47 protein-coding genes and 1 tRNA gene (1 of these 48 running past the window's edge) are annotated in these 57,671 nt (G+C 36.6%); 18 read left to right on the forward strand and 30 right to left on the reverse strand.

From position 1 onward, the window contains the following. Positions 1-79 precede the first annotated feature (79 nt). Positions 80-1,195, reverse strand: coding sequence for a hypothetical protein (locus tag RU87_RS01145; RefSeq protein ID WP_068164345.1), 1,116 nt, complete (start codon positions 1,193-1,195; stop codon positions 80-82). 287 nt (positions 1,196-1,482) lie between these two features. On the opposite strand from RU87_RS01145, the gene RU87_RS01150 reads away from it, so the two are divergent. The 3 genes from RU87_RS01150 (at position 1,483) to RU87_RS01160 (ending at position 4,040) form a co-directional block, all read left to right on the forward strand. Continuing rightward, a complete protein-coding gene (locus tag RU87_RS01150; protein ID WP_068164349.1) occupies positions 1,483-2,448 on the forward strand; it encodes a ribose-phosphate diphosphokinase in 966 nt (321 codons plus the stop codon). A gap of 60 nt (positions 2,449-2,508) precedes the next feature. After that, positions 2,509-3,633, forward strand: coding sequence for a cysteine desulfurase family protein (locus RU87_RS01155; protein WP_068164353.1), 1,125 nt, complete (start codon positions 2,509-2,511; stop codon positions 3,631-3,633). A gap of 62 nt (positions 3,634-3,695) precedes the next feature. Continuing rightward, the gene (locus RU87_RS01160; RefSeq protein ID WP_068164357.1) at positions 3,696-4,040 is read left to right on the forward strand and encodes a DUF1831 domain-containing protein; all 345 of its coding nucleotides are present in this window, start codon (positions 3,696-3,698) and stop codon (positions 4,038-4,040) included. Between the two features lie 146 nt (positions 4,041-4,186). Here RU87_RS01160 and tuf read toward each other — a convergent pair whose 3' ends face one another. After that, positions 4,187-5,383, reverse strand: a complete 1,197-nt coding sequence (tuf, locus tag RU87_RS01165; RefSeq protein ID WP_068164360.1) for an elongation factor Tu — start codon at positions 5,381-5,383, stop codon at positions 4,187-4,189. Positions 5,384-5,592: 209 nt separating this feature from the next. Here tuf and RU87_RS01170 point away from each other — a divergent pair, with 209 nt between their 5' ends. From RU87_RS01170 to zwf, 4 genes are read left to right on the forward strand one after another with little or no spacing between them, the layout of a single operon-like run. Next, positions 5,593-5,790 (forward strand): SPJ_0845 family protein, encoded by a 198-nt coding sequence (locus RU87_RS01170; RefSeq protein ID WP_068164363.1) that lies wholly within the window; start codon positions 5,593-5,595, stop codon positions 5,788-5,790. Next, positions 5,780-6,679, forward strand: coding sequence for a permease (locus RU87_RS01175; protein ID WP_068164366.1), 900 nt, complete (start codon positions 5,780-5,782; stop codon positions 6,677-6,679). Before RU87_RS01170 ends, RU87_RS01175 begins: the two co-directional genes overlap by 11 nt. Next, positions 6,676-7,482, forward strand: a complete 807-nt coding sequence (locus tag RU87_RS01180) for a TIGR03943 family putative permease subunit (RefSeq protein ID WP_068164370.1) — start codon at positions 6,676-6,678, stop codon at positions 7,480-7,482. Before RU87_RS01175 ends, RU87_RS01180 begins: the two co-directional genes overlap by 4 nt. A 53-nt stretch (positions 7,483-7,535) precedes the next feature. Then, positions 7,536-9,017 (forward strand): glucose-6-phosphate dehydrogenase, encoded by a 1,482-nt coding sequence (gene zwf, locus RU87_RS01185; protein ID WP_068164372.1) that lies wholly within the window; start codon positions 7,536-7,538, stop codon positions 9,015-9,017. Positions 9,018-9,174: 157 nt separating this feature from the next. On the opposite strand, the gene RU87_RS01190 is transcribed toward zwf, so the two are convergent. The 6 genes from RU87_RS01190 to RU87_RS01215 all read right to left on the reverse strand — a co-directional run bounded on the left by RU87_RS01190 (position 9,175) and on the right by RU87_RS01215 (position 15,573). Next, positions 9,175-11,031 carry an APC family permease gene (locus RU87_RS01190; RefSeq protein WP_068164375.1) on the reverse strand — a complete coding sequence of 619 codons (1,857 nt, stop codon included), beginning with the start codon at positions 11,029-11,031 and terminating at the stop codon, positions 9,175-9,177. A gap of 157 nt (positions 11,032-11,188) precedes the next feature. After that, positions 11,189-11,551 (reverse strand): hypothetical protein, encoded by a 363-nt coding sequence (locus RU87_RS01195; RefSeq protein WP_156470822.1) that lies wholly within the window; start codon positions 11,549-11,551, stop codon positions 11,189-11,191. Continuing rightward, positions 11,520-12,155, reverse strand: a complete 636-nt coding sequence (gene upp, locus RU87_RS01200; RefSeq protein WP_068164380.1) for a uracil phosphoribosyltransferase — start codon at positions 12,153-12,155, stop codon at positions 11,520-11,522. Before upp ends, RU87_RS01195 begins: the two co-directional genes overlap by 32 nt. Before the next feature lie 113 nt (positions 12,156-12,268). Beyond that, positions 12,269-13,435 (reverse strand): MalY/PatB family protein, encoded by a 1,167-nt coding sequence (locus RU87_RS01205; protein WP_068164384.1) that lies wholly within the window; start codon positions 13,433-13,435, stop codon positions 12,269-12,271. Continuing rightward, a complete protein-coding gene (locus RU87_RS01210; protein WP_068164385.1) occupies positions 13,422-14,552 on the reverse strand; it encodes a cystathionine gamma-synthase in 1,131 nt (376 codons plus the stop codon). The genes RU87_RS01205 and RU87_RS01210 overlap by 14 nt, the downstream gene beginning before the upstream one ends. Before the next feature lie 148 nt (positions 14,553-14,700). After that, a complete protein-coding gene (locus RU87_RS01215) occupies positions 14,701-15,573 on the reverse strand; it encodes an aldose 1-epimerase family protein (protein WP_068164388.1) in 873 nt (290 codons plus the stop codon). A 173-nt stretch (positions 15,574-15,746) separates the two neighbouring features. Between RU87_RS01215 and RU87_RS01220 the strand changes: the two genes are divergently transcribed. Beyond that, positions 15,747-16,301, forward strand: coding sequence for a TetR/AcrR family transcriptional regulator (locus RU87_RS01220; RefSeq protein ID WP_068164390.1), 555 nt, complete (start codon positions 15,747-15,749; stop codon positions 16,299-16,301). Between the two features lie 85 nt (positions 16,302-16,386). On the opposite strand, the gene RU87_RS01225 is transcribed toward RU87_RS01220, so the two are convergent. The 5 genes from RU87_RS01225 to rsgA are packed head-to-tail and all read right to left on the reverse strand — an operon-like array spanning position 16,387 to position 22,204. Next, a complete protein-coding gene (locus tag RU87_RS01225) occupies positions 16,387-17,337 on the reverse strand; it encodes a 3'-5' exoribonuclease YhaM family protein (RefSeq protein ID WP_068164392.1) in 951 nt (316 codons plus the stop codon). Then, positions 17,334-19,499, reverse strand: a complete 2,166-nt coding sequence (locus RU87_RS01230) for an ATP-binding protein (protein ID WP_068164397.1) — start codon at positions 19,497-19,499, stop codon at positions 17,334-17,336. The genes RU87_RS01225 and RU87_RS01230 overlap by 4 nt, the downstream gene beginning before the upstream one ends. Further along, positions 19,489-20,625 (reverse strand): metallophosphoesterase family protein, encoded by a 1,137-nt coding sequence (locus tag RU87_RS01235; protein WP_068164400.1) that lies wholly within the window; start codon positions 20,623-20,625, stop codon positions 19,489-19,491. The genes RU87_RS01230 and RU87_RS01235 overlap by 11 nt, the downstream gene beginning before the upstream one ends. A gap of 53 nt (positions 20,626-20,678) precedes the next feature. Continuing rightward, positions 20,679-21,326: a ribulose-phosphate 3-epimerase gene (gene rpe / locus RU87_RS01240; protein ID WP_068164401.1), complete on the reverse strand. Its 648-nt coding sequence runs from the start codon at positions 21,324-21,326 to the stop codon at positions 20,679-20,681. After that, complete coding sequence (gene rsgA / locus RU87_RS01245; RefSeq protein WP_068164474.1) at positions 21,323-22,204, reverse strand: ribosome small subunit-dependent GTPase A; 882 nt, start codon at positions 22,202-22,204, stop codon at positions 21,323-21,325. Before rsgA ends, rpe begins: the two co-directional genes overlap by 4 nt. Before the next feature lie 357 nt (positions 22,205-22,561). On the opposite strand from rsgA, the gene RU87_RS01250 reads away from it, so the two are divergent. The 10 genes from RU87_RS01250 (at position 22,562) to RU87_RS01295 (ending at position 32,845) form a co-directional block, all read left to right on the forward strand. After that, a complete protein-coding gene (locus RU87_RS01250) occupies positions 22,562-22,744 on the forward strand; it encodes a 4-oxalocrotonate tautomerase (protein WP_068164406.1) in 183 nt (60 codons plus the stop codon). A gap of 168 nt (positions 22,745-22,912) precedes the next feature. Beyond that, positions 22,913-23,626 (forward strand): phosphopantothenate--cysteine ligase, encoded by a 714-nt coding sequence (locus tag RU87_RS01255; RefSeq protein WP_068164409.1) that lies wholly within the window; start codon positions 22,913-22,915, stop codon positions 23,624-23,626. Next, positions 23,595-24,143 (forward strand): phosphopantothenoylcysteine decarboxylase, encoded by a 549-nt coding sequence (coaC, locus tag RU87_RS01260; RefSeq protein WP_068164414.1) that lies wholly within the window; start codon positions 23,595-23,597, stop codon positions 24,141-24,143. Before RU87_RS01255 ends, coaC begins: the two co-directional genes overlap by 32 nt. A gap of 79 nt (positions 24,144-24,222) precedes the next feature. Then, entirely contained in the window at positions 24,223-24,807 is a 585-nt protein-coding gene (locus RU87_RS01265; RefSeq protein ID WP_068164417.1) for an ECF transporter S component, read from the forward strand. An 86-nt stretch (positions 24,808-24,893) separates the two neighbouring features. After that, complete coding sequence (locus tag RU87_RS01270) at positions 24,894-26,597, forward strand: phospho-sugar mutase (RefSeq protein WP_068164420.1); 1,704 nt, start codon at positions 24,894-24,896, stop codon at positions 26,595-26,597. A 194-nt stretch (positions 26,598-26,791) separates the two neighbouring features. Beyond that, complete coding sequence (yidC, locus tag RU87_RS01275) at positions 26,792-27,724, forward strand: membrane protein insertase YidC (protein WP_068164423.1); 933 nt, start codon at positions 26,792-26,794, stop codon at positions 27,722-27,724. A gap of 231 nt (positions 27,725-27,955) precedes the next feature. Then, complete coding sequence (locus RU87_RS01280) at positions 27,956-29,008, forward strand: BMP family lipoprotein (protein ID WP_068164427.1); 1,053 nt, start codon at positions 27,956-27,958, stop codon at positions 29,006-29,008. Between the two features lie 272 nt (positions 29,009-29,280). Continuing rightward, positions 29,281-30,795: an ABC transporter ATP-binding protein gene (locus tag RU87_RS01285; protein WP_068164429.1), complete on the forward strand. Its 1,515-nt coding sequence runs from the start codon at positions 29,281-29,283 to the stop codon at positions 30,793-30,795. Next, a complete protein-coding gene (locus RU87_RS01290; protein ID WP_068164431.1) occupies positions 30,795-31,892 on the forward strand; it encodes an ABC transporter permease in 1,098 nt (365 codons plus the stop codon). Before RU87_RS01285 ends, RU87_RS01290 begins: the two co-directional genes overlap by 1 nt. Further along, positions 31,889-32,845 carry an ABC transporter permease gene (locus tag RU87_RS01295; protein WP_068164435.1) on the forward strand — a complete coding sequence of 319 codons (957 nt, stop codon included), beginning with the start codon at positions 31,889-31,891 and terminating at the stop codon, positions 32,843-32,845. The genes RU87_RS01290 and RU87_RS01295 overlap by 4 nt, the downstream gene beginning before the upstream one ends. 68 nt (positions 32,846-32,913) lie before the next feature. On the opposite strand, the gene RU87_RS01300 is transcribed toward RU87_RS01295, so the two are convergent. The 17 genes from RU87_RS01300 to RU87_RS01380 all read right to left on the reverse strand — a co-directional run. After that, the gene (locus RU87_RS01300) at positions 32,914-35,307 is read right to left on the reverse strand and encodes a glycogen/starch/alpha-glucan phosphorylase (RefSeq protein ID WP_068164438.1); all 2,394 of its coding nucleotides are present in this window, start codon (positions 35,305-35,307) and stop codon (positions 32,914-32,916) included. 75 nt (positions 35,308-35,382) lie between these two features. Continuing rightward, positions 35,383-36,822: a glycogen synthase GlgA gene (glgA, locus tag RU87_RS01305; protein ID WP_068164443.1), complete on the reverse strand. Its 1,440-nt coding sequence runs from the start codon at positions 36,820-36,822 to the stop codon at positions 35,383-35,385. Then, positions 36,819-37,967 carry a glucose-1-phosphate adenylyltransferase subunit GlgD gene (gene glgD / locus RU87_RS01310; RefSeq protein WP_068164445.1) on the reverse strand — a complete coding sequence of 383 codons (1,149 nt, stop codon included), beginning with the start codon at positions 37,965-37,967 and terminating at the stop codon, positions 36,819-36,821. The genes glgA and glgD overlap by 4 nt, the downstream gene beginning before the upstream one ends. Beyond that, complete coding sequence (locus RU87_RS01315; RefSeq protein ID WP_068164446.1) at positions 37,954-39,099, reverse strand: glucose-1-phosphate adenylyltransferase; 1,146 nt, start codon at positions 39,097-39,099, stop codon at positions 37,954-37,956. Before RU87_RS01315 ends, glgD begins: the two co-directional genes overlap by 14 nt. Positions 39,100-39,191: 92 nt before the next feature. Continuing rightward, positions 39,192-41,375 (reverse strand): 1,4-alpha-glucan branching protein GlgB, encoded by a 2,184-nt coding sequence (gene glgB, locus RU87_RS01320; RefSeq protein ID WP_068164447.1) that lies wholly within the window; start codon positions 41,373-41,375, stop codon positions 39,192-39,194. Positions 41,376-41,675: 300 nt separating this feature from the next. Then, a complete protein-coding gene (locus RU87_RS01325; protein ID WP_231860458.1) occupies positions 41,676-43,454 on the reverse strand; it encodes a glycoside hydrolase family 13 protein in 1,779 nt (592 codons plus the stop codon). A 2-nt stretch (positions 43,455-43,456) separates the two neighbouring features. After that, positions 43,457-44,401 carry a mannose-6-phosphate isomerase, class I gene (gene manA / locus RU87_RS01330; protein ID WP_068164449.1) on the reverse strand — a complete coding sequence of 315 codons (945 nt, stop codon included), beginning with the start codon at positions 44,399-44,401 and terminating at the stop codon, positions 43,457-43,459. Positions 44,402-44,624: 223 nt separating this feature from the next. Beyond that, a complete protein-coding gene (nusB, locus tag RU87_RS01335; RefSeq protein WP_068164452.1) occupies positions 44,625-45,242 on the reverse strand; it encodes a transcription antitermination factor NusB in 618 nt (205 codons plus the stop codon). Beyond that, positions 45,232-45,642: an Asp23/Gls24 family envelope stress response protein gene (locus RU87_RS01340; protein ID WP_068164455.1), complete on the reverse strand. Its 411-nt coding sequence runs from the start codon at positions 45,640-45,642 to the stop codon at positions 45,232-45,234. Before RU87_RS01340 ends, nusB begins: the two co-directional genes overlap by 11 nt. A 43-nt stretch (positions 45,643-45,685) precedes the next feature. Next, positions 45,686-46,243: an elongation factor P gene (efp, locus tag RU87_RS01345; RefSeq protein ID WP_068164459.1), complete on the reverse strand. Its 558-nt coding sequence runs from the start codon at positions 46,241-46,243 to the stop codon at positions 45,686-45,688. 78 nt (positions 46,244-46,321) lie between these two features. Then, complete coding sequence (locus RU87_RS01350) at positions 46,322-47,383, reverse strand: M24 family metallopeptidase (protein ID WP_425268473.1); 1,062 nt, start codon at positions 47,381-47,383, stop codon at positions 46,322-46,324. Then, positions 47,380-49,887, reverse strand: coding sequence for a bifunctional lysylphosphatidylglycerol flippase/synthetase MprF (gene mprF, locus RU87_RS01355; RefSeq protein ID WP_068164465.1), 2,508 nt, complete (start codon positions 49,885-49,887; stop codon positions 47,380-47,382). The genes RU87_RS01350 and mprF overlap by 4 nt, the downstream gene beginning before the upstream one ends. Positions 49,888-49,900: 13 nt before the next feature. Further along, the gene (locus tag RU87_RS01360) at positions 49,901-50,638 is read right to left on the reverse strand and encodes an alpha/beta fold hydrolase (RefSeq protein ID WP_082782203.1); all 738 of its coding nucleotides are present in this window, start codon (positions 50,636-50,638) and stop codon (positions 49,901-49,903) included. A gap of 139 nt (positions 50,639-50,777) precedes the next feature. Next, complete coding sequence (locus tag RU87_RS01365) at positions 50,778-51,785, reverse strand: alpha/beta hydrolase (protein WP_068164471.1); 1,008 nt, start codon at positions 51,783-51,785, stop codon at positions 50,778-50,780. Between the two features lie 261 nt (positions 51,786-52,046). Next, complete coding sequence (locus tag RU87_RS01370; RefSeq protein ID WP_096835787.1) at positions 52,047-56,675, reverse strand: MSCRAMM family protein; 4,629 nt, start codon at positions 56,673-56,675, stop codon at positions 52,047-52,049. Positions 56,676-57,190: 515 nt separating this feature from the next. Continuing rightward, positions 57,191-57,261 (reverse strand) — tRNA-Cys (locus RU87_RS01375). Between the two features lie 63 nt (positions 57,262-57,324). Further along, positions 57,325-57,671, reverse strand: partial view of a PBP1A family penicillin-binding protein gene (locus tag RU87_RS01380; protein ID WP_231860464.1) — the final stretch only. The gene runs 1,618 nt beyond the window's last position; only the last 347 of its 1,965 coding nucleotides appear in the window; its start codon lies beyond the right edge, outside the window; it ends in the stop codon at positions 57,325-57,327.

Below are 57,671 nucleotides of genomic sequence, written 5' to 3' on the forward strand. Positions count from 1 at the left end.
TTCATGTCCATTTTACCAGGAGCTGTTCAGGACAGTGTTTTTTTATCTATCAATGCTTCATCAAATGTTGTCAGAGTTATCAAACAGCCTTAACTTCTGTTTTACCTGTCACGTCATACTTAGCGGTTGCAGGCAGTTTATTATAAGCATCTAGCTCTGCTTGTGTTGCAAAATATAAGTTTCCATCTATTTTGGCCGTTACTTGTTTACCTGTGGTATCTTTAGTATTTTGAGCTGCAAATCCAATAGCTGATTTTGTGACATAAACATCACCTTTAATCTCACCATTTGCGATAACAGTATGAGGTGAATTCACCACAAGTTTAGCAACTGTTAACGTATAAGTTTTCGCTACTTGACGGTGATCATTTTGAGCATATAAAACAAGTTTTCTCGCTATCAATCCATTCGAAGCGATAAATGTTCCATCAATTTTTACTGTTTTACCAGCACCATTTATATCTGCAGTTCCTGCCGCTAACCATGTTCCATTTTTACTGAGTGCATCAGATAATACCGACAACTTCTCTGTACCATGCGTAGCACCTGTTTTTACATCGCTAGATTTTACATGAGAAATTTTACCACCTTTTTCAGCTATAGTAACTGCACCTGATTTCACACCTACTACATTCGTTGCTTCAACCTTAGTCGTACCAGTCACAACACCTTTAGCTTGAGGCGTTAAAGCATCATACGCTTTTTTTAGACGATCAGAAGCAAAAATCAAATTCCCGTCAACTTTAGCACTACCTTGCATCTTAAAGCCGGTAGCATCAACATAAACATCTCCTTTAACAGTCCCTTGTGCGATGATAAATCCGGGAGATTTCACAACTAACTTGGCTACTGTTAACGTGTAAGTGCCTTCAGGCTTCTTATCTGCACCAGATTTGTATAGTGCGAGTTCACGCTTAACTTGTCCATCCCCAGCAAATAAACCAGACACAGTAAGTGTTTTACCTGAAGCGTCAATGTCTTTGGTTACAGCATTTAACCACGCACCATTTTCTGAAACACCTTTTGAAAGTGTCTCAAAATTATCTGTTCCTTTCGTTGCGCCAGTAAATACTTCTGCGCTCTGAGCATCTGCTTTACTATCTGATTTTTTATTACCAGATCCTCCGCAAGCAGCCAACATAGTCACTGACAGTGCAGATACTGCTAGCAGTGAGATAATTTGTGATTTTTTCATGGATATAGCCCCTTTTTACATACATACATTGTACACAGCTCTTGCTCTACAATCATTTCCACCAATCATCTTATCACTTCTAATTTTTAATGTCAATCATTCATCAACTCATCATATAATAACCATGACATAGCCCTATCTGACTGCGGTTACTAAGGATTTTTGAGAATAGAGACAGGCAAAAATAAGATCCTAATGGTATTGATCTAAATTAGCCTACGATTTTACCTTTAGTGTTTTTTTTGGTAAAATAGAGTCAGTAAATTTATGCTTAGAAATGGACAATAATGACTGAAAAAGACAAGACTATTAAACTCTTCTCACTAAACTCAAACCTCGAATTAGCGCAAAAAATTTCAGATGCAGCTGGTGTCCCACTTGGTAAAATATCATCTAAACAGTTTTCAGATGGTGAAATTCAAATTAATATCGAGGAAAGTGTCCGTGGCTATGATATTTATATCATCCAATCCACTTCTTATCCCGTGAATACTTATCTATGGGAACTTTTGATCATGATAGATGCTTGCAAACGTGCTAGTGCTAACTCTGTGAATGTTGTAATGCCTTACTACGGCTATGCTCGCCAAGATAGAACTGCTTCACCTCGTGAACCGATTACTGCTAAACTAGTTGCAAATATGTTGACAAAAGCTGGTGCAGATCGTATTTTAACATTAGACTTACATGCTGTACAAGTACAAGGATTCTTTGACATTCCTGCAGATAATCTCTACACTGTTCCTTTATTTGCAGAATACTACCAAGAAAAAGGCTTAGTCGGAGATGATGTCGTTGTTGTCGCACCCAAAAACTCTGGCATTAAAAGAGCACGTTCATTAGCTGAATACTTAGAAAGTCCACTTGCTATTGTTGATTATGCAGATGGTGACCAAAAACGTGAGAACGGCTATATTATCGGTGATGTGAAAAATAAAAGCGTCATTTTAATTGATGATATTTTAAATACAGGTAAAACTTTTTCTAGTGCTTCAGTTATTGCAAAAGATGCTGGTGCTAAAGACGTATATGCTGTCGCTTCTCATGGGCTATTTACACCAGGTGCTGCAAAACGTTTAAATGCAACGTCTATCACAGAAGTTTTAGTCACTGATTCAGTCAAAACTGAAACACCAAAACCAGATGCTGTCAAATATTTAAGCGCTGCGCCTTTACTTGCTCATGCAATCATCCGTATTCATGAGAATGAACCTGTCAGCCCACTTTTCCAATACAATAAATCAGTTGATTAATCTTTTTCTACTATACTAAAATTCTGATGGTCACTTGGTTAACTATGAAATAGGTACCTTATGATATATTTAGATAATGCCGCTACAACACCACTCCTGCCTGAAGTCGCCCAAGAAATGTTTGAGATATCACTCTCAGTCATGGGCAATCCATCAAGCATTCATACTGCTGGACGGGCAGCAGCAAAATTAATTCGTCAAGCTAGAGAAGATATTGCTAACTTGCTACACGTCCCCAGTGATCATTTAATTTTTACCTCTGGTGGGTCAGAAGCAAACACACAAGCCTTGCTTGGTTATGCGCTTGCGAATCGTGATAAAGGCAAGCATTTAGTAACAACAGCAATCGAACATCATTCCGTTTTAAATACTTTTGCGTATTTAAGGGACAGACATCAGTTTGATATCACCATCATCCATCCAGATTCTGATGGTAACTATACAGCAGATATGGTACTAGATGCTGTGAAGGAAGATACGATTCTTGTCTCAACCATGTATGCAAACAACGAAACAGGGCAAGTATTGCCAATATCGGAGATTGGTAATGCTTTGAAAACACACAAAGCTGTTTATCATGTAGATGCTGTGCAAGTAATGGGTAAACTACCTATCCAACCACTTGACTTAGGGATTGATCTTTTATCAGCTTCTGCGCATAAATTTCATGGGCCAAAAGGTGTTGGGTTTCTCTACTACAATAATGTAAGACTTGATCCACTCATCCATGGAGGAGAACAAGAAAATAAAAAACGTGCTGGTACAGAAAATATTCCAGGGATCGTAGGAATGGCAAAAGCTTTAAGCCTAGCCTATCATGATATGACCGATAACTACCAAAAAGTCACAGCTCTCAAGGCGCACTTACTGGCACAACTTACAGGTCTAACGTATTATCTTAATCAATTTGGCACTAAAACGATGCCACATGTTATCAATATTGGTTTTCCTGGTGTCAATCACAACTTGTTATTAATGAAGTTAGATCTACAAGGTGTTGCAATTTCAACTGGATCTGCATGTACTGCAGGTGATATTGCATCGTCACACGTCCTTGAGGCGTGCTATGGCCCTAATTCACCTAAGCTGAAAGAATCTGTTCGTATCTCATTTTCTGATTTAACAACAGCTACAGAGATAGATAATTTTATTGAGATATTGACTAACATATTGTCTCATACTTAACTCACTCAAAAGAAAGGAGCTGCTACTAATTAGGTGATCATCGCCACTGTAGCAACTTTAATATGGCATTTTTAACTGAAAAACACCTTGATGATTGTAAAGATACTTACCAATTATCTGATTCAATAAAAAAATATACGTTGATGGATACCACATTTATCAAAAATAATGTCGGTAATTATGAATTGACACGTGTTTTAGAAACAATTCCTAACTCTGGTGAAGGTCCTGTATTAAAAATCATTATCAAAGCTGATTTATCTGGTTTTAAATTATCAATTACAGACCAATCAGGTTTAAGACATGTTAATATCTTTAAATCAGATGATAACCAAATGGTACAAGAAAAATTCTATTTCCAAATGAATGCACTTGTTGATCGTGGTGTCTTCAAAAAAGTAAACTAAAAGTTCAATTGATTTGAACTTTTTTTATGTCTCATTTACGATTGGCTTTAGTCATTAAGCATAACAAAAAAACACTTAGCTAATCGCTAAGCGTTTTTTTGCATTTATTGTCCGACCAATAAATAGTTTTGGAAGTCTAAAATGAATTAAGCTTCGATTTCTGCAACGATACCTGAACCAACAGTACGTCCACCTTCACGAATAGAGAAAGTAGTACCTTGTTCAACGGCGATTGGGTGGATCAATTCAACATCGATTGATACGTTATCACCAGGCATAACCATTTCAGTACCAGCAGGAAGCTTGATTGAACCAGTTACGTCAGTTGTACGGAAGTAGAATTGTGGGCGGTAGTTATCGAAGAATGGTGTATGACGTCCACCTTCATCTTTAGACAAGATATAAACTTCACCTTTAAATTGTTTGTGAGGTGTGATTGAACCTGGTTTAGCAATAACTTGACCACGTTCGATTTCATCACGTTGAACACCACGAAGGAGTACACCAACGTTATCCCCAGCTAAACCTTCGTCAAGCTGTTTACGGAACATTTCAACACCAGTTACGATAGCGTTTGAGATATCGTCTTTGATACCAACGATAGAGATTTCGTCATTGACGTGAACAGTACCACGATCGATACGACCTGAAGCAACTGTACCACGACCAGTGATTGAGAATACATCTTCGACTGGTAAAAGTAAAGGTTTGTCAGTATCACGTTCTGGAGTTGGGATATATGAGTCAACAGTATCCATCAATTCCATGATGATATCTTCGTATTCAGTATCGCCTTCAAGCGCTTTAAGTGCTGAACCAACGATAACTGGAGTGTCATCACCTGGGAAGTCGTATTCTGATAATAGGTCACGAACTTCCATTTCAACAAGTTCGATCAATTCTTCATCATCAACAAGGTCTTTTTTGTTAAGGAAAACGATCAATTTACCAACACCAACTTGACGTGAAAGCAAGATATGTTCACGTGTTTGTGGCATAGGTCCATCAGTTGCAGCTACTACTAAGATAGCTCCGTCCATTTGAGCGGCACCAGTGATCATGTTTTTAACGTAGTCCGCGTGACCTGGGGCATCGATATGCGCATAGTGACGTGCTTCAGTTTCGTACTCAACGTGAGCAGTATTGATAGTGATACCGCGTTCGCGTTCTTCTGGAGCAGCATCGATTGATGCGTAGTCTTTAGGTGTATTTACTGCTGAAGGTAAACGACGTGATAAAACTGTCGTGATTGCAGCAGTAAGTGTTGTTTTACCATGGTCAACGTGTCCGATAGTACCGATATTAACGTGTGGTTTCGAACGATCGTATTTTTCTTTAGCCATTTTAAAAATGTCTCCTTTAGAATAAAAAATATATTTTTTTTTAGACAGACCGCGCAATACGACAATCTACCATTACTATATAATTATATAGGTTTTTTGAAAAAAAGCAAGTAGTTTGAGACATTAAAGATACTTTTTGTTTACTATAAGCTAATTTTAAACAAAATAATGTAAAATATAGATATCACTTATTATAGAAAAGAGAAGAAATGGCATTAACCTTTAAAAAACGAGATGATTTAGACAAAGTATTGGGTGACTTGGCTGTCATGCCACCAGAATTCGAATTTACTGATGCAGAGAAAATAGAAAAGACAACAGATAAGCGTGTTAAAACACCTGAAGATTTTCTAAAACAATTTAATACCGATACGCCTAAGGAAAGTGACTTAAAAGATGTTAAATAATCTACCTGATGTTTGGTCACAATTAGCAGCAATTTTCTTATCCATTATTATAGAAGCCTTACCATTTGTATTGTTTGGCTGTTTGGTTGCTGGTATCATAGAAACCTACTTATCTCCGAGTATTGTCGCTAAATTTCTACCTAAAAATAAATTTTTACGTGTTATTGTGGGGATTTTTGCTGGTTTCTTTTTTCCATCTTGCGAGTGTGGTATTGTGCCGATCATCAATCGATTTCTAGAGAAAAAAGTACCCACTTATACTGGTATTCCTTTTTTAATCGCTGCACCGATTATTAATCCTGTTGTCTTATTTGCTACATTTGTTGCTTTTGGTAATTCTTTCAAGTTTCTACTATTAAGATTACTTGGTGCTTTGGCACTTGCTTTGATTATCGGACTCATTTTAGCTTACCAATTTGACGAGCCTATTTTATTAGAAAAACCTGCTGATGATCATCATACACATACTCACGCACAACTGACTGCACGGCAAAAAGTATGGCAAGCCTTATCACATGGTGTAGATGAGTTTTTTGACACAGGTCGCTATCTTATATTTGGTAGCTTAGTGGCCTCTTGTATCCAAGTATTTGTCCCTACTAAACTATTAACATCTGTGACACATAGTCCAGTTGTTGCCATCTTATTAATGATGGGATTTGCCTTTCTACTTTCCTTATGTAGTGAAGCAGATGCGTTTATCGGTGCAAGCTTACTGAGCTTGTTTGGTACAGGACCAATCATTGCTTTTCTACTATTTGGACCAATCATTGATATGAAAAATCTACTGATGATGAAACACTACTTTAAACCTAAATTTATCATCCGCTATGTATTGGCTATTTCTGTGCTTGTCATCGCAATCAGTATGGGGGTGAGCTTATTATGATTCGATTCCTCATTTTATCAGGCTATTTTGAGCTGATGATGTATTTGCAACTTACTGGAAAACTCAATCAATATATTAATACACACTATAGTTACTTGGCTGTCTTATCAGCACTACTCTCATTACTTTTTGCTATCGTTCAATTAATTAACTGGATGCGACATGTTAACCCACATATTCATATCACATCAAAATTTGCACGAGCAATTGCACTCCTTTTACTTGCAACACCGATTTTATCAAGTATCTTTATTCCGTCTAAGTCCTTAGATACAACTATCGTTTCAGCTAAAGGGTTTAACTTTCCATTAGCTGAAGGATCTGGAGATAGTTCAGATGGGACACAAATTCAATATCTTCAACCCAATACCAGTCTTTACTTTACAAAATCAGTTTATGACAAAATGATGAAAAAAGAATTGCGTACCTATCAAGATCAATCTACGATCACAATCACGACTGATAACTATATGGAAATTATGGAACTCATTTACAATTTCCCTGGCACATTTGAAGGTAAAACGATTACTTACACTGGATTTGTTTACAATGACCCTACAACATCAGGTGCCCAATTTTTATTTAGATTTGGGATTATTCATTGTATTGCCGACTCAGGTGTTTTTGGGTTGCGCACTTTAAGTGAGGGGCAAAACTTTCCCAACAATACTTGGATCAAAGTCACAGGACAAATTCAAATGGCTTACTACCCACCTTTTAAAAGAGAAATCCCTATTGTTAAGCCACAAACACTTACACAAGTTGAAAAACCATCAAATCCGTACGTGTATCGAACTTTCTAAGCTAAATTTTGATATAATTGGTAGAGTAAAAGAATTTTTGGAGACATAATGATATGACTAAAGTAGTAATTACAATTTTTGGTGCAAGTGGTGATTTAGCAAAGCGTAAACTTTACCCTTCCCTTTTTCGTCTTTATAAGTCTGGTATTTTAGCTGAAAACTTTGCTGTTATCGGTACAGCTCGTCGTCCATGGACAAAGGATTTTTTCGAGCAAGTTGTCATTGATGCCATCAGCAATTTAGCAACCACTCCAACACAAGCCAGTGAGTTTGCCTCACATTTCTACTACCAAAGTCATGATGTTCAAGATGTTGCACATTATGCAACACTTAAAACATTACAAGATGAGTTAGCTGAAACTTATAAAACTGAACATAATAAAGTCTTTTTCTTAGCAATGGCACCTGAATTCTTTGGTACAATCACTGATCATCTAAAATCAGAACAGATCGTTGACGGACAAGGGTTTGAGAGACTGATTATCGAAAAACCTTTCGGTACAGATCTTGAAACGGCTAAACAACTCAACCAAGCCTTATCAGAAACATTTGATGAGAGTCAAATCTTTAGGATTGATCATTATCTTGGTAAAGAGATGATTCAAAATATTTTTGCAGTACGTTTTGCAAATATCTTATTTGAACATGTGTGGAACCGTGAGTTCATAGACAACATCCAGATCACTTTTGCTGAATCAATCGGCGTGGAAGATCGTGGTGGCTATTATGACCAATCGGGCGCACTTAAAGATATGGTACAAAATCATATTTTACAAGTCCTCTCAATTCTTGCCATGGATAAACCTGCCTCTTTTTCAAGCGAAGACGTGTTACCTGAAAAAATTAAAGTCCTACAGAGTTTACGTGTACCTGATGAACAAGCGATTACTGAAAACTTTGTACGTGGCCAATACCAGAGTGGCCGTATCAATAACCAAGATTTTCAAGCTTATACTGATGAGCCATCAGTCAACCCACTTTCTAAAACAGAAACTTTTGCTAGTGGCGTCTTTTTTGTTGATACTGAACGCTTCAAAGATGTGCCGTTCTTCTTTAGAACCGGTAAGCGATTGACTGAAAAAGGGACTCGAATTAACATTATTTTCAAAAATAATGCTAATATTTTCGGAGAATCTCTTAAGCCTAACATCTTAACCATTTATATCCAGCCGACAGAAGGTTTCTCACTCCAGGTTAACGGTAAAGAAGTCGGTAAAACGTTCTCTATCGAGCCAGTTAAACTAGACTTTAGACATGATGCTGATGCCTTGGGTAACTCTCCTGAGGCTTATGAAAAACTGATCTATGATGTGCTCAATGGCGATGTGACTAACTTTAGCCGTTGGCAAGAAGTTAAAGCATCTTGGGAATTAATTGATAAAATAGTCGGCAGTTGGCAATTAGATAAAACACCTCTCCAATATTATCCTGCTGGTTCTATGGGACCAACAAAAAGCTTTGCATTACTAGAAAAATACGACACTAACTGGATTTGGCAACCAGATATCTGGTACAAAGAACGTGGGTTACTATAATAGTAGTCACTCATCTAGATATGCTGATCTACTAACTTAAAAAAACTGATGACCAAACAATTGGCATCAGTTTTTTTATAGGTTATGGACATCATAAAAAGCCTACTACTCTTGCTACTTTTATCAAGTAGCTATCATAGCAAACTTTTTTAGTTAATTATTTTTTCAAATGATATGAATAACTTGACACAACTACATTGTCTCGCCAGCTTAAATAATAGCGTAAACGAACAGACATTTGATTATGCAAGATGTTTTGCCATGAGCGTTTTGGTACAAATTGTGGGACGATAACCGTTACCGTATTATTTTTCTTATTGGCTATTTTTGAGACTAAATCTACGTAGCGCACAACAGGCTTCACAATATCGCGATAACTTGATTCCACAATTGAAAAACGAATGTCAGGATATAGAGTCTTGAATTCTGTTTCTACTTCTTTATCTTTCTGATAAGTTTCCTTGGTTGATACATGGACTGCGATAACTTCTGATCCAATTGATTGCGCATAGCTCATTGCTCCTACTGCAACATTTGTTACATTCCCAACGAGAACTATGACTGTATTTCCAGTATACTCATGAGTAACAATTTCATCTTGAAGTCGTAATTGGTGTGCTACCTCAGTATAGTGACGTTTAATCGCATAGAACATGGCAAGCAGGATAGGCATCACGATAAAGAATGGCCATATATCTGCTAATCTAAAAACCAATAAGATCATCACGATAACTGCAGAAATTAGCGCACCAATGATATTTGATATCGCATGGCGCCAAAATGTTTTGCCTGCTTCTCTACGCCACTTCACTACCATCCCTGTTTGCGATAAGGCAAATGGTACAAATACACCGATTGAATAAAGTGGGATTAGGCGTGCTGTAGACCCGTTAAAGATCATCAATAAAACAATGGCACCCGCTGCAAGACTGATAATCCCATTAGAATACCCTAGTCTATCACCCTTTTCCATATACATGTGCGGCATATATTTATTTTTGGCAAGATTATAGCTAAGCATAGGAAATGCTGAGAAACCAGTATTAGCTGCGACAGCTAAGATCATAGCTGTTGCAAATTGAAAGACGTAATAAAAGATACGACCTACACCATTAAAATCAAAGATATTATGGGCAAGCTGCGATAATACTGTATCCTTTGCATTAGGAATGATACCAGTATAATAACTAAGCACTGTAATACCTGTGAAGAAGATACCTAGTATAAGTGCCATCATCGTCAACGTACTTGCAGCATTTTTAGCTTTCGGTTTTTTAAAGAAAGGAACGGCATTAGAAATTGCTTCTACACCTGTTAAGCTGGCAGAACCACTAGAAAATGCTTTTAATAATAAGATAATCGAGATCCCAGGAACAGCCATCCCGACATGGCTCGTTGCATTATAAGAGACGTCACCTGTCAATACTCTAAATATCCCAACAACGAGTAATAAGACAGTTGCACCCACGAAAGTATAAACTGGCACTAATAAAAATCCGGCTGATTCTCTAAGCCCCCGAAGATTCATTAGCATGAGTAATAAGACAATGATGATCGATATGATTAGGTTATAAGGATGAAGAAATGGAATTGCAGAGGTAATCGCATCCGCACCTGCAGAAACCGATACTGCGACAGTCAACATATAGTCAACTAATAAACTCCCTCCTGCAATCAAGCCCGCATTTGCACCTAAATTTTCAGTTGAAACAACGTACGCACCCCCACCATGTGGGTAGGCATGAATGATTTGACGATAACTAAGTGTCAAGGCCGCAAGTAAAACGAGCACGAGTGCCGCTATCGGTAAACTATACCAAATTGCTGCTGCAGATAAGGTAATTAATACTGTGACGATCTGTTCAGTACCATATGCGATAGAAGATAAGGCATCGCTGGATAACATAGCTAATGCTTGGAATCTAGTGAGCAGATGACTGTCATCATCAGTTGACTTCAATGGTTTTCCAACTAAAATATGTTTTACATTTATTTTTTTCAAAGATAGCTCCATTTAAAATTAATATCAATTAAAAAGATCTCTCAATTCCCTAATTACAAGGATTGATAAACATTTTTTTATTATTTAATTCTTAATTATATCATCAAATAATGGCAAATAAAAGTCTAAATATGTGTTTATAAAAAAAAACACCGATAGTTAATCGGTGTTAGCTTGATGACTTGACTTGATCGCATTTATCAACCAGTTGTTCAAATGCTAATCTCACAAAATCAAGCTCTGCTTCGCTTTCTGGTTTAAAAGATTTCATGGGATTAACCACTACATCTCGATAGCTTAAAAATAGCACTTGGTTTGATTCTGGCATGAGTTTAAATTTAATAGCTGGATGACTCTCAAACGTACCACAAGCACCAGAAATTGACACTTCTAGTTCATAAGTATCATTGTCAAACTTTTTTAACCGATAATACTCACCATTATGGTAGACTCTTTCTTCAGTAAAATGTGCTAAAACAAACTCAAGTTTATCCATCATATTATTTAGTCCCAAAAAGACGATCGCCAGCATCTCCTAAACCTGGCACAATGTAGCCATGTTCATTTAATTTTTCGTCCAATGCAGCAGTATAAATATCAATATCAGGATGCGCTTCTTGTAAAGCTTTCACACCTTCTGGTGCTGCTACAAGACAGACAAACTTGATATTGGCTGCACCAGCACCACGTTTTTTTAGTGAGTCAATCGCTAAAATAGCAGAGCCACCTGTTGCAAGCATTGGATCTACAACAAAAATCTGACGTTGATCAATATCTTCAGGTAATTTCACCAAGTATTCAACTGGTTGTAACGTTTCTTCATCTCGGTACATCCCAATATGCCCTACTTTAGCAGCAGGCACTAGAGATAAAATCCCGTCAACCATACCGATACCTGCACGTAAAATTGGTACAATCGCTAATTTTTTTCCTGCTAATGTTTTTTGGATTGATTTCGTGATGGGTGTTTCAATTTCAATATCTTCTAACGGTAAATCACGTGATATTTCATACCCTAAAAGCATCGCGATCTCATTAACAAGATCACGAAAAGCCTTTGTTCCTGTTGAAGTTTGACGTAAAATTGTGAGTTTATGCTGAATTAGTGGATGTGTGACAACTTGAAATTTTCCCATGTTAATAAACCAACTTTCTGAAATTATCTATTCTTTTAGTATTATATCAAAAAAAATGTTTATTGGCTAACTTCTTTTGTGAGCTAGCAGGACATGACTTACCTATTATATAACTAATCTTTTGGTAGCACAGCAACTATTCTCTGAACAGCTTGTTTGACATGTTCAAGTGGTGCCGCAATATTAACTCTAACATGTCCTTTGCCTTCAACACCAAAACTGGTCCCATTATTTAAGATAACTTTTGCTTCATCTCTAAATAATCCGTACAATATATCATCGCTTAGACCATAATCAGAAAAATCTACCCAAATCAAATAAGTCCCTTCAGGTTGCATCACTTTCACACGTGGGGCATGTTCTTCAAAATAAGTGACCAAATATGAAAGGTTGTCTACTAATACTTTTTTCAGCTCAACTAACCAAGGCTTACCATAAGTCAAGGCAGTTTCAGTCGCAAGTAACCCTAATGTAGTCACTTCATGTTGATTATTAGCCAGCTGTTGGGTTTTAAATTTCTTTTTAAGTCGCTCATCTTCAATCAAGACAAATGCTGTACCAGTACCTGCGATATTAAATGTCTTTGTTGCACTGCTCAAAACAATTGCAAATGATGCATAATCGCCAACTGTGTTGAAACTATGATGTTGGTTGTCAAATAAAGTCAAATCTTGATGAATTTCATCAGATATTAAGCGCACATCATATTGTTTACAAAGCTCAGCTATCTTGATGAGTTCTGTCTTCTCCCAAACACGACCTCCTGGATTATGTGGGCTACAAAACGCATAGAGTTTAACGTCGTTTTCAACGATATCCTTTTCCAATTGCTCAAAATCAATTTCAAATCGACCATTCACTTCCACAAGTGAATTTGTGACGAGTTGTCGATTATTTAATTTGATTGTTCTGGCAAAAGGAGGATAAAGCGGTGTATTAATTAGGACAGCATCACCTGGTTGAGTAAAAGCTTGTATGCCAACTGTAATCGCTGGGACTACCCCACTAATTAAAATGATATCTTCTTGTTTAATCTCATAATGGTGTTCTTCTTTTTCCCAAGAAATAATCGCATCATATAGTGATTTTGGTGGATAACCATAGCCGTATACACCATAGTCTGCAAATTTTTTCACTGCTTGTGACATTTCTGGAAAAGTTTCAAAATCCATATCAGCAATCCACATTGGTAAAACTTCTGGATCTGTTTCAGTCGCCTGCCATTTTACTGAATGGTTGTTTAAGCGATTCGGAGCGCTTGTGAAATTATACTTCGTCATTTTTTTCTCCTTCTGCTAATGCTAGTTTTAAATCATCAATTAAATCACTGACATCTTCAATCCCAATTGACAGTCTTAATAAATCGTCCGTCAACCCATAACTAGCTCGAACTGCTTGTGGAATATCCGCATGTGTCTGTGTCGTCGGGTAAGTAATCAAGGACTCTACTCCCCCTAGACTTTCGGCAAAAGTGATCACACTTAGACTGTTGATAATCGTTGGGATTTTAGATTGATCTTTCACTTTAAAAGAGATCATGCCGCCTAATCCAGTATAAAGTACTGATTTGACTGCAGCATGTTGTCTTAAAAAGTTAACAATCTCAGTCGCATTTTGCGTCGCACGTTGCATACGTAAAGACAAAGTCTTTAATCCTCGCATGACTAAGTAGCTGTCAAACGGAGATAACACAGGTCCAGTCGTATTCAGGTTATAAAGTAGCTGTTCATATAGTGCAGCTTCTTTTACAATCACAGCCCCTGCTAACACATCGTTATGACCTGATAAATATTTTGTCGCAGAATGTACCACAATATCAGCACCCAACGTGAGGGGTTGTTGATAGATAGGTGTATAAAATGTATTATCAACAATGACAGTCGCACCGTTTTCATGCGCTTTCTTAGCTACTTTAGCAATATCTACCTCAATCATCAGTGGATTTGTTGGTGTTTCAATATAGACAACATCAGTCTCTTTTGAGATAGCTCCTAACATGTCTTTTTCTGTCACAACATAATCAAAGAAAAATCGACCACGTTTTTCTTGATCATTAAACCAACGAAATGAACCACCATATAAGTCTCTTGAGGCAACAATCTTAGCACCAACAGGAAAAATATCAAGCGCTAAAACAATAGCCGACATCCCAGAACTTGTCGCAATCGCAAATTGACCACTTTCAATACTTGCCAAAGCTTCTTCAAGATTTGTCCTGGTCGGATTCTTAGTTCTCGTATAGTCATAGCCCGTTGACTGCCCAAATTCAGGATGTTGGTATGTCGTTGAAAAATGAATGGGAGAAATTAAGGCACCAGTTGCTTCATCATGATTAATGCCGATATGTGAGAGAATTGTATCGAGTTTTGGCGTTTTGTTTTCTGTTTGATTATGCATTTTCCACCTCGTTTTGTTTATAATTATTACTATGATAACACTTTAACTACTGAAACCACACGATCTCCTCACTTTTTTTTGATGTTGACCATTTGTATTTTTTATGACTGGTTCTAACCCAAAAAGAAGCGACCTAAGTCAGCTTCTGTTAGTTAATCGTGATCGTATAGGTCGCACTAAATTTTTTCTTGGCAGCTAAACTATTAATCCCAAATTTTGTTGTCAAATCACCATCAGTATTGACATCATCAGCAATACCACACCATGGCTCAATACAAACAAAAGGAGCTTCATTAGGATATGTACTCCATAACCCAACAAATGGCATATCCTTCCATGAAACTTTTACGGAACGCGCATTAATTGTGTTACTTAATAACACTTCTGTTTCCCCAACAGTCTCAAAAATTAAGGCATCTGATTTAAACAGATCGCGTGATACCTTAAACACGTTGTCATCTCGTTTATATTTTTTACTTAATTCAAGTGTCCCGGTTGACACATTGATTGGTATAAAAGGTCTAGATATTTCAGGGCTAATGGTTAATTGATAATCTTCAAATGTCGCATTTTCCAAAGTTACATTAAATGCTGGATGAGCACCTATCCCAAAAAACATCTCATCCTGACCTTGATTTTTAACTTCCCACTTAACTGATAGCTGATTACCTACTAATGTGTATTTGATTCTCAATCTGAAATCAAATGGATAGACTTGTAAAGTCTCCTTATCAGCTCTCAACTCATAAACAACTTCATGCTCACTACTATCTATCATTTCAAAAGCTTTGTCACGCGCAAAGCCATGACCACCCAATGTGTACGTTTCATCATTGTATACGTAATGACCATCTTTTAATTTGCCAACTATCGGGAATAACACTGGTGCTTGTCTTCCCCAAAAGGTTGCGTCACCTTGCCATAGATACTCAATACCATCTTTTTTTAGAGACTGTAATTCTGCACCAAACGTGTTGATTTTGACCTGTAATTGTTGATTTTTCATGTTTGTAATCGTCATATTACTCCTTTAATTAGCTTAATATCATGTGTTACACTGCGATAACTTTAGAGAGATGGACGTGCATTTTAAACTCTTCTTCTCAATTATAAATTATAACATTTTTAGTATGATATAACTTGTACATATAGTTATATTAGTATATACTAAGTAACATAGAAGGGGATTCACTCATGTCAAGAACAAAAACAATTTTTAAAGAAGATATATTAAAAGCTGCTCAGAAATTTATTGTCGAAAAAAGTGTTGGCGAACTTACAGCTCGTGCACTATCAAAGTATATGAATATTTCCACACAACCTCTTTATGCTGAATTTACGAATATGGCATCATTAAAAAAAGAACTTTTCACTAACATCTATAAAGAGTTAGAAGAAGATATTTACAATAAAAAAACTCATGACGATCCTATAATCAATATATCGCTTAATTATATTAACTTTGCTTGTCATAATCCTCAGTTATTTAAAACAATTTATTTAGAAAAACATGGGGATACTGACACCTCTATCACTGAATTTTCTTATCATTTGTTCAGACAAACAATCAAAGATAACCCTGTTTATGCAAACCTAAGTGATAAAAAACTTAATACACTTTTGACAGCCACTTGGGTTATCTCTACTGGGTATGCAAACCTCATCGTAAGCAATGTCATTAGTAATAACCAAGATGACATCATCGACTTCTTAAAATTAACAATCAAAGAAATACTTGAAAGTAGATAATACATCGCAACATATATAAAAACTCCTAAAGCCTTCACTTTAGGGGTTTTTATAATGCCAACTATTTTGTAACTTAGCTGGTACTTTATTTTTGATCAAAATTAGGTTTGTAGAAATTTCGATTATCCAAAGCAAAGATACGTGGTGTCATCTCTCCTGTACCTACTTGGTTTAAGGCTGTTCCCATCATCATAATACTTGCATCCATCATATCAATTTGATGGATAACCTCTGCCTCCATAATTTGGGGTCTAACAGGACTGCCGTATTCTCTCAACCCATGATGCGCTAATAACACGTGACGTAAAATTGTCACATCTTCTTTATCATTATCTAAGTCAAGTTCGCGCACGGCCTCTGAAACTTCTTCATCTATTAAGACAATATGACCAATTAAGTTACCTTTTAACGTATAAGTTGTGTTCTCAGGTCCTGAGAACTCGATAACTTTAGCCATATCATGTAGTAAAATACCAGCTAACATCAAACTTTCATCCAACATTGGGTAAACTTCACAAATTTTTTCTGCAAGCTGTGCCATTGTGGCAGTATGATAACTCAAACCGCCCTCAAACGCATGGTGATTCGTTTTGGCAGCAGGATATTCAAAAAATGCTTTATCATATTTTTTAAAGATATAACGGACAATTCTATTCCATGTTGCATTTTCAATTTTAAAGATAACTTTTTGGATATAGTCACGCAATTCTTTTTCATTCACGACTGATTTAGGCTTGAAATCTTTTGGATCATTAGGCTCTGTATTTTCTGGTAATCGTAAATAAATTTTATTAACCTGAGGCGTACCTTGATATAATTCTTTAACTGCACGCATATAGACAACTTTACCTTTAGTAAACGTCTCTACCATATAGTCATCCGCATCCCAAAGATTTCCTGCAATTTGTCCAGTTCTATCTTGAAAAACCATGGCAAGATATGACTTACCAGCCCGTGTTTGACGTACGTCAGCTTGCTTAATTAGGTATAGACCTTCAAAAGCATCTCCAACTTGTAATTCTTTTAACTGTGTCATAGTTTTATCGTTCCTTCCATTTCTAGAGTGAAATCTTGATCACTGGTTAACAGTATAATTTGCCTATCCTGGGCAATCGTTTGTAACAGCTTACCAAAGTTTAAGCGACGTGTTTTATCAAAACGAAGAAAATTATCATCCAAAAAGATAGGGAACTCTTGTTTTTTTGATTGAATAAAGGCTAACCTTAAGGCGAGTTGAAGCTGATCTCTTGTTCCTGTAGATAAATCGATTAACCGCAAACTTTGTTTCCGACTATTTTTTACCCATAAGATATCTTCATCTAAGTAGATTTCCTGCCAACTATTGTTGGTTAACTCTCTAAATAATAAACTTGCCCGGTGCAAAATATCTGGTAACGTTTCAGACGATAAGGACTGCATCACGTCACCTATTAGCTTAATTTCGGCAGTTTTTGTTGCAAAGTCAACTAAATAATCTCTTAAAGTAGCTTTTTTCCTTGCCAATTTAGCTGCTAGATCTATCAAGGTCGTATCTGTTTTTTGTTGATTAATCACAGCTAAATTTCTAGAATGTTCATCAATAACACTGTTTAGCTCCTGAGTAATCTTAGTTTTTTCTGCTACTTGTTGATCTAGTTGTTTTTGTTCTTTATACCCATTAAAGACAATAGATAGATCAAAAATTTTCGATAGCTGTTCTTTCAGTCTTGTCAATCGCATTAAGTCACGAGACTGTTGTGCCCATTGTTCTAATAATTTAGGTGCCGTATCAATATCAGGTATTTCTTCAAAAATAGCATTATCCAAGTCTTTTAGTGCTGATAGTTTTTCAATTGATTCCTTTGGATGATACTGGCTTAAGGTAATTCTTAACTCTTGTAGTTCTTTCTCAAGTAATGTGATGTTTTCAATTTTAGTGTTGACACTATCATTATCTAACACGATCATATCGTTAAAATAAGCTACTTTTTGATCGAAATCTGCCAGCACTGCTTCATTTTTAGCTAGTTCTTGTCGTTCAAGTTGATGCGTTTTATAGTGTGAAATACCTGAAACAATCGCTATAATCAAGAAAAATATCGCAACAAATGGTTTAAGCGCAAGGCTAATCCCCATTAAAATAATTGCAATGATTGTAATAATCAAATAGTGTTTTGAAAACTTAAATTGTGCAATTTGTTGTTCAGCTGAAATTGCTTTAGGATACTCTAATTTAAGTTGATAAAACTTTTCTAAAGTCTCTTCATCTTGTAAGAAACGATTTTTAGGTGTATCCAAATTTTCGATAGCGATACTATCTGCTGCTATTTTTTGATTTAGATTACGGATTTCTTGATTATATTTTTCATGCAGTGCATGTTTACGTCTTAAATTATCTGCTTCTTCAGTTGATAAAATATTTGATAAGTTTTGACTATCAAGTTCTTGATACTCTTGATATTCCGCTAAAAAACTTAACTTATGCTTACTCTGATTAATTAAGTCATCTAAGCTCGTTTGTTGGTCACGATAATCTTTAATTTGTTCCTCAAGCTCAGCGTTTTTTGTCATTAGCGGTAATAGGGCCGCTTCTTCAGTTGTCTTTTTTTCTATTGCTTCTTGAACAGACGCGATATCAGTCAAAGCTTGATTGATCGGTTTTTTAGCTGCCCGAGTGGTTGTAAAAATTTGATCACGTGATTTTGATAACTTTTGAACTTGGTCAAAAAGTGCGACTGTTCCTGTTGTCGCAGACATACGCCATTCTTGATCAAGACGATCGGCATTATAATCTTTAACGGTCGATATCTGAAGATTATCTTGTGTCACTGTATAAATCTCAGAAAAAACTTTTGCTGTGATTGGTCGCATAAACTCTTGCCAAGATGCTTCATCTAACTGATAGCTTTGACCCTCTTCACTGATTTCACAAGAAAAGCTTGGTTTCCCAGTACGTAAGATTTTAATTCTCTCGATTTTAATTGTTTTATTCTCATGTGTCAAGGTAATCTGACCACCATAAGTTTTCACATCTAAAGGATTAAAGTTTTGATTGGCTGTTGTGGCATTTTCAAAGCCAAATAACATATATTTGATGAAGGCGAGGATTGTTGACTTACCAGTCTCGTTATCCCCTAAAAAAGTTGTCATATCACTGAGGTTATAGGTTTGATTAATTATTTTACCAAATCCCTCAATCTTGAGTTGGTTAATTTTCATCTCTATCACCTCCAAAGTCAAAGTACTGACTCGCAAATAATCTGACATTATCTTGTACTTCCTGATTCAAATTTGGATCATCAAACAAAGCTTTAATCTCCTTTTTATGAGGCAGTAACCTATAGATTTGTTTCATGTCTATATCAGGTAAACTAAATTCAGGTAAGGCTATTTGCGTTATCGTTTGATTTGTTTTAGTCAGCGGCCGTAAACTCAACTTCACAATGATATGATTTTGACGTAAAGCCTCTAATAACTCTTCATTTTCATAGGCCTCTTGTAAATTATCTGCAATCATCTCATAATTCTCCAGCATAATACTATAAAAAATATGATCATCAGATAACTGTGATTCAATATAATGAAGTGCTTGAGCTAAATTTTGACAATCAGAAAGATCTAATACGATTGTTTTAAAATGTACATCAGCTAAGTCTTGGAAATAGATCAGATTGCCAGATTTAACAATTTCACCATAAACCACAAAATTCGTATTTTCTTTTTTATTACGGCCTTGTGGTGTCCCAGGATATATGATATTATCAGCGACTTGATTTGCCAAATGAATATGGCCTAATGCCCAATAATTATAGCCTTTAGCAAGCATATCTGTCAGATTAGCTGGCGCAAAAGAATCGCCTGAAAATTCGCCATGAAACAACCCAACATGGTAATCGCAAGTGTAGTCACTCAGTGGATAATCGCCTATTTTATTTTGTGAGATATGTGGGTGTTGATATGAGAATCCTGATACCGCTAGTGTTTCACCTGATCTCAACGTCAGTTTTTCTGTTGTGACAGTTTCAGAATAAAAAACAGTGACATTCTCGGGAAAACTCACCCAATAAACTGATTCTCTATAATAATCATGGTTACCAAAAATCACAACGGCTTGTATGCCATGAGGGGCTAAACGAGCCAATTCTTGAACAAAATAATTTTGTATTTTTATACTTGGTTGTGATTGATGAAAATTATCTCCCGCAAAAAATACAACATCAACTGCTTCTGCAATTGCAAAATCAATGATTTTTTCTAATATTTTATAAGGGTGAAAGGGGACATCTTGAACGACACCTTCAAATTCTCGATCTAAATGCAAATCTGCAGTATGTAAAAATTTCATAAATAACTTTCTAACCTATGCCTAACCAAAGCTCTTGACTGATTTTACGTTTTTTAGCGGAGTACTTCTCTTAATTTAGTCATATTTGCTTCAATGTCCCCATTAAATACATAAGAACCTGCCACAAAAACATCCGCACCAGCATCTCGACAAGCGATAATTGTTTGGTCATCCACGCCACCATCAACCTCAATCTCGAAACTTAACCCACGAAACTCTCTGATAGCAACTAATTCTCGAACTTTTTCAAGACATTCTGGAATAAATTTTTGGCCACCAAATCCAGGATTGACAGTCATCACTAACACCATATCTACCAAGCCAAGTACATGTTTAATCGTCGACACATCTGTACCTGGATTAATCACCACAGCACTTTTTAAGCCGGCTTGCTTAACCTTTTGAAGGACAGCATGGATGTGTTTTGTGGCCTCAACATGAATACTAAGACTATCTGCACCAGCTTGTGCAAGGCTTGTGATGTATTTTTCTGGATTTTCGACCATCAGATGACAGTCTAGTAGGCATTTTGTTGCTGGTCTAATCGCCTTCACAACATCAGCACCAAAACTGATATTGTCAACAAAATGGCCATCCATGATATCAATATGTAGGTAATCAGCGCCAGCTGCTTCGAGACGTCTCGCATCTCTTTCAAAATTACCAAAATCTGCTGCTAGAATTGACGGTGCTAATTTCATTTTTTTACCACTTTCTTATAAGTTTCTCGTCTACCTGTAATCTCAGATAGAAATAGTAAATAATTATCGTAACGAGACCTTAGTACTTCTCCTGATTCAACTGCTGGTTTGACTGCACACTTCGGTTCATGTGTGTGTGTACACTCTCTAAACTTACAACCAAATGATAAGTGTAATAATTCAGGAAAAGCAGCGTTTAGGTCTGGCTGATTATCAATCTCATAGTCTAATGATGAAAACCCAGGTGTGTCAGCAATTAAGCCAGCATGTATGTCAAATAATTCAACATGTCTAGTTGTATGTCGACCACGGCCAAGTTTATCTGATATTTCTTGCGTCTCTATAGCCATGTCGGGTGCGATTTTGTTTAATAAAGTTGACTTACCAACACCTGTTTGACCCATAAACACACTGACTTTATTTGCAAACTCAGGTAGCATCGCTTGCCAATCATTCATAAAAAAGTCATAGCCGATTGCTTGATAGTCACGCTGTATGCGCTCAAAATAAGTCTTATCCTCAACCAAGTCTAATTTTGATAAATAGATGAGTGGTTGTATGTCTTTATTAGTTAATAAGACTAGAAAACGATCTAGTAAGTTTAATGAAAAAGCAGGTTCAACTGCAGATATAACCACAACCGCTTGATCGATATTGGCTATAGGCGGTCTGACTAAAGCGTTTTTACGTTCGGCTATAGACAAAATATAGCCTTCAGATTGCTTTGCTGCAGAAAATTCAGCAAAATCTCCCACGATTGGTTTCGTACCTTTTTGTCTAAAATTCCCTCTAGCTCTCGTCTGATGTACAACATCATCTGACCTATCTTTGATGTAGTAAAACCCACTCAAGGATTTAAGTATTCTACCAAAATGTATCTCAGTTTGTTTTGTAGCCAATTGTTCTGATCACCTACCTTTTATTTGACGCTTATTTTTTTATACTCACGCATCATCACTTACTAGTAACGACGCTATCGTCTATCTATACTGATAGTATAAACATGACTTTTAAGTTTCCTAACTCGGAACCAGTTGATATTTCTAATTATACCATTTTTAAACTAAATATTTAATGTTATCTATATTAAAAATGGATAAAACGATCAAGTCTGCTTGACTGCTTGTTTACTAGCCATAACTCGTTGGTCAATCATTTCCCGAAATAGGCGTGATGATACTTGAAAGTCCTGGCAAAATATGTCACAATATAGGCATAGAAAAGAGGTTTCCCTTATGCCATTTGTACATGTAGATTTATTCGAAGGTCGTACTGACGCACAAAAAATTGCACTCGCTCACGACATCACAGAAGCTGTTGTTAAAAACACTGGTGCACCAAAATCTGCCATTCATGTCTTTATCAATGACATGAAAGAAGGGACTTATTTCCCTCAAGGTGAACTAAAGAAAAAATAAGTCTGATGATTATGACAGTTAAAACGAGTTCTACAGTTACTAGAACTCGTTTTATGATCCCTCATTTTAAACAAATTACCTAAATGATAAGGACTACACCTAGGCTTAAACGCTATCGCAACCCTTAGTTTTATGCTATAATAAAAAAAATTATGAGAAAGGCGCGATATGCATATATTGATCACTTCAGGTGGCACAACTGAACCTATTGATGATGTCCGTGGCATTACCAATTTTGCTACTGGCAAATTAGGTAAAATTTTAGCAGAACAATTTTTAGCAACAAATCACCAAGTTGTTTTATTAGCTGGCCTAACAGCTTTGGTGCCAGATAACCACCCTAATCTCCAAATCATACGTATTTCAAACGTTGATAGTCTAGCTATAGCTATGAACCAATGGTTACCTAAGATAAATGTATGTGTGCATACAATGGCGGTTTCTGATTATACTCCAGTTTATATGACCGATCTTGAGACGGTTGAAAAAACGCAAGATATCCAAAGCTTGTTAACAAGACAAAATACTGAGCATAAAATTTCTTCACAAGAAACTTACCAAGTTTTATTTTTAAAGAAAACGCCTAAAATCATTGCCTCTATTAAAAATTTAAACCCTGATATCATCTTGATTGGGTTTAAACTGATGGTTGATGTCAGTGATGCTCAATTGATTGAAACTGCTAGAGCCTCATTATACAAAAATAATGCTGACTATATCTTAGCAAATGATCTAACAACAATTTCAGAAACACAGCATAAGGGATTACTGATCAGCCAACATCACATACAGTCAGCTGATACAAAACAGCAAATTGCCCAACTAATTGTCAGTAAAAGTGAGGAAGCATATGACAAACGTAACCATCGCGGTAACCGGTAGTATCGCTGCATATAAGGCTTGCGATATCGTTTCAGAATTAGGCAAACTTGGATTTAATGTCACTGTTTTGATGACCGAAGCTGCGCAACAATTCATTACCCCGTTAACACTTCAAGTATTATCTAAAAACCCTGTACATACTAGTGTGATGTCAGAAGACCGTCCTGATGTTGTCAACCATATTGAATTAGGCAAACAAACAGATTTATTTTTAGTGGCACCAGCGTCTGCTGATACAATCGCGCGACTATCACACGGTCATGCAAATGATATCGTTTGCGCTGTTGCGCTAGCACTGCCAGCTCATGTCATAAAAATGATAGCGCCGGCAATGAATACAAATATGTATGAACATCCCCTAACACAAACAAACCTCAATACTTTGAAAACGATTGGCTATCAAGAAATTGAGCCTAAAACATCCCTTTTAGCCTGTGGCGATTTAGGAAAAGGTGCTTTAGCAACTGTCGACGATATCGTGCAAATCGTACAAGATGCTTTACTAGATATTACTTAACTCTATTTTTGGGGATTTAATCACCAACTTATTATACGAAAGGAACAGATTAGTCACCTTTACTAATCTATTTAAACAGATGAATACCAACTATACAAAAAACTCTAAAGCTTCTGATGTTGCGATTTTAGGCATCTTCATCGCAATCATGCTTTTTATCCATCTTATCTCTAGAATTATATATAGCTTTTGGCCATTTCCTATTCAACCCACTTTAGTTCATATCCCTGTCATTATTGGCTCAATTGTTCTTGGGTGGCGTAAAGGTGCATTTCTTGGCTTTGTTATGGGCCTTATTTCATTCTTGAATTCAACTTTAGCACCAATACCTACTTCTTTTTTATTCTCACCATTTGTCCCACATGGTAATATCTGGTCATTATTTATTGCCTTTATCCCTAGAATCATCGTGGGCATTCTGCCATTCTTTATTTTTCATCTCATCAAAAATAGATGGGGAGCAGGTATTGCTGGGTTTGCAGGCTCTGCAATTAATACGATTTTAGTCCTTAGCTCAGCCTTTATTTTCTTTAATGATCAACTTAATATGACCTTTAAAACACTGGTTGCAACTATCATCACGACTAATTCCATCGTAGAAGCAATTACCGCAACTATCTTATGTACTAGTCTTGTACCGATATTATTAAAATTTAGAAACTAAAAACGAGGTTAAACGTGATTTTCACGTTTTTTTTTGCTAAAATAGCAGTATAAATGAAAATGCTTTCTAAAGCGAAAGGAGACACTATGTCTTACAACGAAATTTATCAAAAATGGTCTGAATTTGACGCACTCCCTGATTATCTGAAAAATGAATTAAAAAACATGACTGAACATGACAAAGAAGATGCCTTTTATACGTCTCTTGCCTTTGGTACTGCAGGTCAACGTGGCTTGATTGGTGCAGGGACCAATCGGATGAACATCTATACTGCAAGACAAACAACTGAAGGGCTTGCAAGACTGATGGATGCAAAAGGTGATAGCAAAAAACGTGGTGTTGCAATAGCCTATGATTCTCGTCACTTCTCTAAAACATTTGCTTTTGAGGCGGCACGTGTTTTAGCTTTACATGATATCCCATCTTTTGTTTTTGAATCACTACGACCAACACCTGAGCTGTCATTTGCTATCCGTGAGCTGAATACTTTAACTGGTATTATGATCACTGCCTCTCACAACCCAGCACCCTATAATGGTTATAAAGTTTATGGGGAAGATGGTGGACAAATGCCACCAGAGGATGCTGATAAATTAACAGAATATATCCAAGAAATTGATGATATTTTCCAAATCCCACTTGCCGATGAAGATAATGAGTTAATTACAATTATCGGAGAAACAATCGATAATAAATATCTAGCTGAAGTTAAAGCTGTTACAATCAATCAAGACATTATTAATACCTATGGCAAAAATTTAAATATCGTTTTCACACCTCTTCATGGTACTGGTGAAATGCTTGGTCGTAAAACATTAGCTCAAGCTGGTTTTGAGAAAATTGCAGTTGTTGAAGCACAAGCAATTCCAGATGGCGACTTTCCAACATTAAAATCTCCAAACCCAGAAAACCAAGCTGCCTTTGAGCTATCTGAACAATTGGGTAGAGAAGTCGATGCTGACATGTTAGTCGCAACAGACCCTGATGCCGACCGTATTGGTGTTGAAGTGCGCTTGCCTAACGGTACTTATCAACCACTAACAGGTAACCAAATCGGTGCTGTGTTAGCTAAATACATTCTTGAAGCACATAAACAGGCTGGTACATTACCTGCTAATGCTGCGATCGTGAAATCAATTGTATCTACTGAATTAGTCACAGCTATCGCAAAATCGTATGATGTCAAAATGATTGATGTCTTGACTGGCTTCAAATTTATCGCAGAACAAATTCAATCATTTGAAGAAACTGGCTCACATACCTACATGATGGGATTTGAGGAATCATTTGGTTATTTAATCAAACCTTTTGTACGTGATAAAGATGCGATTCAAGCACTCCTCTTAATTTGCGAAGTGGCTGCTTACTATAAATCACTCGGTAAAACACTATATGATGGCATCCAAGATATCTATGCTGAATATGGTTACTATCTTGAAAACACTGTATCAATCACACTTGAAGGTATCGATGGTGCTGCACAAATTAAAGCTGTGATGGATAAATTCCGCTTGAATCAACCAACACATTTTAATGGTATTAAAGTTGCCTTAACTGAAGATTTCCTCCACAATACGTCAACTTCTGCTGATGGTGAAACAACAGCCTTAACAACACCTCCATCAAATGTTCTTAAGTACCACCTAGAAGACGGGTCATGGATTGCTGTTAGACCTTCTGGAACAGAGCCTAAGATTAAATTTTATTTGGCGGCTGTTGCTGAAACACAAGAAGCTTCTGCTGATAAGCTTATCGCTTTTGCTGACGATATCAACGCCTTTATTAAGTAAGACTTTTCAGTCTATTTCTCACAAAAAAAAAGATCTCAGTCCAAGGACTTATTGAAAATCTTTTTTTTTTTATGGTAGAATAGATTATATATTTATTTTTCTAGCTATCAATGCTTATAGCAGCTTACTTTTGAGTTGATTTAGCTTGGAAAAATCGAACTGTAGATAATATATTAGAAATTAGGAAAATCTTTTTGAAAAAAATAACTAAACGACTCTTACTATCAGGTGTCATGCTAACAGCAGTATTGTTTTTAACAGGGTGTGTTAAAACAAAAAATGGTAAGCCAACTGGAGAAGGAATTGTCTATAACTTACTTGTTAAACCTATGAGTGCTGCTGTTGAATTCTTCGCTCACAATTTAGGTTTCGGATTTGGTGTCGCAATTATTCTGGTAACTGTGATCGTTCGCTTGATCATTCTACCACTAGGCTTGAATCAAGCCTACAAATCAAGCTATATGCAAGAAAAAACGCGTTATTTAAAACCAATCTTAGAACCCATCCAAGCTAAGTTGAAAAATGCCAAAACAAATGAAGAAAAAATGGCAGCTCAGTCTGAATTAATGACCGCACAAAAAGAAAACGGTGTTAATATGTTGAGTTCTATTGGCTGTTTACCACTGTTAATACAAATGCCATTTTTCTCAGCTCTTTTCTATGCAGCACGTTACACAGATGGTATCTCATCAGCTACTTTTCTCGGAATTGATCTCGGAAAATCTAGTATTGTTTTAACAATTATCGCTGGTATTTTCTACTTCCTACAAAGCTATATCTCAACAATCGGAATTGATGAAGATCAAAAGAAACAAATGAAAACGATGATGTACATGAGTCCGTTAATGATCGTCTTCTTCTCTTTTAGCTCACCAGCCGGTGTAACTCTTTATTGGGTAATTGGTGGTATCTTTGGGGTGATTCAACAATTAATCGTGACGTTTATGATCAAACCTCATTTACAAGCAAAAATTGATCAAGAGTTTAAAGAAAACCCACCTGTTGTCAAAACTACAGGGTTGAAAGATGTCACACCTAAAGATGTTGCTAAAGCAAAACAAGCATTTAATAGCGGTATTGCGACGAATAAAAAGCAAAATCGAAATGCAGGTAAACAACGCAAGTAAATCATGAAGCATATCACTTGATATGCTTTTTTTATGCGCGTGATCTAAAGTCGCTTAATCTAGATTTTCTGTCTAATCTACACTTTTTAATCTATTTCACAAAAATCCGAACTATTGACTATAAAAACCCAAAGAAATTTCCATATAACTTGTTAAGGCATTTAAAGTAGGTTAAAATTAATTTAACGCTATAAATTAGCAAATAAAAATTTTTCTGGAGGCGGCACATTGATGAACAAGAAAGTATTAGGTCTAGGATTGGCAGCTGTTGCTGTTTTAACACTTGCAGCATGTGGTAGTCGTGACAAATCTGCATCAAACAGCAATGCAAAAACTGATCTTAAAGTAGCGATCGTGACTGATACTGGTGGTGTTGATGATAAATCATTTAACCAATCAGCTTGGGAAGGCCTACAAAGTTGGGGTAAATCAAAAGGTCTTGCTAAAGACAAAGGATACACTTACTTCCAATCAGCTTCTGAATCAGATTATGCAACAAATTTGGATAGTGCTACATCATCAGGTTATAAACTCATCTACGGTATTGGCTTTGCATTACGTGATGCTATCGCAGAATCAGCTAAAAATAACTCAGCTGTCAACTATGTGATCATCGATGATGTCATTAAAGATCAAAAAAATGTTTTCTCTGCAACTTTCATGGATAACGAAGCATCATACCTAGCTGGTGTCGCTGCTGCTAAGACAACAAAAACAAATAAAGTTGGGTTTGTTGGTGGTATGGAAGGTGAAGTTATTAAACGTTTTGAAGCAGGATTTAAAGCAGGTGTCGCTTCTGTTAATCCCGCTATCAAAGTAGATGCGCAATATGCTGGATCATTCTCTGATGCTGCTAAAGGTAAAACAATTGCAGCTGCACAATACAAATCTGGTGCTGATGTAGTCTTCCAAGCTGCTGGTGGTACTGGTGCTGGTGTATTCTCAGAAGCTAAAGCACTTAACGAAGGTAAATCTGAAGCTGATAAAGTTTGGGTATTAGGTGTTGACCGTGACCAAAAAGCTGAAGGTAACTACAAATCTAAAGATGGTAAAAACGCTAACTTCGTACTTGCTTCAACTCTGAAAAAAGTCGGACAAGTTGTTAAAACTGTCTCAGACGATGCAGCAAACAAAAAATTTGAAGGTGGCAAACACATCGCTTACGGTATCAAAGATGGTTCAGTTGACTTGATCAATGACAACATGTCTGAAAAAGCAATCAAAGCTGTTGATGAAGCACGTCAAGCAATCAAATCAGGTGAGGTAAAAGTTCCTGAACAATAATCACCTTTTACGTAAAGGATTAACAAGCTCAACAAATCTACAATAGACTTGTAGGTTTGTTTTTTTATCTCAATATATCAGCTAAACTGCTACCATTAAGACCACAATTCAGGTTAAATCAGAGTGTCCATACCTTATGATTTAACTATTAACCACTCCAAATGACAGATGTTAGCATATATAACTAATATTTTATTCTTAAAAACCTAGTTATTTATGAACATATTTTGTTATAATTATTAAGACTAAAAAAACATATAGAAAGCCATAATATGATAGAAAATGTTATTGAAATGCGTGATGTATCGAAAATTTTCGGTACATTTACTGCAAATGATCACATCAATCTCCAAATACGTAAGGGTGAAATTCATGCACTTTTAGGTGAAAATGGTGCTGGAAAATCAACGCTCATGAATATTCTTTCAGGACTACTTGAGCCAACAGAAGGCGAGATTTTGATTAATGGCAAACCTGAAGCTATCAGCTCACCCTCTCGTGCAAGTGAGCTTGGTATTGGGATGGTACACCAACACTTTATGCTTGTTGATGCCTTTACAGTTACTGAAAATATTATTTTGGGTAACGAAACAACAAAAGGTGTCACATTAGACCTTAAAAAAGCTGAAAAAGAAATTCTAGAGTTATCAGAACGTTATGGGTTATCAGTTACGCCTGATGCTAAAATAGCAGATATCTCAGTTGGCCAACAACAGCGTGTTGAAATCTTAAAAACACTTTATCGTGGTGCTGATATTATCATTTTTGATGAACCTACTGCTGTGTTAACACCAGCAGAAATTGATGAGTTGATGGCAATTTTAAAACGTCTTGTCAAAGAAGGTAAATCAATTATCTTGATTACCCATAAATTGGATGAAATTCGTGCAGTAGCAGACCGTGTGACTGTTATTCGTCGTGGTAAATCTATTGAAACGACTGACGTTTTAGGTAAATCAAATCAAGAACTTGCGGAGATGATGGTGGGCCACAGTGTATCCTTTACAACGGCAAAAACACCGGCAACACCAAAGGAAGTTGTCTTAGATATTAGCGATCTTGTCGTCAATGAATCTAGGGGTGCTCAAGCAGTTAAAGGACTAAATCTACAAGTCCGTGCTGGCGAAGTTGTTGGGATTGCTGGAATTGATGGAAATGGTCAGTCAGAACTGATTCAGGCAATCACTGGACTACGTAAAGTGGAAAGTGGTAACGTTTTAATCAACGGTGTTAACATTAACAACTTGTCTCCTCGTAAGATTACGGAGATGGGTGTCAGTCATGTCCCTGAAAATCGACACAAAGATGGCCTGGTCCTTGATATGTCAGTTGCTGAAAACATCGCATTACAATCCTACTATCAACCACCACTAAGCAAGTTTGGTATGCTTGATTACTCACAGATTAACCAACATGCTAGAGAATTAATGGCCGAGTTCGATGTTCGTGGTGATAATGAGTTGATTTCAGTCAAATCACTATCAGGTGGTAATCAACAAAAAGCTATCATCGCAAGAGAAATCGATCGTAATCCTAAATTATTGATTGTTAGCCAACCAACACGAGGGCTTGATGTTGGGGCTATTGAGTATATACATAAACGATTAATCCAAGCACGTACTGAGGGTCGTGCTGTCCTTGTTGTTAGTTTTGAACTCGATGAGATACTTAATGTTTCTGATCGTATTGCTGTTATCCATGATGGAAAAATTCAAGGTGTTGTAACGCCTGAAACGACAGACAAACAAGCACTAGGTGTTTTAATGGTTGGAGGACATACAGATTAATGAAAAATTTCAATCTTAAAAAGACATTAGTCCCGCTTATCGCCATTTTATTTGGTTTTATATTAGGGGCAATCATCATGTTAATATTTGGTTACAATCCACTATGGGGCTATGAGGATTTACTCACAGCAGCATTTGGTACAACTAAGTCTATTGGCGAGATCTTTCGTAGCATGGGACCACTCATCTTAACTGCACTTTCTTTTGCAGTCGCTAATCGTGCTGGCTTATTTAATATTGGGATGTCAGGACAGGCATTAGCTGGTTGGCTAGCTGCTGCTTGGTTTGCTTTAACAAATCCTGATCTACCAAGACTTGTTATGATTCCTGCAGTCATCATCATAGGGATGCTGGCTGGTGCGATTATTGCTTTGATTCCTGGTGTCTTAAAGGCATTATTTGGTACGAGCGAAGTCATCGTAACGATTATGATGAACTATATCGTTTTGTTTATGACGACACATATCGTTCATAACGTTTGGAGTAAAATCAAAGTTGGTGGCAAAACCTTCATGCAGTCTAAGGATAGTACAGTATCAGTTGGCAAAAATGCAACCTTTAGAACTGACTTTTTGACGCAGTTAACAGATAATTCTCGTATCAATATCGGTATTTTCATAGCTGTTATTGCTTTAATTATTATTAGTATCTTGTTGTCAAGAACAACACTTGGATTTGAAATTCGTGCTGTTGGTTTGAATCCAGAAGCTTCAGAATATGCTGGTATTTCAGCCAAACGTACAGTCATTACCTCAATGGCTATCGCTGGTGCACTTGCTGGATTAGGTGGTGTTATCGAAGGTATGGGTACCTTCCAAAACTTCTTCGTCCAAACAACTAATCTACAAATCGGCTTTGATGGTATGGCGGTTGCGTTACTCGGACAAAGTTCGCCAATAGGTATTTTCTTTGCATCTTTCCTCTTCTCAACGCTAAAAGTTGGTGCTCCTGGTATGACCAACACAGGTATTCCAGCAGAAATTATCTCAGTTGTTATCGCCACAATCATCTTCTTTGTTGGTATTAAGTTTGTGATCGATAAATTTTTACCAGAATTTCAATTTAAGAAAAAAGTCATAAAAGGAGATAAGCTATGACGCTAGGCGCAATGTTACAATTAGTTATTTCATCAATGCTGATTTATGCAACACCTTTAATTTTTACAAGTTTGGGCGGTACATTTTCAGAACGTGCAGGGATTGTTAATGTAGGTCTTGAAGGCATTATGGTAATGGGTGCATTTTCTGGGATTGTCTTTAACCTCACTTTCTCATCTACTTTTGGTGCAGCAACACCATGGCTTGCGACATTATTTGGTGGCCTTGTCGGTATCATTTTTTCACTGTTACATGCTGTTGCAACCATTAATTTTCGGGCAGACCATATTATTTCAGGTACGGTACTCAACTTGATGGCACCAGCACTTGCTGTATTCCTTGTCAAAGCACTTTATCATAAAGGGCAAACAGATAATATCCAAAACTCTTTTGGTTACTTTAGTTTTCCTGTCTTATCTAAAATTCCTGTTGTTGGTAATATCTTTTTCAAAGATACGTCACTGATCGGCTATATCTCGATCCTTGTCGCTTTCATCGCTCATTTTATTATTTTCAAAACACGCTTTGGTTTGAGATTACGCTCTGTCGGTGAACATCCTCAAGCCGCTGATACTTTGGGTATAAACGTCTATCTAATGCGATATTCTGGTGTATTGATTTCTGGTTTATTAGGTGGGATTGGTGGTGCAATATTTGCACAATCTATCTCAGTAAACTTCTCAGGTTCAACGATCGCTGGACAAGGTTTTATCGCGATGGCTGCCATGATTTTTGGTAAATGGAAACCAGTCGGCGCTATGCTCTCAAGCCTCTTCTTTGGCTTGTCACAGTCTCTAGCGGTGATTAGTGCTCAGTTACCCGTCATACGTGATTGGCCTGTTGTCTATCTCCAAATCGCCCCTTATGTGGTGACTATCGTTGTCCTCGCACTCTTCTTTGGTAAATCAGCTGCGCCTAAAGCAGATGGGATCAACTATATCAAATCTAAATAACGCTATACAGTCAAAAAAGACCATCATATCAGTATGATGATCTTTTTTTATGCGTTGGTATGTCGATATTAAAGAATACCCCAAATTTCTTTGGCATAGCCTTCAACTGTGTCATCACTTGAAAATCTGCCAGAATTAGCAATATTTTTGATGACTTTAGCTTGCCACTTATGTTTATCTTGATAAAGTTCTGAAATATAGGCTTGTTTTTCAGCATAATCAGTAAAGTCTTCTAGTAAGAAGTACTCATCATTATAAGAAACAAGCGCATCCCAAATTTCATGTCCTTCATAGTGCGTATTTGGAATCGTCCCATCTATAAACGCGTCAACAACGCGTTTAATTGTTTGATCTGATTCATAAATTGCCCGAGAATTGTAATCATGCTTGTCATAATGGGCATAGACAGCATCTTTATCCATACCGAAAATAACAATATTATCTTCACCAACTGCATCTTTTATTTCGATGTTAGCACCATCTAACGTTGCGAGTGTTAATGCACCGTTCATCATAAATTTCATATTTGAGGTACCACTAGCTTCTTTACCTGCTGTAGAAATTTGTTCTGATACATCTGCTGCTGGCACAATCAACTCTGCCAGACTAACGTTGTAGTTCTCTAGAAAAACTACTTTTAGTTTATCATTTAAGCTTGTATCGTAGTTAATCAGATTAGCTAATTCATTAATAACTTTGATGACTGATTTAGCAAAGTGATAACCTGGTGCAGCTTTTGCCCCAAAAATGAAGACACGTGGCGTCATGTCTAATTCTGGATTAGCCTTCAAATCTTGATATAATTTGATAATGTGCATCACATTTAACAACTGACGTTTATAGGCGTGAAGTCGCTTCACTTGCACATCGAAAATCGCATCAACTGGTAACGCAATATCAAGTGTCTTTTTCACGTAATCAGCTAATTTTTGTTTGTTAGCCTGTTTCACTTGATAAAACGATGATTGAACATCACTATTTGTGAGCTGTTCTTCTAGTTTAGAGAGTTCATGAATATTTGAGCGCCAATCCTTGCCAATCAAGTCATCAAGTAGCGCTGACATACCAGGATTTGCGATTTGGCTCCAACGTCGTTGGGCAATCCCATTCGTTTTATTATTAAATTTTTCAGGAAAAAGGATGTAAAATTCTTTTAAGACATCTTCAATCAATAATTCCGTATGTAGCTTAGCAACACCATTAACCGAATGACCACCTATAATCGCTAGATTAGCCATGTGAATTTGGTTATTTTGAACAATACGTGTCCGTTCAATAATGCCAGTATCAACTTTTCCAGCCCATTCTTTGACAAACTTACGATCTATTTCTCCAACGATCTGATGAATCCTTGGCACGATTTCTTTAAATAAACCAGCATCCCATTTCTCAAGTGCTTCAGATAAGACTGTATGGTTGGTATAACTCATAACTTGCGTTGTTGTTGCCCAAGCATCATCCCAATCGACACCATAATCATCCATCAAAATGCGCATTAATTCAGGTACTGCCATCGCTGGATGTGTATCATTAATATGCACAGCTACTTTTTCATGGATTTTTTCCATTGGCAATTGCATTTTAGCGTAAGATGAGACGATTGTCTGTAAACCAGCTGATACCATGAAGTACTCTTGAATCAGGCGCATAGCTTGACCATCACGTGATGAGTCGTCTGGGTATAGAAAACTTGTTATATCTTCAACACGTCGACGATCTGCAAGCGTTTGGTAATCTAGTTCGTATTTTTCAGGGAGTTCAACATCCCATAAACGTAAGTTGTTGACAACACCATTATTAAACCCAATTTGGATCACATCATAAGGTACTGCGTGTAGCGTCTTAACATTTTCATAAACCGGCTTTAACACACCATCTTCCTGAGGTGTTAAATACACACTACCGTATATTTTAACATCTACTGCTGAATGGGGCTTCTTCGTTTCCCAGACACTACCTTCTGATGGTAACCAGGCATCCGGTAACTCAATTTGGTAGCCATTCACAATTCTTTGCTTGAACAAGCCATATTTATAGCGAATACCGTTACCAAATCCAGGCGCACCGATTGTCGGTAAACTATCCATGAAACACGAAGCAAGACGACCTAAACCACCATTTCCTAAGGCCATATCACGCTCAGCTTCTACTAAGATATTCAAGTCGACATTAATTTCTGCTAGTGCTTCGGCAACTAGATCATAGATGCCTAAGTTTAACAAATTAGTCTGCAACATTTTACCTGGTAAAAATTCTATTGAAAAATAGTAAGCCGTTTTTTTCTGCTCTTTAATAATCTCATCACGTTGACGTAGCCAATCAGACATCACATATTGTTTAATGAGTTTTCCTAATGTTCTAAAGTGTTCTTCTGCTGTTGCTTCACTATTATCCACTAGATAATCTGTATGCAGCTGTGCTTTAAACGCTTTTATAAACTGTTCTTTTGTTAACTGTTCCATGACCGCTACCTCGTTTTATTTTATATGGACTATACCGTATGCTACTGCATAACTAACAACTTTTTCACTGCATGACTAGGCGAGTAACTTTTGATAAAGGGTGAGATAATTCAGACTTGCACTATCCCATGAAAAATCAGTTGTCATCGCTTGTTTTTGTAAGTTTCGCCAAGTATTTGGCTCATTTTCATAAATGCTCAATGCATAGAACAGTGTCTGTACTAACTGATAGCCTGAAAAATTGGCAAAGCTAAATCCTGTACCACTTCCATCAAACTGATTGTAGGCAACGACTGTATCTTTTAAACCACCTATTTCATGCACAACTGGCAATGTCCCATATCGCATACTCATCATTTGAGAAAGACCGCATGGCTCGAAAGCTGATGGCATTAAAAAGAGATCACTACCTGCATAAATCATCTGTGCCAGCTCAAGATTAAAAGTGATCTTAGCTGCTATTTTTTCTGGATATAACTGACTAAAATAAGCAAAATCAGATTCAAATTTTGGATCACCTGTTCCTAATAAAACAATCTGTATATTTTTTTGTAGCAAGTTTTCCATCTCATCTACGACTAGATTAAAGCCTTTTTGATAAGTCAATCGACTGACAATTCCGATTAAAGGAATGTCTGCATCTACTGGTAGCCCCATTCGTTTTTGAAGACTCGCTTTATTTACTGCTTTGCCACTTAAATCGGTTGCATTAAAGTGAGCAACCAAATGCTCATCTGTCATCGGATCATAAAGCGTTGTGTCGATCCCATTAATTAATCCAGATAACTTACCTGATACCATGCGCAAGATCCCATCTAACCCTTTACCAAATTCGGTTGTTTGAATTTCTTGTGCATAGGTTGGTGAAACAGTTGTCACTTGATCTGCATATAGGATACCTGTTTTCAACCAATTAAAACAGCCAGCCATGCGGACTGTACCATCTTCATAACGCTCAGTTCCCATACCAAAAAAGTCTGGTAAGATGCCTTTATCATATTGACCTTGAAATTCTATATTATGAATCGTCAAGACTGTTTTAATGGCTGAAAAATCTTGTCGCCAGTGATATTTTTCTTTGATTAAGAAAGGTAGGAGTGCTGTGTGATAATCATTGGCATGCAGAATATCTGGTACAAACTCTAACCGCTCAATAACCTCTAGAATCGCCAACTGAAAATAGGCAAATCGTTCCGCATCGTCAGCATAACCGTAGACTTCATCACGATTCGTAAAATAATCGCCATTGTCGACAAAATAGAAGGTAACACCTTCAACGACTATTTGTTTAATGCCAACATATTGCCAACGCCAGCCTACTTGAATAAATGTCCAAAATACATCAGTGACTTGCTGACCATATTTTTCAGCCACCTTTTTATAATAAGGTAGAATCACACGTATCTCAACATCTGACTGCTGATGTAATGCTTTTGGCAAAGCCCCAATCACATCACCTAAACCACCTGTTTTGATAAAAGGTGTTGCCTCTGCTGCTGCTAATAAAATCTTCATAACCTTACATCCTCTGTCACATGCGCTTTTTTCGCCACGATAATCGGTTGTGCTGCTGTACCAATCACCTTGACACCTGGGTCTATGACCACGCCTTTATCAATAATAGCATAGGCAATGCTTGCCCCTTCACCAATTTGCACGTTTGGAAAAATAATTGACTCTTTAATCGATGCCTGTTTACCAAGTTGGCATCGTCTTGAAATAATTGCGTTTTCTACACGTCCCTCAATAACAGAACCAGAAGCAAACTGTGCGTTATAGATTTCAGAGGATTCTGAAAAATAAGTTGCCTCTTCATTTTTTACTTTTGTATAGACTTTTTGGGTTGCATGCAGTAAAGAAGTAAATTTTTTCGGATCTAACATATCCATGTTGGCATCAAAGTAAGATTTAACATCGTAGATATTCTTCATATACCCTGTATACTCATAACCAAGCGCCCCTAATTCAACAAGTTTGTTGAGTAAAAGGAATCTTAATTTGCGAGGTTTTTCTTGATGCTGCTCACTCTCCATCATGCCAATCAAGAAATCCGTATTGATAATATAAATCCCTGTTGACATCCTGATCAGCTCATCATCTGAATAATCCTGTTCAGCATAGTCAATGACCGATGTGACCGTATCCATTTCATCCATTTTCAGGACACTATTCACTGAACTCATCTGATCTTTAGTCATTTTTTTGTAGACAATACTCATGCTCCTTTGGTTAACTTCATGCACATGAATCAATTGGTCCAAATTAATATTACATAAAATATCAGCCGTAGAAAAGATTGTATATTGGCTATATGAACGACGTAAGAAAGTTAACAATTGTGGATAGTAAGTTGGGTCACATACGACTTCTTCACGATCATCGTTATTATAAAAGCCAACGAAAAAGTGATTTAATAAAGTATTTAATCCCCACTCACGACCTGTTCGAATATGGTCCAGAACAGATGGGACGTTCTTTTGAGAGAAAATACCATAAATATTGGTAACCCCTGCATTCACGAGATTTGATAGTTGAAAATCAATCAAACGATACTTACCATCAAACGGTAAAGTCGCAAGTGGTCTAGAATCAACTAACTGACCGAGATTATGTGTGCCTAGCGCATTTCCTAAAATCGCGCAATATTTAGCTGTCTTCATTTTCTACCCCCACTACCTCTTTATACCCAACGACTGCAATCTCTTTTTCAGTACCAATAATTTCTACATTAGCACCAATTCGTGTGCCTTCACCAATAATGGCATTTTTGATTACTGCTCCTGATTCGATCACACAATTTGTCATGATGAAAGCATCTTCTATTACAGCTGATTCATGAACTTGAACATTGGTTGAAATAATCGAATGCTTAACAGACCCTGCTACAATCGCACCATCGACAACGAGTGAATCTCTGACTTGGGCCGTTTCACTAATAAAATTAGGTGGTGCAAATTCATTATGTGAGTAAATTTTCCAACTCCGATCACGGCTATCAAGCTCGTTATCGGGTGAGATATAGGCCATATTTGCCTCATGTAATGATTCAATCGTCCCCACATCTTTCCAGTAGCCTGAAAACTCGTAGGCATAAACAGGTTCTCCTGAGTCTAAATATGCTGGAATGACATTTTTACCAAAATCACTCATATCTACCTGATTTTTTTCACCATTTGCTAAAATTTGGCGGAGTTCTTTCCAGTTAAAAATATAGATACCCATTGAGGCTTTGGTTGATTTAGGATGTTCAGGTTTCTCTTCAAACTCAATGATGCGATTTGACGTATCCGTATTCATAATACCAAATCGACTTGCTTCGTCCAAAGGTACATCCATAACAGCTACTGTTAAAGTCGCATGACTATCTTTATGGACACTTAGCATATCGTCATAATCCATTTTATAAATATGATCCCCAGATAAAATCAAAACATACTCTGGATCCAACTTATCGATATAACTCATATTCTGGAAGATAGCATGACTTGTTCCCTCAAACCACTTATTTCCTTCCGTAGCTGAGTAAGGTTGTAAAATCGTTACCCCACTGTCTATACCATCTAATCCCCAAGCAGATCCGTTACCAACGTGGGCATTGAGCTTCAGTGGTTCATACTGTGTAATCACACCAACATTTTTTATCCCTGAATTTACACAATTTGATAGAGCGAAATCGATAATTCGATATCGTCCACCAAATTGTACAGCAGGTTTGGCGATACTAGATGTCAATGCGCCTAGGCGTGTCCCTTGACCTCCAGCTAAAATCAATGCAAGCATTTCTTCTTTCATACTCTGTCCTCTTTCCTTTTTTATAAAGGTAATCTCGTCACATAGTGGTAAACAACATGGTGCAGGATAAATTGATTTTTTGTTAGTTAGCGTTACTGATCAACACAATTATTGTCGTTTAACGCCTCATATTCAGACATCGCTCGCTGCCAAATCCCAAGTTTGGTAGCACGTTTATAAAATGCATAGACTGTTTTGTATGGTGGGAAAGTGTCTGGTAATCTTGTCCATGGACTGCCAGTTTGTTGAATAAATAAGACGGCACTCACGAGTTCTCGCTTATCATATTTTGCTCGTGAGCCTGCTGGAAAATAGGGGGCTAATACTGCCCACTGATTATCTGTGATAAAACTGCTTGATAGTGGCTTGTGTGCCTTACTGCTTAACGCTCTGGTCTCTTCACTCTCTTCTTCGACTAACTGCCATATGAGCACACCAAGCGCTGGTAGTGTAAAACTCAAAGTTTGTTCATATGTCTTCCACAGACCTTTTTGCGTTTTTTGATCAAGATTATGGGCTTGCCAGTCGCCACCAAATTCTGACATTTCAGTATTTAAGACTTCGGTATAAGTACCCGAAAGTGGCACACCTATGGTAAACTGTTGGCGCTCAATCGGTGCCATATTAAAGACACAAATCAATTGTTTACCGGATGCATCTTTACGGATGAAACTCAAAACACTTTCTGCTATATTATCTGCATCAATCACCTCAAATCCACCAACATCATGGTCAAGTTCAAATAGTGGCGGAAACTCACGATAAGTATGTGCCAACTTACTTGTGAAGTACTGCATCTGATCATTCAACACATCAGATGCTTCCCACTCAAGCTGCCAATCATACTTCCATTCTAGAAATTGACCAAATTCTTGTCCCATAAATAATAACTTTTTACCAGGATGACACATTTGGTAGGTTAGTAGATTTCTCAGACCGGAAAATTGTTCCTTACGGTCCCCCCACATTTTATGTAGTAATGATTTCTTCCCATGTACGACCTCGTCATGTGAGAAGGGCAGAATATAATTTTCATGCATCATATACATAAAACTAAAGGTCAAGAGATTAAAATACTGACCACGATAGAGCGGATCCATCTGATAAAATTTTAAAACATCAGTCATCCAGCCCATGTTCCATTTAAAATCAAAACCTAAGCCACCCATTTCGAGCATGCCGGTTATCTTGGTTTGACTGGTTGCCTCTTCTGCTGATAGTATCACATCTGGATGTGATAATTTGATCACACTCGTCAGTTTTTTGAAAAAGGCAACCCCATCATGATTAATATTTGACCCATCTGCGTTAGGCGTCCACTCCCCTTGATCATAATCCAAGTACAATGTATTAGATACGGCATCAATCCTGACACCATCAACATGATAAAATTCAATCCAGAAATTTAGAGATGAGATTAAGAAGGATTGGACTTGCGGTTTGGATAAGTCAAAGTTTAATGCTTGCCAGCCGACATTACGTGCCTTATTTTTGTCTTGATATTCATAGGTCGGTGTACCATCATAGTAGGCCAAAGCATCATCATTTTGAGAAAAATGTCCTGGTACCCAATCAATAATTACACCAATATCTGCTAAGTGGGATGCTTCAACAAAATCCTGGAATTCCTCTGGTGTCCCATAAGTATGTTCCAGGGCAAAATATCCAGTGAGCTGATAGCCCCAACTCATCCCGAGAGGATGTGTCATCAAGGGCATAAATTCGATATGGGTAAACCCCAACGACTTGACATATGGAATTAATGTTTTAGCTAAATCTGAGAAGGTATACAGACGGCCATCTTCATGACGTTGCCAAGAGTTCGCATGTACTTCATAAATACTGACTGGGGAGCTAAACATATCCCACTGACGTCGCTTTGTTAACCAAGCCTTATCCTGCCAGTCTTTAGGTGAAATATCATAGACTTGAGCTGCCGTATCAGGCCTTTCGCCAAACCGGATGGCATAAGGATCCATCTTCTCGATCACTTGAGATGTTGATCGAGTGACAAGATACTTGTAATAGTCGCCTCGTTCAACTTGACCTACAAGCAAATCCACTTCCCAAACACCTAGATGATTTCGTATCATAGGTATCGGATTACTTCGCCATTGTGTCTTATCGCTGATTAATGCAACTTCTTTTGCATGTGGTGCCCAAACACGAAAAACATAACCGTCTTCCGTCCGATGGCAGCCAAGGTAGTGTTGTACATGAAAATTTTCGCCAGTTGAAAATGTGTTTAACGCGTTGTCTATTGACTGTTGGACCATCACAAACTCCTTATCATATACCTCTTATTTAATTCTAATTATATCATAAGGTGAAACCGTTTGCTCAAATTAACCTGAAAATTCAGTATTTAATTATACGTGTCGATATAAAGAAAAATCGTTTGAGTTTAACCAAAAAGTTAGTCACCCTTAGCCTTACTTTTATGCTGGTTATTTAGTATAATTACCCATATTATATCTCGTGATAAAACAGGTAAACACATAAAAAAAGATAAGACAGTCGTCTTATCTCAATTAGATCATTGTTCTATAGTAAGCTGATAACAGCTAATCCGATCATTAGGTTAATTTAGAAATACTTTCAAGTGCCCCAATAAAAAACGGCGTAAATTCAACCGGTTGCGTTAAAAATGTCAAATCCTGTGCATTCACTGAAACACCTTCATTAGCCAAATTATAAATAAAGATCGCAGTCTGTGTCTCATCTGTCCGGACAAATCCAAAAATCTTATCCGAGTAAAATAGGTTGATATCCCCATCGGCTAAAGCTGGTATGGATTTTCTAATCTTAATCCAATTTTGATAAATCTTTTGGGTATCTTGATTGATATTATCCCAAGGAAAAAAGGCTCTGTTTTCTGGATCTTTTAGACCAGTCAATCCCGCTTCATCTCCATAATAAATCGTCGGTACACCAGGTAATGTCATCAACAAGCCAACAGCCAAATTCAATTTGGTCAGATTATGATCAAGTAAGCTTAAAATCCGCTCTGTGTCATGAGTCCCGATATTATTAAAATTATTTAAAAAGACGTCTCTTGGATAATTTTCAGATAACTGCATCACTTTTTTAGCTGCTAGTTCAGGGGACAAACCGCCTACTAATAAGCCTAGAATAATATCTCGGAATGGATAGTTCATGGTCGCATGCAAGCCATCACCGTATATATACTTACGATATTGCTCATAAGCGATTTTACGTGACGCATCTTCCCATACTTCACCAATTAATACTTGCTCTGGATAGCGCTCTAAGGTATCTCGAATACCTTTAATAAAGAAATCCGGTAGTTCATCTGCTACATCAAGACGCCAACCATCAATCCCTAGGCCATTCCATTTATCTATAACACTATCTTCATCTCCATAAATAAACTGCTGAAAACTTGTCTTACTTTTATCTATGGTTGGTAGATCTTTAATCCCCCACCATGATTTGTAGTCGTCCGGATAGTGAGTAAATGAAAACCAATCAAAATAAGGAGACTTATTGGTTTGATAGGCTCCCATGCCACCGGATTTGCCATCAAAATCAAAGTATTTAGAGTTTCGGCCCACATGAGAAAAAACACCATCTAATATTAGCCTCATATCATGTTGGTGTAAAGCAGTAACTAATGCTTCAAAATCAGCCTCAGATCCTAAAATAGAATCGATTGTCATATAGTCACTTGTATCATAACGGTGCGTACTTCTTGCCTCAAAAATCGGATTAAGATAAAGTGCAGTCACACCCAATGTTTTTAAATAAGGGATCTTACTGATAATACCTTGTAAATTACCACCATAGAAGGTCCAACGTGTGATATCCCCATCTTTTTCTCTGATATAGTAAGGCTTATCCGTTTCTTTACCGTAAAAAAAGATATCATCTTTTTGATTAGCATGGCCAATCTGAGCAAAAGCATCTGGGAAAATCTGGTAAAAAACGGCATTCCGATACCAATCCGGCGCCTTTTCTTTTTTTAAAAAAATCGTCTGCGTATACGCAATAACGGCTCCCTCATCCGCATAAGTTTTCCCTAACCTACCACCTATGTCTGTTGCACCATAAAAATAGCGGTATTCATGTGGCCCATCAAACTCAATAATTTGAAAATAATAATTATAAAAGCCAATCTCAGACAGGTTATTTAAAGCAAAATGAAACCTATTTTCTGAACTTGGTGTCATTTTTTCATACGATTTGAAGCCATTTTCGAATTGAATCACAAAGTTAACTGCTACATGATGTGGCGTATCGATGATGAGATCAAATTCAAAATTGGTTCCAATCAGTGCGGCACCAAAAGGTCTTTTATAAGTAGATAACCAAGAATTATAGGTAATTTCAGCCATATTCACTCTCCATCATGGCTGGCAATAATTGTTAATTTACCATCAAATTCCCACTTAGTGATATCACTTGTCAAAATGAAGTGATCCCCAAGCTTAACTGGATATCTTTGACCAGCAACAGTTAATATCCCTTCTCCATCTAAAACTGAACAAAGTGTATAAGGTGCTGTCTTATTAAAGGTAGTTGGACCTGTAATTTCCCATTTTTCTACAGTGAAAAAGTCATTTGAAACAAAAGTCGTCTTATCCAGGTTTTCTGCTTTTGTCACAGTAGGTGTTGTATTAGCCGGCTCACCTAAGGTTAAGACATCAATTGATTTTTCAATATGTAATTCTCTCAAGTTACCTTGATCATCTTTTCGATCAAAATCATAAACTCGGTAAGTTGTATCTGATGATTGTTGTGTCTCTAAAATCAAAATACCTTTTCCGATAGCATGCATCGTCCCACTAGGTACATAGAAAAAATCGCCTGCTTTAACTTTAACCTTAGTTAATAAATGATCCCAATCTCCAGACGCTATCATGTCACGTAACTCAGCTTTACTTTTTGCATGATGGCCATATATGATTTCTGCACCAGGTTGCGCATCTATAATATACCAACATTCTGTTTTACCAAGTTCGCCTTCGTTTGCAAGTCCATAAGCATCATCTGGATGTACTTGAACACTTAACCAGTCATTTGCATCTAAAATCTTGGTTAATAAAGGGAAAACGTCTTTTTTAGCATGACCAAATAACTCTCTATGCTCCTGATAAAGATCATCTAGTTTTACACCTGCATAGTCACCATTTTTGATCGTTGAAACGCCGTTTGGATGCGCAGAAATAGCCCAGTATTCCCCGATTTTATCAGAAGGTAGAGTGTAACCGAATCGCTTAAGGTGATCTCCACCCCAGATTTTTTCTTGAAGTACTGACTCTAAAAATAATGGTTGTATCATATATGACCTCTTTCTACAATGACGATGTTATTGAATGAATTGATACTTATATTTTACCAAATAATTCTCATAAATACTGTTTTAAAATTAATTCATTAATTAAAGATGATAATATCATGATATGGGTCTACTTATACTATCTTAATCACACATCACAATGACCCGATCAAGAGCACAACAAAAAAATCTATACAAGAGAAACTCTTGAATAGATTTTTGATGTTTATGCCTGTCCAATTTTTGTCAGAATAGCATTAATAAATTTCGCATCTTTCTCATCATTGAAAGCTTTTGCAAGTTCAATCGCTTCATTTATTGCAACAACACGTGGTGTTTCGTTAAAGAGAATTTCAAATGTACCTAATCTTAGAATCACACGATTAATAGGAGATAGTCGTTTGATAGACCAATTTTTTGCTAAATATTGGCCAATCTCTTCATCGATACTCTCTTTTTTAGCACGGACCCCATAAACCAATGCCATCAAGAATTCTAAGTTATTTTTGTGTACATCATCAAACTTATCAGTTAAAACAGTTGTCTCAACTGGTAAGTCTACTGGTGTAACTATGTCTATCGCATCCTCAGAAGTTTCTTGTTTTTTCGTTACACCGCCCTCACGGTTAGGCGTAAATGAAAAAATATTGCCAGTTTTTTTAGGTTTTTTTTCAACTGGTAATGCAGGCGCTATATCTACTTCTTGACTAGACAATCTAGCATCATTTGTTAAAGCAAATAGCATCGCGTTCTCAACAGATTCTTCTGATGTCATCTCTAACAAATAAAGCGCCTGTACTGCACGAATTCTGATTTCATGCTGCGTTAATGGCTTAGTCGACATCTAAGAAATCCTCATCAAATAAATCTTTAAAATCAGGTTTTGGTGTCTTTTCAGGGACAACACCAGCAACATGAATGTTAACTTCGTCAATTACGATGTTGCTCATGTCAAGGACATTTTCTTTGACAACACTTTGCATCGTCATCGCAACACTTGGTACTGACACACCATAAGTGAGATAAACATAGATATCTACGATAACCTTATCTTCATCTTGACGTACATAAACGCCACGACCATCTGCTTTTTTACCGATTAAATCGGCAAAACGTTTATTTCTTAAGCTATAAACGCCATCAATCTTAGCAGCGGCAATCGCAACAATTGTTTCAATCACTTGTGGTGCAATGACGATTTCACCAAGTGCTTCAGAGTTAGTAATAATATTAGTATCTGTCATATTTTCATCTTCCCGTCTTTTTAGGATGGTTGAGCAAGTGGGGTTAAGCACGTTTTAAGTAAGCACTTGTTTCAGTGTTAATTTCAAGTTTTTGGCCTACTTCGATAAAATCTGGTACGTTGACAACTAACCCTGTTTCCATTATAGCAGGTTTTCCAGATCCAGTTACTGTCGCGCCTTTGATAGAAGGTTGTGTTTCTGCAACTTCTAATACAACAGTCGTCGGTACTTGAACACCAATGACTTCACTGCCAAAGAATTGAATTTTCACTTCTGCATTTTCAAGGATAAATTTCAATTCATTTTCAACATTTGCAACTGGGATTTCATATTGGTCATATGTTTCATTATCCATGAAATAAGCTGTATCATCCATTTTATATAAATATTGTGCATTATGCGTTTCGATGATAGCTTGATCAAATTTTTCCTCTGGACGATAAGAGGTATCAAATGTAGATCCAGAACGAACATCGCGTAATTTCATACGCATAATCGTATTGCCTTTACCTGGCTTGTGGTGACTCGCCTCTAAAACGCGTAAAAGTTTACCGTCTGTTTCAAAAGTCATACCTGCCTTCAGTTCGTTTGCTGCTACCATGGATTATAATCTCACTTTCATTTTCTTCATTTTGTACGTTCTCTCCATTTTACCATATTTCCAATTTTTTCGCTAGATTTATAGTACAATAAGTTCCTTCGGCGCTAAAGTTAGTACCTCTACACCTTCTTTAGTGATCAGTAAATCATCTTCAATACGAATACCTCCCACACCAGTTAGATAAAGACCTGGTTCATCAGTGATGACCATGTTTTCAAGCAATGGACTGCTTGACGTTTTAGAAAAATAAGGTAATTCATGAACATCTAGCCCTAGCCCATGTCCGATACCATGCGTAAAAGCTTCTCTATAGCCGGCTGTATCGATTATTTCTCGTGCAGCACGATCATATTCTCCATAAGTTAGCCCTGCAATACTTTTTTCAATCATTGCTTCTTGCGCAGCTTGAACAACACGATACATCTCTTCTAGTTTTGGACTTGCATCCCCTACAAAAAATGTTCTTGTCATATCACTTGCATAATGCTGATAATAACAGCCAAAATCGACTGTCACGACATCACCAAAATCAATCGGTTTATGTGTGGCGCGACCATGAGGTAAGGCACTTCTATGACCTGAGGCAACAATTGTTTCAAAACTTGTACCTGATGCCCCTAAAGCACGCATTTTAAAATCTAAAAAGTTAGCAACCTCTATCTCAGTCTTGCCAGGTTCTACAAATTTCAATAAATCTTGAAAGGCTTGATCAGAAATTTGACAAGCTTTTTTGATTGTTTTGATCTCAGATTCAGACTTGATTTGTCTCTGTATTTCTACAAAATCAGTTAAAGGCCTCAACTCTATTTCTGTTAGCATTGCCTGGAATTGTTTAACTGCTGCATAAGATAAGCTATCTTCAAACCCAACCTGACGAATCGCTTCTTGTTTCAATAGTTGATTGAGTTGTTCAGTCGTATCAGTTGTCTCAATAATCTTAAAATCAGCGGCTGCATCTCTTGCTTCACTACTATATCTGGCATCTGTCAACAGATATTGCGCTTTTTGCGTGACTAACACCGTAGCAGCCGTTCCCCAAAACCCGCTCAGATAATAGATGTTTTTCAAATTTGTCACGATGATTGCATCTAAATTTTCACTTAGTAATCGTTTCCTGATTGTTAATAATCTCGACATTATTTATCCTCAGCTTCTAAGATTTTTTGATTATCTTGTAATAACAACGCTAACATGACAAACGAAATATTTGCATTGTGAGAATATGCTGTGTATCTTGGTTCCCAAGACGTGACATATTTTTTCTTATAGTTACGCAAGCCTTCAAAATTATAAAGTGAATCTCCAAATTGATAAATCAAATTAGCGATACGTTCTGAAACAAATGACCGGCGTGATACCCCGACATTAGCAAGTGGTGTCATACCCAAATCAAATTTTTCAATGCCTTGTGCTTGAAAATACTCGAATAATTTGATGAAAAGAAAATCCATCACACCATTTGGCGCATCATTTGTGTGACGCATTAAATCTATCGTCACAAACTCTTTTGAATAGGTTGGCATGATATTTGCAAAAGCAACAATTTTTTCATCCGAGCGGACAATCGCAATAGGGGCTTTACTTAGATATGTTTCATCAAAATAGCCCAGTGAGAAGCCTTTTTCTTTTCGTTTTCCCAACCACTCATCTGAGATCTCACGAAATCTCACAAAATCAGCTGATGTTAAGGCCTCACTTTCGATAATTTCGAGACGATAGCCTGCTTTTTCAACTTGATTAACTGCTTGACGTTTACTCTTATTTTTCGTGCCAGATAACGTAAAATCACCTAGTTTAACATGTCCTTCTTCACCTTGTTTGATAAAGTGATAGCCTAGTTCATGCAAGATGAGAGTTGTCTTTTCATCAATTTCGTAAAATACTGGTCGATAGCCAAGACGGTCTGATGCTTCTATAAAGGCTAATAACGCGTCATAGAGACAGCTCATATCACCAGATGGTGTGCCCATAACAAGAATTTTATCTTGACGAATCGCAAATTGGATCAATAATCGATCCTCATATACCCACATTCTTTTATCACCCATAAATACAAGCTGACTTTGGGTATTGCCACCATAAGTTGTTAAAATGTCTAGGGCTACTGCTTCATCAAGCTCTATCCCGATGACCTGTTTTTTGCCTTGCAAGTAATGGAGATATAACATCCATATGGCCGCAACGATAAAAATACCTATTAAGCCACTAATCCACAGTTTTTCAGATGGGAACAAAAGAAAGTCAGTCACTTTATGATGCAAATGATAAGCAGGTCTTGATAGTGTACCAACCACTATATAGAGTAACATCAAGAAAATGATCACAAAACTATCAACGATAATCGATTCGTAACTCAGCACCAATTGTTCTCTATAGAGTTCGCTTCTGGTAAATAGTGTTAATAAGAATAAGACAACCATCAACACAATAGAGTACCATGAAAAGTCATCTAAAAAGATATAAACAATCATAGCCAACTCAATTACCAAAGTCGGTATATAAGCTCTTGATACCCGATTTTTTAAAGCTCTACTAGTAATGATCAAAAGAAACCCTAATATAATTTTAGGTGATTCAGCTATCAAATTCGCATTCCATGGTGAGATGCGACGCAACCAATCAAATCGATTAAAGACCTCAGGTACCGTTGCCGTTAATACGAGAAAACCACCAGTTATGCCAATTAATAGTGAGATGACTTTATGTAAGACCTCTTTACTCAAGTTAATCGGTATGCCATTAAATCGTTTATCAAACTCTTGACCAGTCGTAAACAGCCAACTTAATATCCCGACGAGCAATGGGATTAAATAATAAGATAAGCGATAGAGTAATAACCAAATAAAAGCAATCTCTTGTGAGACACCTAAACGGATTAACCCTAACATCATCATCACATCAAATGATCCTAACCCACCAGGAATCATCGAAATAATACCGATAACAGAACTTGCTGTAACTAAAACAATCAAGGTAGAGATTGATAAATCAACACCTAACACCTGACCGATGACGATGAACGTGAGCATGACCCCACTCCACTCTAGAAAACTTGTGACTAATAATTCAGCTTGTAACCACTTTTTTAGACCACCCAAGTTTTTCCTAGTGAATAAGACGACGACAACAAAATAAACTGCTGCACCAATCAACCACGGACTATACTCCGCAACAAAAGAATTGACATGGCCCAGATGAATCAAAATAAAGCCAATCAAACCATAGATGGATAAGCCAGACAGTGCAAAAAAGAATACTTTTGAGATATTAGCTAATAAGTTTTCCTTATTTTCTTTGCCGTAATATTGACTGCGCAAGGCGATAGAAACTGCACCGCCAAACCCTGCGATGTTATTGATTGTATTAATCAGCCATGACACTTTGATCAACTGAGGAAGCGGAAAATCATTGCCAGATAAATGATTAAGGATTCTATCATAATTTAGCATTGGGACAATACTAATCATCCCCACAACGACTATAATAACTAAATCCACAAAATTTAAACGCTCAAAAATCAGCGCAATTTTATCTGGCTGAACTTGTTTGAGGATACCCGCAATCTGACTTAGCGCAATAAAAGTGACTGCTATCATAAAAGTGACTTTTATATACTTTTTATTTTTTTTGAAAAAGTTGAACATATGCCTATCTTTCTTAGTTTACTTGTAAAAATTGTGTCACAATTTGGTTAAATAATTTAGGTCTTGTTTGGGAGGCTTTATGAAACGCCTTAGGAATGACGACAAAATCACCATGACAGTATCTTGCTATTTTTTTAGATGACGATTTTTTAATGAGATCATACTGACCGACAATCACCAAAACTGGCATGTTAAATTTACTCAAATCTGTTTTTTTGACGCCTACATTTTTGACCAATAGTTCGGTCACTGGTGTATTGAAGAAGAAATTTTGAAGTATTGATGTTATTTTAGATAACAATCTTAAATCTGAAAATTTCAAATTACCCGAATTTAAAATTAACTTATTCACTCGATGTGGATAGTTTTTAGCAAAAACCATCGCCAGATTAGCACCATCAGAAAAACCTAGAATATCTGCTTTTTCAATATGGAGCGCATTAAGCACATCTAAGACGTCATGTGCCATCAACTTAAAGTTCAATTCTTGTGTACTACTTGATTTACCGTGATTTCTTGAATCAATCGCAATATTATCAAAAGGTAAATCCATCTGAGACTTGAAGTAAGCTGCACTTTGTCCATTACCATGCAGTAATATTAAAGGCGTCCCTTTTCCTTTTCTAATATAGTGAATTTCTTCATGGTCTTGTGTCGTGACATAACCTGATGTCTGTGTATCGGCTTTAGCTTGCATTGTCGTATGTGTGACTCCTATGGTTATCAGTATCAATATCAGTATATATTTCATAGTTATATTTTACACCTTTTTATTTTATAAAGGTTAACTAACCATATACCCAGTCACTTTATCTTTAACATTGACCAAAAATAGACAACTGTTATGAAAAAAACTTTGAGATTATATCATTGATAAGCTCAAAATTTCTTTACTTGTACTGATTCACAAAGTTTAAAGTTTGTTCATAACACAGTTTAGCTTCCTCAGTCTTATAGTTAAATTGATATTCATGCGTTATCTGTTTCTTTTTATTTGTATAAAATAGACTTGTTACAGGGACTTTCAGCGCTTTAAGTTTATTTGCTAACGCAATATTTTGTGCTTCAAACGAAAAAGCATTACCATCTGTGATATATGTCGGTGGAAAATTGGCTGTTACCTGATCAACTAAACTAGCTTGAACTAGTTCATCACTTGATTGCCAATTTTTCGTACCAATTAAGGACCAAGCCACTGTCTTAACAAAAAATTTCATTTTCTTATCTGATACGGACTTATCAGCCATTTGTATCAAATCTACTGGACCACAGTAAGAAATAGTCCCTTTAATGGACTTATCATCTAAAATTTTAGGAATCCCTACTTTTTCACCATAAGTTCTATTTGTTTGTGTGTTGACAAACTGTAGCGCGATTTGGCTACCTGCACTATCGCCACCAATTAACATTTTAGATATATCTAGATGCTTATCTTGTTTCTTTTTAAGTGTCTGCATCATATCAGCCACTTGTATAACTTGGTTAGGATATTTTAGCTCTGGTGCAACACCATAATTCATCGATACAACAGCAATATTAGCATCAGAAGCTAGTCTGGTTGCAAATTCTTTTGCACCTTCTTTATCTCCGCCAACATAGCCACCACCATGTACCCATAGTAAAACTGGAACAGGTGTTGTGCTCTGTTTAGGATAGTAGACATCATATGTATTATCCTTAAACTTAGACTGATAGGTTTGATTCAAAGTAACCGATACATTTTTCTTAGCCAAATCATAAGCTTTTTCATCTGATATTTTTACTTCTCCATTAAAGAGTCTAGCAATGATCATCGCACTAGGTTTTGGAGAAACTTGGAAAGCAATCCAGATGCCTAATAATAAGCTTACCACGATACCAACTGTCCAAGCAATCACTTTTAATATTTTTTTCTTCATATATTTGTAACCTTTCAAAGTTTTAAAGATCTATCCTCTATTTTAACATGAGTAGCGGTTGCTATGTTATTTTTATCAAAGTATTATTGATTTATTTAACACCATGTTAAATTAAAAATACAATTCTTTATAGAATTGTATTTTTATAGTCATTACTTTAATTTAGCCTTAATTATCAATATCAACACATTACACAACTCTATATTTTTACTCCACTATTTAGTATGCTTCTAAAAGTCTTACAAAAACTTAAAAGTGATATCATATATGATTGTTGGATAGTATATTTTTATTTAAAAATATTAATACACTAAATACTATAGTAAGAATCCCCAAAATCGTTATCAACAAACCGGTACGCTCACCAGTATCAGGTAACCTATCTGTTTTTTCATCACTCACTGTTACAGTTTCAATATCTGCTGTTTCAGTGGACTTGATTGTAAACTCATGATGGCTTGTCTCAAGCTGATGACCTTTTGGTGCTTTTGTTTCCACGAAATAGTAATCACCGTTAGTTAGATTATCATAACGTAATATGCCATCTTCACCTGTGACAAGTCCCGCTTTGATTAGTGTACCATCTTTAGCAAAGAGGCTAAATTCTGCACCTGCTAGCGTTTTATTTTTATCTCCACTATCAACTTTAGTCAGAATAACTGAGCCTGTAACTGGCGATTTTTGAACATTAGTCACCGTGATATATTCAACATCTGTCTCTTGATTTGCTTTGATTTTAAAGGCATGTCTAGTTTTATCTAAACGATAGCCTTCTGGTGCTTTTGTTTCCACAAAATAATCTACATCACTTGCTAAGTGGTCATACTCTAAAATACCATCTTTATTTGTTTTAAGGCCTGATTGAATAAGAGTACCATCTTCTTTATAAAGACTAAATTCTGCACCTGCTAAGGTCTTACTTTTATCTTGGCTATCAACTTTCTTGAGAATAACCTCCCCAGGATTTTGTTTATCAGAAACGGTTACTGATTGAGCCTCGGTCGTTTCATCGGTATTTATAGTAAATGGATGCTTACTAGCATCTAGCTGATAACCTTTTGGTGCTTTTGTTTCTATGAAATAGTAATCGCCGTTAGTCAGATTATCATAACGTAATGTGCCATCTTCACCTGTGACAAGTCCCGCTTTGATTAGTGTACCGTCTTTAGCAAAGAGGCTAAATTCTGCACCTGCTAGCGTTTTATTTTTATCTCCACTATCAACTTTAGTCAGAATAACTGAGCCTGTAACAGGTGAAGTTTTTTCATCACTCACTGTTACAGTTTCAACATCTGCTGTTTCAGTGGACTTGATTGTAAACTCATGATGGCTCGTCTCAAGCTGATAACCTTTTGGTGCTTTTGTTTCCACGAAATAGTAATCACCGTTAGTCAGTTTATCATAACGTAATGTGCCATCTTGACCTGTGACAAGTCCCGCTTTGATTAGTGTACCGTCTTTAGCAAAGAGGCTAAATTCTGCACCTGCTAGCGTTTTGTTTTTATCTCCACTATCAACTTTAGTCAGAATAACTGAGCCTGTAACTGGTGTAATTTTTTCATCACTGACTGTTACGGTTTCAACTTCTGCTGTTTCAGTTGACTTGATTGTAAACTCATGATGGCTTGTCTCAAGCTGATAACCTTTTGGTGCTTTTGTTTCCACGAAATAGTAATCACCGTTAGTCAGTTTATCATAACGTAATGTGCCATCTTGACCTGTGACAAGTCCCGCTTTGATTAGTGTACCGTCTTTAGCAAAGAGGCTAAATTCTGCACCTGCTAGCGTTTTATTTTTATCTCCACTATCAACTTTAGTCAGAATAACTGAGCCTGTAACAGGTGAAGTTTTTTCATCACTCACTGTTACAGTTTCAACATCTGCTGTTTCAGTGGACTTGATTGTAAACTCATGATGGCTCGTCTCAAGCTGATAACCTTTTGGTGCTTTTGTTTCTACGAAATAGTAATCGCCGTTAGTTAGGTTATCATAACGTAATGTGCCATCTTCACCTGTGACAAGTCCCACTTTGATTAGTGTACCGTCTTTAGCAAAGAGGCTAAATTCTGCACCTGCTAGCGTTTTATTTTTATCTCCACTATCAACTTTAGTCAGAATAACTGAGCCTGTAACAGGTGAAGTTTTTTCATCACTCACTGTTACAGTTTCAACATCTGCTGTTTCAGTGGACTTGATTGTAAACTCATGATGGCTCGTCTCAAGCTGATAACCTTTTGGTGCTTTTGTTTCCACGAAATAGTAATCACCGTTAGTCAGTTTATCATAACGTAATGTGCCATCTTGACCTGTGACAAGTCCCGCTTTGATTAGTGTACCGTCTTTAGCAAAGAGGCTAAATTCTGCACCTGCTAGCGTTTTGTTTTTATCTGCACTATCAACTTTAGTCAGAATAACTGAGCCTGTAACAGGTGAAGTTTTTTCATCACTCACTGTTACAGTTTCAACATCTGCTGTTTCAGTGGACTTGATTGTAAACTCATGATGGCTTGTCTCAAGCTGATAACCTTTTGGTGCTTTTGTTTCCACGAAATAGTAATCGCCATCAGTCAAGTTATCATAACGTAATGTGCCATCTTCACCAGTGACAAGTCCCGCTTTAATTAGTGTACCATCTTTAGTGAAGAGACTAAATTCTGCACCTGCTAGCGTTTTGTTTTTATCTGCACTATCAACTTTTTTAAGAATAACCGAGCCTGTAACAGGTGAAGTTTTTTTATCACTCACTGTTACAGTTTCAACATCTGCTGTTTCAGTGGACTTGATTGTAAACTCATGATGGCTTGTCTCAAGCTGATAACCTTTTGGTGCTTTTGTTTCCACGAAATAGTAATCACCGTTAGTTAGATTATCATAACGTAATATGCCATCTTCACCTGTGACAAGTCCCGCTTTGATTAGTGTACCATCTTTAGCAAAGAGGCTAAATTCTGCACCTGCTAGCGTTTTATTTTTATCTCCACTATCAACTTTAGTCAGAATAACTGAGCCTGTAACTGGCGATTTTTGAACATTAGTCACCGTGATATATTCAACATCTGTCTCTTGATTTGCTTTGATTTTAAAGGCATGTCTAGTTTTATCTAAACGATAGCCTTCTGGTGCTTTTGTTTCCACAAAATAATCTACATCACTTGCTAAGTGGTCATACTCTAAAATACCATCTTTATTTGTTTTAAGGCCTGATTGAATAAGAGTACCATCTTCTTTATAAAGACTAAATTCTGCACCTGCTAAGGTCTTACTTTTATCTTGGCTATCAACTTTCTTGAGAATAACCTCCCCAGGATTTTGTTTATCAGAAACGGTTACTGATTGAGCCTCGGTCGTTTCATCGGTATTTATAGTAAATGGATGCTTACTAGCATCTAGCTGATAACCTTTTGGTGCTTTTGTTTCTATGAAATAGTAATCGCCGTTAGTCAGATTATCATAACGTAATGTGCCATCTTCACCTGTGACAAGTCCCGCTTTGATTAGTGTACCGTCTTTAGCAAAGAGGCTAAATTCTGCACCTGCTAACGTTTTGTTTTTATCTCCACTATCAACTTTAGTCAGAATAACTGAGCCTGTAACTGGTGTAATTTTTTCATCACTGACTGTTACGGTTTCAACTTCTGCTGTTTCAGTTGACTTGATTGTAAACTCATGATGGCTTGTCTCAAGCTGATAACCTTCTGGTGCTTTTGTTTCCACAAAATAGTAATCGCCATCAGTCAAGTTATCATAACGTAATGTGCCATCTTCACCTGTGACAAGTCCCGCTTTGATTAGTGTACCGTCTTTAGCAAAGAGGCTAAATTCTGCACCTGCTAACGTTTTGTTTTTATCTCCACTATCAACTTTTTTAAGAATCACTGCACCATTTAGAATAATTGGATTCGGATCCCATCTATGTGTTTCTGCTTTGATATCCACATCTGTTGCAATGATACTACCATCTAAATTTTGATTGACAATAATCGCTGAATTTGGGGCTAATACCGTCCCTTGAAATGGAGCATTAAAATTAATAGTATGTGTGTCATTGCCAAAGTTCCAAGAAATATTAGCATCTGAAAAATTTTCTGTTTCTTGGTTGCTGCGTCCATTGTAAACTATTTTCGATGCGATATCCAAATTACTTTGACTATTTGTCACATTCATAATGACGATTTTATTACTAGGATTATTGATATTTAAATCAGTATTACCAGCTAATACACTTGCATCGATATTAACAAAAACGTTACTTGAGGTTTGACTAGCTAAATCAATGACTCTTTTATTAGGGTCATCAAAAGAGTCATTGGTAATCGTAAGATTAGGTTTCTGTGAATACAACTGATCTGATGTTGCATATAGTTTATTAAATTCAGATGAAAAATCTATATACTTTTTATTTTTATCTTGAAATATATCAGCATTCTTTAAATGATCTAATTTTGTACCATTTAATGCAATACCATTGCCGTTATCAACAGATGAGAACTGATTGTTAACGCCAACAACAAACTTGGTTTTTCGTGTTGCATTATCTGGTATCTCAGATGAAGAATTAATTGTTTTTACAGATTCTAAATAATCAATCTCATTAGAAACTAATCCTTCGTGGATATTTGTACCAAAATTAACTTCTCCTTCAAATATAGCACTTGCTATATTACCATTCGTATGAGCATTTAGCTTTGAAGTACCTTTTGCAAAAATATGGAACTGCGAAGCAATTCCCAATACCCCATAATTAGCTGGTAGATCATCGTATACACTACCTGATTCAGGCACTACAATGTCCTCAGCATATACTTTGATACCGAAAAGAGATGAAAAAGTTGGAATTATCAATAAAATTATTAGTAACAATCTCATTGATTTTAAAACTGATTTTGTCATAATCCTTTGTTTGCTCCTATTAAATAATGAATTAGATACTTGCTTTTACTAGTTGGTATATACCGAATTTAAAGCAGGTAAGTGTTATTATATCAAATAATTTTAAATAGACAAGCATATTTTATAATTTTAATAAATTTTTTATGTAATTTTATTTCATAATTTCTTATAAATCTCATTATAGTAGACTTTTATGCATAATAAACTAATTATTATCTAATCATATCAAAAGGTACCAAGATTAATACCTAACATAAACTAGCAAAATGTTTAGGTTAATTCTAAATGCTAATTTCTTGGCATATTGAATATTGCATAAACCAATGACAACAACTGGAAAAAATAGACCAAGGTATAGGATATTTATTTGATAATATCTGACCACAAATGACCCCATTTTGTCCCTATTTTGTCCCTATTTTTTTTAAAGTTATATTTATTTAAGTAGAAAAATACAAAAAAACCGCACTATTATGCGGTTTTCTTTTTTATAAATTTATCAAAAATGTTATGAAAGGCGGTAGACGGATTTGAACCGACGATCAAGCTTTTGCAGAGCCATGCCTTACCACTTGGCTATACCGCCACAACTATTCTATTATATAATAAAATGGTTGTTGTTGTCAAGATTGTTTTTTGAATACATGTATTAATTAGTCAATGTTAACTCGTTACCAACTTTTTTAACACCATCAGGCATCGTCCAATCAGGATTATTGGTAGTAGACGCTAGGTAAGTCATCATTTCTCGATAAACATCTAACGCGAGATATAGTTTAGAGCCCCATACTGGCGTCATTTGGTTCTTATACCCACTCCATACTGCCATTGAATATTTTGGTGTATAGCCGACAAAGTTTTCATCTGGTGCGAGTGAGCTACCATCATAAGGACCATCTAAATTCGCCATGGCTTGTTGATAGGCATTATCATCATAGTTAGATGTCCCTGTTTTCCCAGCTTGATTTAAACCTGGAATAATCCCATTTGTCATCG

Source organism: Pseudolactococcus plantarum (assembly GCF_002441715.1).
Taxonomy (GTDB): Bacteria; Bacillota; Bacilli; order Lactobacillales; family Streptococcaceae; genus Pseudolactococcus; species Pseudolactococcus plantarum.

What these genes read in the sequence shown, in the direction of transcription:
- RU87_RS01145 (WP_068164345.1), bottom strand. Translation starts at nt 1,195, where the DNA reads ATGAAAAAATCACAAATTATCTCACTGCTAGCAGTATCTGCACTGTCA.
- RU87_RS01150 (WP_068164349.1), top strand. Translation starts at nt 1,483, where the DNA reads ATGACTGAAAAAGACAAGACTATTAAACTCTTCTCACTAAACTCAAAC.
- RU87_RS01155 (WP_068164353.1), top strand. Translation starts at nt 2,509, where the DNA reads ATGATATATTTAGATAATGCCGCTACAACACCACTCCTGCCTGAAGTC.
- RU87_RS01160 (WP_068164357.1), top strand. Translation starts at nt 3,696, where the DNA reads ATGGCATTTTTAACTGAAAAACACCTTGATGATTGTAAAGATACTTAC.
- tuf (WP_068164360.1), bottom strand. Translation starts at nt 5,383, where the DNA reads ATGGCTAAAGAAAAATACGATCGTTCGAAACCACACGTTAATATCGGT.
- RU87_RS01170 (WP_068164363.1), top strand. Translation starts at nt 5,593, where the DNA reads ATGGCATTAACCTTTAAAAAACGAGATGATTTAGACAAAGTATTGGGT.
- RU87_RS01175 (WP_068164366.1), top strand. Translation starts at nt 5,780, where the DNA reads ATGTTAAATAATCTACCTGATGTTTGGTCACAATTAGCAGCAATTTTC.
- RU87_RS01180 (WP_068164370.1), top strand. Translation starts at nt 6,676, where the DNA reads ATGATTCGATTCCTCATTTTATCAGGCTATTTTGAGCTGATGATGTAT.
- zwf (WP_068164372.1), top strand. Translation starts at nt 7,536, where the DNA reads ATGACTAAAGTAGTAATTACAATTTTTGGTGCAAGTGGTGATTTAGCA.
- RU87_RS01190 (WP_068164375.1), bottom strand. Translation starts at nt 11,031, where the DNA reads ATGGAGCTATCTTTGAAAAAAATAAATGTAAAACATATTTTAGTTGGA.
- RU87_RS01195 (WP_156470822.1), bottom strand. Translation starts at nt 11,551, where the DNA reads ATGCTGGCGATCGTCTTTTTGGGACTAAATAATATGATGGATAAACTT.
- upp (WP_068164380.1), bottom strand. Translation starts at nt 12,155, where the DNA reads ATGGGAAAATTTCAAGTTGTCACACATCCACTAATTCAGCATAAACTC.
- RU87_RS01205 (WP_068164384.1), bottom strand. Translation starts at nt 13,435, where the DNA reads ATGACGAAGTATAATTTCACAAGCGCTCCGAATCGCTTAAACAACCAT.
- RU87_RS01210 (WP_068164385.1), bottom strand. Translation starts at nt 14,552, where the DNA reads ATGCATAATCAAACAGAAAACAAAACGCCAAAACTCGATACAATTCTC.
- RU87_RS01215 (WP_068164388.1), bottom strand. Translation starts at nt 15,573, where the DNA reads ATGACGATTACAAACATGAAAAATCAACAATTACAGGTCAAAATCAAC.
- RU87_RS01220 (WP_068164390.1), top strand. Translation starts at nt 15,747, where the DNA reads ATGTCAAGAACAAAAACAATTTTTAAAGAAGATATATTAAAAGCTGCT.
- RU87_RS01225 (WP_068164392.1), bottom strand. Translation starts at nt 17,337, where the DNA reads ATGACACAGTTAAAAGAATTACAAGTTGGAGATGCTTTTGAAGGTCTA.
- RU87_RS01230 (WP_068164397.1), bottom strand. Translation starts at nt 19,499, where the DNA reads ATGAAAATTAACCAACTCAAGATTGAGGGATTTGGTAAAATAATTAAT.
- RU87_RS01235 (WP_068164400.1), bottom strand. Translation starts at nt 20,625, where the DNA reads ATGAAATTTTTACATACTGCAGATTTGCATTTAGATCGAGAATTTGAA.
- rpe (WP_068164401.1), bottom strand. Translation starts at nt 21,326, where the DNA reads ATGAAATTAGCACCGTCAATTCTAGCAGCAGATTTTGGTAATTTTGAA.
- RU87_RS01250 (WP_068164406.1), top strand. Translation starts at nt 22,562, where the DNA reads ATGCCATTTGTACATGTAGATTTATTCGAAGGTCGTACTGACGCACAA.
- RU87_RS01255 (WP_068164409.1), top strand. Translation starts at nt 22,913, where the DNA reads ATGCATATATTGATCACTTCAGGTGGCACAACTGAACCTATTGATGAT.
- coaC (WP_068164414.1), top strand. Translation starts at nt 23,595, where the DNA reads ATGACAAACGTAACCATCGCGGTAACCGGTAGTATCGCTGCATATAAG.
- RU87_RS01265 (WP_068164417.1), top strand. Translation starts at nt 24,223, where the DNA reads ATGAATACCAACTATACAAAAAACTCTAAAGCTTCTGATGTTGCGATT.
- RU87_RS01270 (WP_068164420.1), top strand. Translation starts at nt 24,894, where the DNA reads ATGTCTTACAACGAAATTTATCAAAAATGGTCTGAATTTGACGCACTC.
- RU87_RS01280 (WP_068164427.1), top strand. Translation starts at nt 27,956, where the DNA reads ATGAACAAGAAAGTATTAGGTCTAGGATTGGCAGCTGTTGCTGTTTTA.
- RU87_RS01285 (WP_068164429.1), top strand. Translation starts at nt 29,281, where the DNA reads ATGATAGAAAATGTTATTGAAATGCGTGATGTATCGAAAATTTTCGGT.
- RU87_RS01290 (WP_068164431.1), top strand. Translation starts at nt 30,795, where the DNA reads ATGAAAAATTTCAATCTTAAAAAGACATTAGTCCCGCTTATCGCCATT.
- RU87_RS01295 (WP_068164435.1), top strand. Translation starts at nt 31,889, where the DNA reads ATGACGCTAGGCGCAATGTTACAATTAGTTATTTCATCAATGCTGATT.
- RU87_RS01300 (WP_068164438.1), bottom strand. Translation starts at nt 35,307, where the DNA reads ATGGAACAGTTAACAAAAGAACAGTTTATAAAAGCGTTTAAAGCACAG.
- glgA (WP_068164443.1), bottom strand. Translation starts at nt 36,822, where the DNA reads ATGAAGATTTTATTAGCAGCAGCAGAGGCAACACCTTTTATCAAAACA.
- glgD (WP_068164445.1), bottom strand. Translation starts at nt 37,967, where the DNA reads ATGAAGACAGCTAAATATTGCGCGATTTTAGGAAATGCGCTAGGCACA.
- RU87_RS01315 (WP_068164446.1), bottom strand. Translation starts at nt 39,099, where the DNA reads ATGAAAGAAGAAATGCTTGCATTGATTTTAGCTGGAGGTCAAGGGACA.
- glgB (WP_068164447.1), bottom strand. Translation starts at nt 41,375, where the DNA reads ATGGTCCAACAGTCAATAGACAACGCGTTAAACACATTTTCAACTGGC.
- RU87_RS01325 (WP_231860458.1), bottom strand. Translation starts at nt 43,454, where the DNA reads ATGGCTGAAATTACCTATAATTCTTGGTTATCTACTTATAAAAGACCT.
- manA (WP_068164449.1), bottom strand. Translation starts at nt 44,401, where the DNA reads ATGATACAACCATTATTTTTAGAGTCAGTACTTCAAGAAAAAATCTGG.
- nusB (WP_068164452.1), bottom strand. Translation starts at nt 45,242, where the DNA reads ATGTCGACTAAGCCATTAACGCAGCATGAAATCAGAATTCGTGCAGTA.
- RU87_RS01340 (WP_068164455.1), bottom strand. Translation starts at nt 45,642, where the DNA reads ATGACAGATACTAATATTATTACTAACTCTGAAGCACTTGGTGAAATC.
- efp (WP_068164459.1), bottom strand. Translation starts at nt 46,243, where the DNA reads ATGGTAGCAGCAAACGAACTGAAGGCAGGTATGACTTTTGAAACAGAC.
- mprF (WP_068164465.1), bottom strand. Translation starts at nt 49,887, where the DNA reads ATGTTCAACTTTTTCAAAAAAAATAAAAAGTATATAAAAGTCACTTTT.
- RU87_RS01360 (WP_082782203.1), bottom strand. Translation starts at nt 50,638, where the DNA reads ATGAAATATATACTGATATTGATACTGATAACCATAGGAGTCACACAT.
- RU87_RS01365 (WP_068164471.1), bottom strand. Translation starts at nt 51,785, where the DNA reads ATGAAGAAAAAAATATTAAAAGTGATTGCTTGGACAGTTGGTATCGTG.
- RU87_RS01370 (WP_096835787.1), bottom strand. Translation starts at nt 56,675, where the DNA reads ATGACAAAATCAGTTTTAAAATCAATGAGATTGTTACTAATAATTTTA.